The organism is Prevotella jejuni, assembly GCF_900187995.1.
Lineage (GTDB): Bacteria > Bacteroidota > Bacteroidia > Bacteroidales > Bacteroidaceae > Prevotella > Prevotella jejuni.
The window spans coordinates 57,672-115,342 of sequence record NZ_FZNZ01000005.1 but is presented as its reverse complement, the minus strand read 5'-3'; the positions used below and the strand labels follow the sequence as shown (position 1 = coordinate 115,342).

The window sequence follows — 57,671 nt, the reverse complement described above, 5'->3', positions numbered from 1 at the left end:
TCGTCAACTAAAATATCTCAGTATGTTTTCTTACCTTTTCGCAAGCAACAGGTCAACTCTTCAAACAGGTAAACTTGTCAACTTGCCATACGTTTCAGTCTACGTTAGAGGCCCATGGCAGACTCGTTAACTTGTTAACGTGTTACTAATCTCCGTTCCTTTGTTACTCTGTCTAACCATCTCCTTGTCTACTGAGACACGTCCGCATGTTACTTTGTCTTACTTATTTCCTGTCTCAGCAGACCTGTGGTAGATTCGTTAACTTGTTAACGTGTTACTAATCTCCGTTCCTTTGTTACTCTGTCTAACCATTCCCTTATCTGCCGAGACAGGTCCTCATGTTACTTTGTCTTACTTATTTCCTGTCTCAGCAGGCCCATGGCAGACTCGTTAACTTGTTAACGTGTTACTAATCTCCGTTCCTTTGTTACTCTGTCTAACCATTCCCTTGTCTACTGGATTAGTCCCTTTGTTACTCTGTCTAACCATTCCCTTGTCTACTGGAACAGTCCTCTTGTTACTCTGTCTAACAAATACTTTGTCTCTACAAGCAACTGGTTAACTTGTCTACTCGTCAACTCGTCAACCAATCAATCAATTTGTCTTCTCTATTGTCGGCTCCACATAGACCTCCCCGATACCACGGTAGGCACCCATGACAGGCTTAGAATCAGAGAAACGGTTCCATCCGTAAGAAGAGAAAGTCTGCTCAGACGCCAGCTTCTGGTACTCTTTGAAGCCCAGCTTACCAGCATTGTCAATAGCCAAGAAGATACTCTCCTGCGTACCATTGATAGCCGTCTCGTGCTCCTTACTAAAGTCATCAGCCACGATGACAGAGATGTAGTATTCGTAAACCCCAGTCTGCACCTCATGCTTAAAGACCACTTTACCATTCGTCATCTTAAAGCCCTTGCCCGGAATAAAGTCTACTGGCCACGTGTATTTATTATCGACAATGAAGTTCGCCTTATTCGTTCCCGTTGCTTCAATGCGTACGTTAGACGTCTTACGAACCAAGTTACGGTTTGCGTCACGCATCTTCGCCGTCTGAACATAGTCGCCAACGAAGTCGGAGAGAGCAGCCTGAACCACCTTCAGCGAGTCGACCAGTCCTGCAGCCTTTGCTATGACCCATCCCACACGTGCCTTACCCGTAGTGTTCTCCGTTGCCTTCACGGTCAGTTCACCACTCTGTTCGTCCACAGAAAGCCAGTCGCCAGTTGTCGTATAGGTCACAGGCAGGTTCGCAGTAGCAATCATAGTCTTCTGCACCGCCTTATCGTCAGTGTAGATATCCTGCCCCGCAGGGAGTCCAAAGGTGATACCCTCCTGTTGAACATTCAGTGTGATAGAGTCGCCCTGAGCGTTCTTAACGACCAAGAGCGTGTTACGGCTCTGTGGACTCGTATTCGTTGTTGCCGTCAGGAGGAGCGTCTCAGCCTTCTTCGTCACCGTCAGCCAGGCGTCTTGAGCGTAAGCCTTGGCCGGTTCAGACGCCATCTTCACCTCCTTTGTACCCCCAACGACATTAAAGGCCGTCTCCGCCTTCACGACATTCAGTCCTGCGGCATACTCCGGCAGTTCGTTCTCATTGTTGCTGCAAGCCGTTCCGAGTACGGCCGCAGCAGCGATCATGAATAAAGAAATATACTTTTTCATCCTTAATTAATTTTCGTCATGTATTGAATATTAGGTAGCGTGAAGGCATAGACATAGTTGCCTTGTGCGTCAGTGACCGGTTGGAGGTCTTCGCCGTAAGCCACTCCAAAGAAGGAGTCAACCGTGTGACCCGTTATCTGTCCACTGTCTTCAGCCTTCGCACGCTCCATGTCGTCGTCCCAAGTGAAGAACAGACTACCCGTTCCTTCACCAAAGAGTTTACCCTCCTTAGCGGATGCTGGGATCAGAAGAATACCTGCCGGATACTTATAAGTAGGGTCGGTAACAGGCTGTCCCGGCAACTCCAAGTGGCCAGTGGCAGGGTCGTAAGTGAGGAGAATCTCGTAGTTGACGTTATTGAGGTTCAATGTCCCCTTCAATGTATTAGCCACCGTGCCCCTCTCCAAGGTAAGTCTGATACGTTTGCGGAGGCTCGTCTTGAGTTGCCACTCACCTATCCAGAAGTCGATATCCTTATGGCTCTTCGGCAAGAACTGTATGATTTTAAGGTCGTCCTGCGTCAGCGAGTGGTCTTCCTCATTCCAAGTAAAATGCTGATACTTTTTGTTCTTGATGACAAGCGGTTGACGAAGTACGATACCCGTATTGGTGGTGCAGTATGGCATCGACCATGTAGAGTCGCCAATGGTGACGTTGAGTCGTCTCACCTCCTGCGTCAGTGTGCCCTGAGCGAGGGTGTCATTGCCCAAGACAAAGTCGTAGGTCTCGACGTTCATCCCCTGCATCACCGTGGCAAGACCGAGCATGTATTCCTCCCAGTTAGTGCCCTTAGGCAGACGAGTGAGGAGCATCTCATTGTGCCACTTACGTCCTTTAAGGAAGATACTATCGTTTGTTGCACGGAGAATAGAGAACTCATAGTCGCCTTGCGCACCGTCAGGACTACCCAACCAGGTCTCCGCCAAGGGGTGAATGACAGCGTTATAGCCATTGAAAGAGAGAGTCGGACCGAGGTCTTTCACGACATCGTAGCCCGAAGTCGCTTGTGCTTCGATATCCTTCACATCGCCCATAGCGGTCACGTTGCCGTTCTTGAACTTCAGTAACAACGTATATCCGCCATAGCTATAGTTCTTACCTGTGTAATACTGCATCACCCATCCGTCGTCAGCCGACTCTAAGAGTGCTTTGTAATCGGCAACTTTCTTCTCTATGCGGTCGGCCGCTGGGAGGTCGAAGGTGGTCTTATCGTCATGCAGACACGACTGCAGAGAGAGCGTCAGCATGATAGCCATGAACAGTAAATATACTTTTTTCATTTGCTTATCCATTTCCTTTTATTGGGTCAGTTGGCCTTGTCTTCTCGGCAGCCGTGGGCCGTCTTGTACGCCCATCGGTAGTCCCTGTGTGGGAGAGAAGGCCAAGGTCGTAAACCCTTGATTGTTAGTTTATTGATAATATACGTAGAACACCGTTATTACTCCAGCGTGTTAAGGTCGAGCGACCCAATCTTCCCACCTCTACGGAGGATAGCGTTGCGCAGCAGTTCGATGTCTACATTCCATGAATTACTCATGTATTCACGTATCATCTTTAGTTTTCTGTTGATGATAGAGCCACCTTTATTACCTGCATTGCGCATGATAGTGGCCCAATCCTGCGGTGTACTCGTCACGTAGATAGAGTAGAGTTCGGCAATGTCCTCGGCAGGGTTCTCCATAGAGTAGGCCGAAACAAATCCCATACTCTGTGCCTTTTTATCAGGGATAGAGGTCCAGTTGCCACTAACATAGTCCGAACGAGAGATATTATCATACGATTCATCGTACGGCTTCTTCTGGTTCAAGATGTGCATAAACTCATGGTGCATGGTATGGAAATAGTAGTTTGTCATACTACCATAGTCCTTCAGCTGTTCATCAGTGAGTGCATTGACCTTACCGAGACGCACCTTATATCCGCCCTCAGCACTACCGATGACCTCAGTGCGGTAGCGTGTGTAGCCCGGAGTACCCGTGACAACGATGATACGTGGCGAGTTCTCTTTGACAAAGTCAAGTCCAACGGTCTCTGCATAAGCGTCAAACCACATGTACTTCGTGAGGATAGCCAACTTAACCGACTTTGCTGAGTCGGCCGGAACAAAGTTATAAGCCTGGTCGGTCTCCTCTGTCTTGAGTCGATACTGAAACTCTATGTTATAAGGCATGGTGTAGTTCTTATACAACCACTGGTCGAATGGGTTGCGATGCACGGGTGCTGTCGAGAAGATAGAGTCGCCCTCAATCTTGTCATCGCTACATGATGACAGTAGCACACCACAGCCTACCAGTGCGGTAACGACCAAATATAAATACTTTTTCATAACCTTTCTTTTTTAATTATTACGTGGATTAGCAGTGATGCCAGCCGTGATAACGTCCTGAGGCAACTGTATAGCGAGTCGTGGATCACCAGCTTTCATAGAGTCGGTGACGGCTGTCACGTTCGACTGAACGTCTACCTTCCTACGATAGAGGGTTATTCCGTAACGCTTAACATCCTGTAGACGGAGCCCTTCGTGGATGGTCACGAGTCGTTTCAGCTGTAAGAGACACTGCAAGAGAGGCTCTTGTGTTGTCGACTCAATGCTGAACGATGGGTGAAGAGCCTTCTTTGGAGTAGGCTTTGTTGGCGTGTAGTAGGCCATTGAGCGATAGAAGTCTTGTATCTCGGCCAGCGTCAACTGCTTCCTATTCTTTGAGAAGACAGATAGCTCACTATTGATGTCCTGCAACGCTTTGGCATACTGTCCTGAGAGGGCATAAGCCTCGGCACGCTCCAAGAGGGTGAGGTCGGTGTTGAAAACAGCATACTCTCCGTAAGGTACACCAATCTCTGCTGTAGCGTCGATCACCTTTGGTACGTATGGAATCTTACGTAGACAATACTTTGAGACACCATTATTATATAAGACAGTATAGTTCAGTGTCGAGCCGCTGTCACCCCATGGTCCAGGAGCTTGGAGGGTCTCGTTCTTGCTAATCAGCTCTCCATGAGCATACTTACTACCAGCGAGAATAGGAATACTGATGACTCCCCACTGTGAAGGAACGGTCAACAAGAGGATGTTAGCATTGTCGCTTGCAGCCACGAAAGCGTTTGGCTGTACGTTTCCACTTGGTCCTAAGCGGTTCCACTCAGCCCAGTTACGCAGGATGTCAGTAGGCTGTTCGCCTAATACCTTATTGGCATACATCACCGCTTTATCATACTGTTGAGCATAGAGATAGAAGCGAGTAGCGAAGGCGTAAGCGGCCTGCTTGGTGAAATGGAACTTTGGTTTAGCATACTTCGTACCAACGAGTGATATGCCTTTAAGCATGTCGGCCTCTATCTTCTGGTAGAGTTCGGCCAACGTGCCACGCTCCATAGTGCGGCCAACAACCTTCTCAGGCTGTGTAGGATAAGGCAGTCCTAACTCCTTATCGGCTGTGGCTTTGTCGTAGGCTTGGCAGAAGACGGTTGATAACTGGAACATTGAGAAGGCACGACAAAGCAAGGCTTCGCCCAACTGTGCGCTATACTCCTCTTCAGTCTGCGTGTCCTTAACTTTCTTATCGATGTATTCTATGGCCTCGTTACATGCTGAGATGGCTGCATAGTGGGCCGACCACAGCTGATAAGGAGTCTCCGTATTGCTGACGTCATCGATGTCTTTCCACTGGTAAGCCTGCTCCTGAAATCTATCGAAGGCACTCCACGTACTATGGAGTTGCTCATCAGTATTATCAGAGTACATCTCCGTGAGATAAGCAGGGTGAGCTTGTGGATAAGCACTCACCAAGAGTTGGCTCACTTCCGTAGGTGTTTTAAGGTCCATACGGCTGTCGGGATACTTGTCCAAGAAGTCGTTACACGCCGTAAAGGCAAGTGATAACAAAGCTACTGGCAAGTAGGTAATATATTTATTGACTTTCATCTTCGTAAGTATTATAGTCCGAGTTTCACTGTTAACGTAAATTGCTTTGGCATAGGAGATGCTACACCGCCCACATTATAGAACTCTGGGTCTTGTCCGTTGAGGCGCTTGTCGGCATAAAGGAGGAAGAGATTGGTTGCTTGAAGCTTCAAGGCAAGGTTCTTGATCATGCTGTGTTGGAACATTTCGGCAGGGAAGTCATATCCTAAGGAAATCTCTTTCAGACGAATGAAGTCGCCCTTTGCGATACGTACATCGCTGTAGTTATAAGCGTTATACCCCAAGCGTACATTCGTGTTGGCCATATACTGGCTCTTAGAGAGGATACCTGGTACGTTCGTTTCCTTCTCTTCTCCTGATGCCATCCAGCGGTTCTTGAACGCATTCGTCATCGAAACGAGGTCGTTATAACGTGCTCTGAACTTAGGGTCGAGGCGCACGACGTTGCCAAAGGCGTATGTAAAGAAGACGTTCAGACGCAGTCCTTTATAAGTGAACATATTTCCCAATGATCCTGTATGTGTAGGGTCAGTAGGCCCTTCATACTTTAGGAAGTCTGTTTGTGTACGTTCTTGGAAGTTGATATCATCGGTGGTCACCTGTCCTTTCTCATTGATTACCATAGGCACACCGTCGTTGTTCAGTCCCACGAAAGGTATGGAGAACAGTGCACGGGCAGGATAACCCTTCTTTGCAAAACCGTTACCACTGACCAAGCTCATTACGTTTCCTTGATTAAAGAGCTTTGTTATCTTTGTCGTAGCATGCGAGTAGATGAAGTTGGTGGTCCATGTGAAGTCCTTTGTACGCATGTTGACAGAGGAGAGACTGAGCTCGATACCATTCGAGTTCATCTCGGCCACGTTGGCAGCTCGTATAATCTCACCACCCAAGCCAGCGGTCACCATGGGTCCTATCTCATCGAAGTTCTTACGTGTATAATAGTCGAATGTGATGCCCAAGCGGTTATTCCACAACGAAGCATCAAACCCAAGGTTTAGCTCATTCTTCTTCTCATAGGTCAAGGTAGAGTTTGCCAACTCGCTAATCTCAAGTTGTGGCTCTTGGTCTTCAGCGAAGAGTCGGAACGGTGTTGAGGCTGTGAGGATAGCTGTTGAGTTACTATAAGAGGCGTCAGGAGGTGTACCTGTCAGACTGTATGAGGCGCGCAGCGTCAGACGAGACAGTGGTGAGAGCTTTGCAAACCAGTTCTCTTCATGCATGTTCCATGCTCCTGACACGTTCCACGTAGGCATCCAGCGTGCACTACGGTTCCTTCCCATCTGGTTAGAACCCTCATATCGCAACGTACCATTGAATACATAACGTCCTTGATAACTGTAGGTTGCATTGCTGTAGAACGCTACACTACGAGAGTTAGTAGGCGTGATAGTATAGAAGGTGTTGCCTGACTCCAACGAACGTTTGAAGTATTGATAGATATAGAAAGGTACCATACCCGCATTATAACGTAGTCCCGGCCCCTCGAAGGCATTGCGTTGACGCTCGATATTGGTAAGCTCCATACCCCCAAAGAGGTTCATGATATGCTTCTCAGCGAACGTATGACTATAATTGGCAGTGGCTCTCACGTCGTAATCACTCATGCGGTTATCACCTTTATGATACAGTCCTCCGTAAGGTAAGACGGTCATTGGCAACACGTAAGGGTTGTCGGGGTCTTTATAGAGATACTTGTTGGCATCACGGATAATACCGTTTGCCATCGCACGATAGGCCAAAGCCTGATTAGAGTCGTCCTTCACATAATGCTCCTGTGTGGAGGTCATATACTTAAAAGCACCCAAGAGCGACAACTCCAAGCCCTTCAGCGGCTTATATTTCAGCTCTAACTGAAAACGAGCATCAAGTGTGTTCAGGTCGATATAGTTATTGTCTAACTCATGGAAGATATTGAATGGCGCATAATTGGCTACGTATGTTGCCGACGGATCCAGCACTCTTGAGGTGTTGCTGGCGTATGAATAAGGGTTGATATCAAAGTCGCGTTTCACCTCACCCCCTACTACGTCGACATCTTGACCTAATGTTCCTGGGGCGCGTTGCTTACGGTAAGCGGCACCTCCGATGAGGTTCAACGATAGATTATCAGCCAGATGATGCGTAAGGTTGACGTTGATAGTATAGCGGTTGACGTTGCTCTGCTTATACCATCCTGGGTCTAATAATGCACTGAACGACGCATAGTAGTTTGATTTCTGCGTTCCTCCGCTCAAGCTAATAGAGTGACTTTGCATGATGTTCGATGAGAACAGCTCCTTAAACCAGTTGGTGTTGCGGAACTCGGCACGCTGGAGATAACGGTTGCGAGCCTCGGTCGTGTTCTCTAAAGCAAAGCGACCAGTGGTTGGATAATACGTGTTTATCAGCTCATACATCTTTCCATAGATGCCATACTCGCTGCCATTGAGCACCTCAGAGAAGTTTAGCCAACCCTTATCGGCCAACTCACGATAGATACCCATCTGTTCCTTTGAATCGAGAATATCGAAGTTACGATACGAAGGAACCAAACGTGAGGTGAACTCACCCGTATAACTAATATGGGCCTGACCCTGCTTTCCCTTCTTGGTGGTCACTACGATCACACCAGCCATGGCTCTTGCACCATAGATAGAGGTGGCCGAACCGTCCTTAAGTATCTGGAAACTCTCGATGTCGTCAGCGTTGAGTCCTGCGATGGCCGACGAGATGAGGGTCTCTGGATTGCCCGATGCTAAGTCGTCAGCACCCACGTTGGCGGCGTCTTCCATGATGACTCCGTCGACAACCCATAGTGGTTTGCTACTTCCATAGATTGAGGTAGCACTACGGATGCGTATCTTTGGCGCCGTACCGAAGGTTCCACTGACGTTCTGAACAGACACACCAGCGGCCTGACCCTCTAATGATCTACTGATGTCGGCCACACCACTTAGACGAGCCTTGTCGGCATCTACCTTGTCTGTAGCACCCGTAAAGAGACGGCGGTCGGTGCGGGTAAGACCCGTCACAACCACCTCCTTCAGTGCCTGTGTGCTCGACTTAAGCACCACCTTCATGTCGGTAGTGCCCTTCAACGTCTGTGAGACCATACCGATATAGCCCACAGTGACTTGAGGATTAGCAACGTCAGTGGTCAGCGAGAACTTTCCATCGACATCGGTCACTACACCCGCTTTGGTGCCTACGACCATGATGGTGGCTCCGATAACGGGTTGGTTATCTTCGGCACCCACCACGGTTCCCGAAATCTTCGTTTGTGCCAATGCTGTTGAAACGTAGGTTAACAGCATGACAAAACAAATAAGTAACTTTTTACTCATAAACTTTGTTTTTATTTACTCTGGTTTTATTCATTCTATTAGATTGCTCCTTTATTACAAGAAAACACCTTTCTTATCGCAAGAGGATTGATCAATTTAATTCGTTCCGTTAATCAACTGTTGTATTAATTGTGCAAATTTAATAAAAAAAACTGAGTATGCAACGAAATAACAGATAGTTTATAAAAAATACAAACATATACATCTTTAGACAGGAGAACACACGGCATGAGGGGAGACAGGTATTTTTTTAAGACAGAATGACATAATGACAAAAGAAGACAGGTGTGTTTTTTTAGACAGAATGACATAATGACAAAAGAAGACAGGTGTGTGTTTTTAGACAGAATGACATAATGACAAAGGAAGACAGATGTGATTTTTTAGACAGAATGACATAATGACAAAGGAAGACAGATGTCAGAAAGATAGTGGCCCCTCCCCCGGCCCCTCCCCCGAAGGGAAGGGGAGTGATCACCGAGATACCCCTATGGGTTGGATGTAGGCTGCTTTTTGCCTCCTTATGGTATCTTCATTAGCAATAACGCTCTGTGAACTCTGTATGCCGAAGGCGTTCTGAAGTTCAGAGGCCCCTCCCCCGTCCCCTCCCCCGGAGGGAAGGGGCGTAATCACCGAGATACCCCTACAGGCCAGATGTAGGCTGTTTTTTACCTCCTTATTGGTATCTTCATTAGCTGAAACGCTCTGTGAACTCTGTATGCCGGAGGCCTTCTGTGAGCTCGAAATGTGCGCCAAAAACCTCCGTGAACTCTGTGTGCTCTGTGAGAGAAAAAAATGTCCTTTGTGAGATAAAGAACTCCCCACGACAAGTCTCCAATATTCTTTTTCTCACAGATAACACAGAAGAACAGAACACACAGTATTCCACAGAGACATTAAGTCAACCGATTTCACAGAACGTTACAGCTAATGTTAGTTGAAAGGCCTCTGTGATATCTGTATGCCGAAGGCGTTCTGTGAGATCGAAACAGTGCGCAAAAATGTTCTGTTAAATCTGTGAGTTCTGTGAGAGAAAAATCTCCCCAGCGAGTTGTTTGTGTGTTATCTCATAGGGAGGGTGCGTTCTATTTCTCACAGATTTACACAGATGAACAGAACACACAGCAGTTCACAGAGACATTAAGTCAACCGATTTCACAGAACCTTACAGCCATCTTTGGCAGTAACGTTCTGTGAATTCTGTATGCCGAAGGCGTTCTGTGAGTTCGAAATTGTGCGCAAAAAGGTTCTGTTAAATCTGTGAGATCTGTGAGAGAAAAAACTCACCAGAGTGAGAGATAAAAATCCCCTCTGTGAGAGAAAAACCTCCCCAAAGATTTACTCCATGATTACTCCCACCTTTTAGAGGAATTAGAAGGACGGTAAAAAAGCCTTACATAAACTCAAGTGAATTACCTTCTAAAAGGTAGTATGGTGTCCCTTAAAATTGAGATTGTAACCCACAAGAAATCAAGTGGTTATATGTTGCGTTTGAGAACACGTCCTTCTTGCCCCAAGAAGGGCGTGTTCTGCACGCAAGAAAGGCATGTTCTCGAATGGAGAAGGGCATGGTCTTGAACGAAGAAGGGCATGTGTTGCCTTGATGACAGGCGAAAATTATTGACAAGTGGGTGAGGAGGTTGAGAGAAAGGGGGAATGAAAGAGAGTTAAGACTACACCGTCAACCACTTTACAACAGGCCGACAGAGACTTAAAATACCTATTAGTAAGTATTGACAAGACCGAAATCTTTGCCTATCTTTGCAGCAAAAGAAGACAGAATGGAGAAACGATTAAAATGCCATAGAACGTCAAGTGGAAGAAAGCGTATTGCAGATTGAATGCAATACGCTTTTTTTTATGAACAAAACAAGACATTGTCCGTTAATAAGACTATTATGAAAACATTAAAAGAAAATGTGCGGAGTAGGATTGTCATGGCCGCCCGCAGTGAGTTTGTTAAGTGTGGTTATAGGAAGACATCGATGCGTACAATCTCGGCTAAGTCTGGTGTTGTGCTGGGGAATATATACAACTATTTTAAGACAAAAGACGATATCTTCTGTGCTGTCCTTCGTCCGCTGCTCTCTGTGATAGGCGAGTGTATGGCGGAGCACAGCAAGGGTGAGCACGAGGAAAAGCGTCTTGATTTCTCCCGACAACGGCAGAAGGAATTCCTATCGAGTATGCTTCGCATTATCTTCTTATATAAGGAGGAGTTGAGGCTACTGCTCTTTGAGTCGCAGGGCACCTCCTTGGAGCATTTCCGTGAGACCTTTATCGACGAACAAGTGGCGATAAGTAGGGCTTACATGGAGCAGGTGGAGACGAGTGTGTCGCCCCTCTTCTTTCGTATCAGCGCCTCTACATGGCTGACGATCATCGGTGAGATTGTGTCAAGACCCGACCTTCAGCAAGAGGAGGTGAGGCAGGCTCTGACCGAATATATACGCTACAACACGGCTGGGTGGCTGGAACTCATAAAACAATAAGTAGGTATGAAGAGATTAATCCTTATCACGATCGTGTGTCTGTGTCCTCTGCTCGTGGCGGCCCAACGGCTGTTAAGGGGTAAGATCATGGAGAAAGAGACGTCGACTCCTATCTGTGGAGCATGCATAGCAGTCAAGGGAACGAAGCAGAAGACCCTCTCTGACAAGGCTGGCGACTATCAGCTGACGGTTCCCACAGCGGGTGCTTACACGATAGAGGTGTCGGCAGTAGGCTACAAACGGCTGAGGGAGGTCGTTGCGGCGGGTGGTGATGTGACAAGAGACTACTATCTTGAACCCTCATCGACCTCGTTGCGTGAGGTTGTCGTGCGGAGTTCGGCACAGAGTGCAGAGATAAACCAGATACGACAAAGCCCTATGGCCGTGACAGTTGTGGACGGTGCAAAACTGAGAGGACGGTCGAGTAGCATTGAGGAGATACTGACGAGGACGTCAGGAATTAAGGTTAGGAAGGCAGGCGGACTGGGTAGTGCATCGCGCATCTCGGTACATGGCTTAGAAGGGAAGCGTGTGGCGGTATATATCGATGGGTTCCCACTGAACAGTCCCGACGGGTCCTTTGATATTAACGACATCCCGATAGACGTCATCAAGTATATCGAGGTGTATAAAGGAATTGTTCCTGCGGAGTATGGCGGAGACGGTTTAGGAGGCGCCATCAACATCGTCACACGAGAAGACGAGTGCGACCTGGTGGGCTTTACACAGGAGTTGGCATCCTTTGGGACGGTGAAGACGCTCGTAAGTGGACAAAAGCTCTTCACCCGACCAGGGATATTATTCAACGTGGCCTTCTTTAAGAATAAGTCGAAAAACGACTATATGATGTCGTGGCCAGTGTTCGAGACCAATCTGCCAGCGTCGGCCTATAGAAAGGTGAGACGTAGGAACGACTATTACGAAGCCAATTTCTATCATGTGGGGATAGGGTTTAGGAAGCTCTACTTTGATAAGTTCGACTTAGAATGTGCCTTTTATCAGAACAAGAAGGGGATACAGTCGCTTAATTTCGACGCTCGTCATGCCTATACAAAAGGGATAAATATCATGCCAAACCTCGTGTTGGAGAAACAAGACTTCCTCGTTAAAGGATTAGATATGAAGTACACTATCGTCACACCTATCATCCGCTCGAATATGACAGACACCGCCACGACGAGGAGACAATGGGACGGAACAGTCACGCAGGCTGTAGGAGAGACGGAAGACAACCTATTCAACGAGTCGCATAATCGGCAGTTTGAGGTGAGGAGCAAGTTTAACTTGAAATATACACACGGTCGGCACACTCTTAATCTCAATGACCAATACGCCTACTCGGCCTATACTCCTAAGGACGAAGGCATGAAAGACTATCTTGGCTTTGACCCCAGTGCCTATCCAAGCAGGATGACTGCTAACAACATCGGCCTCAGTCATCTGTTTGTCTCGGCTAATCATCGGTTTCAAAACGCATTGACTCTCAGCATCTACTACCTTAACTCGAGGATTTACAGAACCAGTGACGCTCTGGCGAAAGGGCAGGCAACAGACGAGTTAGCACCGAAGCAGACCCGTGTGGAACGGTCGTATTATGGCTTCAGTGAGGGTTTCAGCTATGAACTATGGAAGGATGTGCGGGCGAAGCTGTCGTTCTCGCATAACGTGAGGATACCCGATACGGGCGAACTCTTTGGTAATGGGGTGAGCATCAAGCCGTCGGTCAACCTGCAGCCAGAGGTGGGGAATAATCTGAACCTTGGTTTTATCGTCGATAGAAGAGGACTGTGCGGACTCATGAGGGTGCAGTGGGAGACGAATTTCTACTATATGATGATGAAGAACATGATAAGACTCTTTCCTGCTGACACACGTTCTATCTATACGAACTTAGGGAAGACAAGGACCATCGGAATGGACACTGACGTGAAGGTGGACGTCACACGCAATGTCTATCTCTACTTTAATCTCACCTTACAGGATATCCGAGACAGGCAAAGATGGTTTAATGACGAACAAGGAACGAGCAACCCTACCTATAATAAGCACGTCCCTAACATCCCTGCCTTTTACTATAACTATGGCATGGAGTACCATGCAGAGGGCTTGATAGGGCGCCGAGAGCTGTCGAGAGTCTATATCGACGTGTCGCATGTGGGCGAGTTTGACTGGGGATGGCAGATGAGTTCGCTCGCAGAGGAGCGTAGGAAATGGCGCATACCATCCAATGATGTCTTCACGATAGGCCTCCAACAGTCTTTATGGCATAATAACATGTCACTGAGCCTTGAGTTAGAAAACGTCTTCAACAAGGAGAACTACATGGAATTTAAGATGCCTCTGCCCGGAAGAACATTAAAGGCAAAACTACGCTTCAACCTGTTCAGAGACAAACTGGCAGGTGGGGCAATGAGCTTATAATTATTAATTTCTTTAATCAAAACACAATGAAACATTATTTCTTAACCGCAGCTATAATGCTGCTCACGACTGTCGGACTACTATCTTGCGACAAAGACTCACCTGACACACCGCCTACACCGGCCAAGACGGAGATGGGCTTCGTCCATAGTGTTAACATCGGAGACAATACATACGTAAGTGTTTTCAAAGACATGAACGTTGGCTCGCTCAATACCGATAATGCGCTGGTGATGCCAAAAGGTGCTTTTTCCTTCGTATATAAGGGGAAAGTGTATATTACCGACACCGAACACATCTATAAATATGCACCGAAAGAGGGTAAACTCGTGCAGGAAGGGAACACTATCCTTCTACCCAGTGGGGCTGCAGCAATGTACATCACCTTCGCTTCTGACCATAAGGCCTACGTCTCTTGTCATGGGTTAGGAAAGGTGATCATCATCGATCCTACCGCAATGGAGAAGGTTGGAGAGATTGACTTGGCGGAGTATTCCTTGGGGAAAGCCGCTGGTGACAATAATCCTGAGCCTGCCGCATCTGTCATAAGAGACGGAATACTCTACGTGGCACTTAGTCAGATGAAGGCTACCTACACCTGTGAAGCGGGTGCTTACGTGGCTTTGATTGACACAAAGACCGATAAGCCAATCAAAGTAGTTAGTGATCCTCGTGCCTCAATGGCTTCTGGTGAGTCGCCAGCCGGCGACCCTTTCATTGATGAGAAGGGCGATATCTACTTTTACTGTGTAGCGATGTTCGGCTATCAACCGGGTGTCAAGGAGGGATTCCTGCGTATTAAGAAAGGAGAAACAGACTTTGATAAATCCTACTGCTTCACCCTTGCGGATGTTAACTTAGTGGGTGTCAAAGGTAATAAGACGTCGTATGCGTACGTGAAAGTCTATGGCGGCAACGGAAAGGTGTATGCTTACCTCAATATACCAGGTGCTGCAAGCAACCCACCAGACTATGTCCACGATAAATGCTTCCAACCTTTCGAGATTAATCTCTACAATATGACCTGCAAGAAGTTGGACCTCTCCGCCACAGCAGGGTGGGCCGCAGCCATCTGTAAGTCGGGTAATGACATCATCTTCGGTATGTCTACTGACGAAGGGATGGGTTATTCCATCTACCATCCAGCCACCTCCACCTACGAACTCCTCAAGGTAAAGACCTCTGGTGCACCGTATGCAGTGCATGAGTTGAGGTAGGATGAGACCTCACCCCCAGCCCCTCTCCGAATGGAGAGGGGAGTGATCACCGAGATACCCCTCGATGTCCTCCTATTTTGAGCAGGCCAATAGGGGTAACCTCACATACTACTCCCCTCTCCATTCGGAGAGGGGCTGGGGGTGAGGCCTCTGTGTTCTCTGTATGCCGAAGGCCTTCTGTGGGCTCGAAATGTGCGCCAAAAACCTCCGTGAACTCTGTGCGCTCTGTGAGAGAAAAAAATATCCTTTGTGAGAGAAGGAACTCCCCAGCGAATCTCAAGCGTTCTTTTCCTCACGGAGGGTGCGTTCTCTTTCTCACAGAAGAACACAGATGAACAGAACACACAAAGGCACACAGAGACATTAAGTCAACCGATTTCACAGAACCTTACAGCCAACGTTAGCTAATCATCAACACCTAACAACCAACACCTAACACCCAACATTAGCTATAACGTTCTGTGATATCTGTATGCCGGAGGCGTTCTGTGAGTTCGAAACGTTGGTTGAAATGTTCTGTTAAATCTGTGAGTTCTGTGAGAGAAAAAACTCCGCAGCAAGTCTCATAGGCCTAATCTCATATCGAGGGTGTGTTCTTTTTCTCACAGAAAAACACAGAAGAACAGAACACACAGGGTTTCACAGAGACATTAAGTCAACCGATTTCACAGAACCTTACAGCCACCTTTAGCAGTAACGCTCTGTGAACTCTGTATGCCGAAGGCGTTCTGTGGGCTCGAAACTGTGCGCAAAAATGCTCAGTGAACTCTGTGCGCTCTGTGAGAGAAAAATCTCCCCAGCGAGTTGTTTGTGTGTTATCTCATAGAGAGGGTGCGTTCTATTTCTCACAGATTTACACAGAAGAACAGAACACACAGCATTCCACAGAGACATTAAGTCAACCGATTTCACAGAACCTTACAGCCACAGAGGCCTCACCCCCCTGCCTCACTCCTTTCAATAACATGTCCTTCCCCATTCAAGAACATGCCCTTCTCCATTCGAGAACATGCCCTTCTACGTCCAAGAACACGCCCTTCTTGATGCTTGATAAGGCCCTTCTCCAACGCAGTCTTCAACCTCCTGATTTTATGTAGGTTACAGAGACGAACGAAACATACATACTGAACGAGAATTTAATATACAAAGACATAATGACATAAAGACATATAATGACAGAAAGAACATGTTGAGGCGTGTTCTTAATGTTTATAGACAGAATGACACAAAGACATATAATGACAGAAAGAACATGTTTTGTCGTGTTTTTTTATGTTTATAGACATAATGACAGAAAGACATAGATAGGCTGAATGAACATACTAAACAGAAATATTAAGGCATATAAAATAAGGTGATAAAGTGTGCAGAACAACGGTTTACATGAGACCAACTAACACTGTAAGCAACGAGCAGCAAGCCGATAGGGGTATCTCGGTAATCACGCCCCTCCCTACGGGGGAGGGGATGGGGGAGGGGCCAGTCTGTGTGGTTGTGGTTGGTCCACTCTGTTGCCGTGGTTGGTCCACTCGTTTGGTTATGGTTGGTCCTCTCGTGTTTAAAAAAATAATGGCTTGCACGACAAAGGTACAAGCCACATATAATCCTTTTAGAGTGTTGATGGAGCGACGAGGGCTTCCACCAGCACTTTTTAACGTTGCAAAGATAATAATAAGTTTCAAGTAAACAAAATAAATAGGCTTATTTATGATGTGATTTAATTATTTTTTAGATTCGAGGAGAGCGATATCAGATAGTTCCCATTTCATGTGTGTAATTTGCTCTACAGTCTGTGTTAAGTATATAGACTTATTTTTCAAAGTTGTATAAGCTCTGTTTAACTCTAATACAAAGTCGTGTTGACGATTTAGTGAAATAGTCCCGATAAGATAAGCTATGACTTTTATAGCGCCACAGAGACTATATGCTTCGTCTTGTGCAACCTTTCCTGCGGGTCCTTTCTTGACTAATTGGTGGAGCCGAACATCGTATAATACTGCGCTGTGGGCACACACGTTTCGCACACATCTTACTGTCTCGATATAGTTTTCGAAGATAGTTGTTTGGTTGACTCCAAAGTGTTTTGCCACAAGTAACCTATCATCTGTTTTTATCAGGCTCTTATAGAGTAGCAGTACACTTCCGAGTGTCATGTGTTCAAGTGTTTTCCAAGCAGGTGCATACGTATCATGTTTATATTTCTTGTGATGTTGTTTTATATTGTTGTTGCGTTTCACTTCTTTATAACACTTATCGCTAAAGTCGTTAATGAATGATTGTTCAACGACAGATGGGTTAACAAACCAGCATGTGTCACCTTTATACTTATTACTTAGTTTATAGGTAAGATAAGTGCGAAAGGCTACCTCTATTCTACTGATATATTTCGAAAGGGTGTTTCGCAGGTCATAATCAAAATAATAAAGTGTAACAGCATCTTCGAAACATGTGTTCTCTCTCACGTCGTGAGTTCTATTCTTTATGTTTGGGTATGACTTTTCAAAGGGGAAGAAATAGAAGCCTAAGCGATAGTAGCCTATGTCTAATAGGTTTTCCTCAGCTTTTGCGTTATCATTAATCTTAACTCCACGGCTTGTAAGAAGCTTGATTTGTTCTGGTATTGTAGTTGCTCTTTTCATATAAGAAAGTATTAGAATACAAATGTACGAAACATTTTAAGATGCTCCAACATTTTCTTAGAAATCTTGTGACTTAGTGTGTAAAGGTCTTATTATTTCCTTATTATTTGTGAGAAAGCACTCGTTGTTCATGATGTCTACTCTTTCAGTGGGTGTTGGGTGATGGGTGCTTAGGTGGTGGTTGATGATTGTTGGGTGTTAATGGATACTTTGGGTGGTGGGGGTTGAGTGATGGCTTTGGTCGTTGATGGATATTGAGGATGATAGGTGTTGAGTATTAGGGGTAGCGCTGTTAGTGTTGTAGCGTTCCTCTATATAGTATTCAAAGTTTATATACTCATTGCTAACTTTGTCACGTTAGGCGCTCCCCTCCCTTTCGACGAGTTGTTGTGTGAGGGGGGCTTCCTTATCTTCTTTTTCTGACATAATTCACAACTTTTTTTCTTTTCGGCTTTGTCTATATGTATTTATTTGTTATCTTTGCGGATGATTGAGTAGATTTTCCTTAAAAGGGAGTCGAAGACATACATAATATTATGAGTAAGATAAAGACAATAGGTATCTTGACCTCAGGCGGTGATGCCCCAGGTATGAATGCAGCTATACGTGCTGTGACCAGAGCAGGCATATATAACGGTTTTGAGATAAAGGCCGTCTATAGAGGTTACGAAGGATTGATAACAGGTGACATAAAGCCTTTTACGACCGAGAATGTCAGTGGCATTATCGGTCAGGGCGGTACGATTCTTAAGACGGCACGCTCAAAAGGTTTCACAACAAAGGAGGGTAGACAGCAAGCATACGACAACCTTGTTAGTCAAGGGATTGATGCTTTGGTGGTCATCGGCGGTAATGGTTCGCTGACGGGTGCTATGTTGTTTGCACAAGAGTTTGATTATTGTTGTATCGGTTTGCCTGGTACGATAGACAACGACCTTTATGGTACGGACAGTACGATAGGTTATGACACGACGATGAACACGATAGTGGAGTGTGTAGACCGTATTCGTGATACTGCCCAGAGCCATGAACGTATCTTCTTTGTGGAGGTGATGGGTCGTGATGCTGGTTTCTTAGCTCAGAACTCGGCTATTGCGAGTGGTGCTGAGGCCGCTATCATTCCAGAAGACTCCACGAATGTCGACCAGTTGGCACGCTTCATGGAGCGCGGCATACGTAAGTCTAAGAGAAGTTGTATCGTCATTGTGTCAGAGAGTCCAAAGTGTGGTGCGATGTATTATGCCGACCGTGTGCGCAATGAGTTCCCTGATTATGATGTTCGTGTGTCAATTCTTGGCCACTTGCAGCGTGGTGGTCGCCCATCAGCTCGCGACCGTATCCTTGCAAGTAGTACGGGTGTTGGAGCCATAGAAGCCATCATACAGGGTCAGCGCAATATTATGGTAGGTGTGAGAAACAACGAGGTAGTCTACGTCCCATTGTCTGAGGCAATCCGTTCAGACAAGCCTTTCGACAAGAAACTCATCAAGGTACTCGACGAGTTGAGCATCTAAGCGCACCTCTTCCACCTTATTATATATATAGAAGAAGTAATAATAAAAAAAAAGAAAAGATATTTATGTCACAGATTAATGGGCGCATCTCCCAGATTATCGGTCCTGTTATCGATGTTTACTTTGATACTAAGGGCGAGAATCCTGAGAAGGTTCTGCCAAAGATTCACGATGCTCTGCGTGTTAAACGACCAAATGGGCAGGATTTGATTATCGAGGTACAGCAACACATCGGAGAGGATACTGTACGTTGTGTGGCCATGGACAATACGGATGGTTTGCAACGTGACCTTGAGGTAGTACCAACGGGTAGTCCTATCGTCATGCCCGCTGGCGACCAGATTAAGGGTCGTATGTTGAACGTTATAGGCCAGCCTATCGACGGTATGAAGGCACTGAATATGGAAGGTGCATACCCTATCCACCGTGAGGCACCGAAGTTTGAAGACCTCTCTACGCATAAGGAGATGCTTCAGACGGGTATTAAGGTCATCGACCTATTGGAGCCTTATATGAAGGGTGGTAAGATTGGACTCTTTGGAGGTGCCGGTGTAGGTAAGACGGTGCTTATTATGGAGTTGATTAATAACATCGCTAAGGGTCATAATGGATACTCTGTTTTTGCCGGTGTGGGCGAGCGTACACGTGAAGGTAACGACTTGATACGTGATATGTTGGAGTCAGGTGTTATCCGTTATGGCGAGAAGTTCCGCAAAGCCATGGATGAAGGCAAGTGGGACCTGTCGCTTGTTGACCAAGAGGAGTTGCAGAAGTCGCAGGCTACTCTTGTCTATGGACAGATGAATGAGCCACCAGGGGCACGTGCATCAGTGGCTTTGTCAGGTTTGACCGTTGCTGAGGAGTTCCGTGACCATGGTGGTAAGAATGGTGAGGCAGCAGATATCATGTTCTTCATCGATAACATCTTCCGTTTTACACAGGCCGGATCAGAGGTGTCAGCACTGTTGGGTCGTATGCCATCAGCCGTAGGTTATCAGCCAACATTGGCCAGTGAGATGGGTGCAATGCAGGAGCGTATCACCTCAACGAAGCATGGTTCAATCACTTCAGTACAAGCCGTTTATGTGCCAGCAGACGACTTGACCGACCCAGCGCCAGCCACTACCTTTACTCACTTGGACGCAACAACAGAGTTGAGTCGTAAGATCACCGAGCTTGGTATCTATCCGGCGGTAGACCCACTGGGCAGTACTTCACGTATCCTCGACCCACTGATTGTTGGTAAGGACCACTATGAGTGTGCGCAGAGAGTAAAGCAGCTGTTGCAGCATTATAATGAGTTGCAGGATATCATTGCCATCTTAGGTATGGACGAGCTGTCAGATGAGGATAAGCAGGTGGTAAACCGTGCGCGTCGTGTGCAGCGTTTCCTCTCTCAACCATTTACTGTAGCTGAGCAGTTCACGGGTGTTAAGGGCGTTATGGTACCAATCGAGGAGACCATCAAGGGCTTCAATGCCATCTTGAATGGTGAGGTAGACGACCTACCAGAGCAGGCCTTCTTGAACGTTGGTACGATAGAGGATGTCAAGGAGAAGGCTAAGCAGCTGTTAGAAGCATCTAAGTAATCATCTTCTTGTACAAATAGAATAATAATTGAATTGTCTATGTTGACACTTAGAATAGTTTCTCCTGAAAGGATTGTCTTCACAGGTGAGGTGGATAGTGTGATGGTTCCAGGAGCAGTAGGACCTTTCGAAATCCTTAACAATCACGCTCCTATCATCTCAACGCTCGTTGAAGGCAAGGTAGAATATACCGTAAAAGGAGTAAAGACAGAGTTTCAGATAGTAGGCGGGTTCGTCGAGGTGAAGAAGAATAACGTCGACCTCTGTGTAGAAATCTAAGTAAGATAATCGACGGAGAGCATAGTTAGTATGATGGATTACGATAAAGTCTATAAGAAATACTATAAGTATAGCCTGTGGATTGCCGCTGCGCTCTATCTTATTGGGATACTTGTGGTACAGCTGACAGAGCGTTTTTCCTACATACCGATGCTCACGATTAGTGCTGTCTTCTCTGTTGTCACAGCCTCTGTCTATGGAGGTGCGTGGAAGGCCATCGTTAGTCAGTCGCCAGCAGTACTCAATAAGTTCTATCTTGCAGCGTCAGGACTGCGGATGCTATTGGCTTTCATGGTGATAGTCGTCTATGCCTTCGTGGTGAAGGACCGTACGAGACTGATCAGCTTCGCCGTTATCTTCATGATATTCTACCTTATACTATTGGTATTCGATACCTTCTATTTTTACAAAGTGGAAAAGAACAATAAAATTAATAAATAACGAATGAAATATCTCAAGCATCTGATTTGCATGGTGATGATGCTCTTTCTGTTGCTACCTGGTGCTGCGGCATCAGAGAGTAAAGGGGAGGGAGTAAACCTGCAGGAGATATTGTGGGGACATATCAAGGACTCATACGAGTGGCATGTAACCAATATTGGAGATAAGCCCATCATCATCAATCTACCAGTCATTGTGAAGACATCAAACGGCTGGTACATGGGTTGGGCTGAAGACTTCGCTGAGGAGCCCTTAGAGAGTGGTCCGCATGCGGGCTATCGACCTTGTAAGAACAACCCCGACCTGTTCATTGCGACGAAAGGAAACTATGAACGACGTATCGTGGAGTTACAGAAGGATGGCACAGAAGTGCGTCCTTTCGATATCTCAATCACTAAGTCGGTGTGCGTACTCTTCATTGATGCCATCATTCTCATGCTTTGTATCTTGATACCAGCACGCTGGTGTCGTCGCCATAAGGTGACCGATAAGGCCCCAAAAGGCTTTACTGGCTTGATGCACATGTTTGTGATGTATGTCTACGATGAGGTGATCAAGCCAACATTAGGTAAGGAGTCCGATCGGTATGCACCTTATCTTCTGACTTGCTTCTTCTTTATCTTCGTGGCTAACATCATGGGTATCGTACCATTCCCACCGGGGGGTGGTAACCTGACAGGTAATATCACCATTACTTTCTTCTTAGCTGTTTGCACCTTCTTAATAACCAATTTCTCTGGAACAAAGCATTATTGGAAGGATATCTTTTGGCCAGATGTACCCGCATGGTTGAAGGTTCCGGTGCCATTGATGCCTGTGATAGAGATATTCGGTATCTTTACTAAGCCCTTCGCATTGATGGTGCGTCTCTTTGCCAATATGATGGCAGGACACGCTATAGCGTTGGCACTGACCTGTATCATCTTTATCATGGCTACGATGGGTATAGTTCTTAGTACGTCCATGACGGTGGTGAGTGTGGCAATGAGTATCTTCATGATGCTCTTGGAGCTTCTTGTAAGTTTCATTCAGGCCCTGGTATTCACGATGTTAAGTGCCGTCTTCATCTCTTTGGCACGTGTCCATGAGGCAGAAGGATAAACAGCAGTAAACGAACAGTGGGCGACAGGCAATCCTTATCACCCACATCACGACAAGAAAACAAAAAACAATTAATAATTAAAAAGCAAAAAACTATGTTGACATCATTGTTATTAGCAGCAGAAACTGCAAAGTTAGGCGCCGCTATCGGTGCAGGTATCGCAGCCGTAGGCGCAGGTCTTGGTATTGGTCGTATCGGTGGTCAGGCTATGGATGCCATGGCTCGTCAGCCAGAGAAGATCGGTGAGCTTCGTTCTGCTATGATTATTGCAGCGGCATTGGTAGAGGGTGTTGCCTTCTTTGCTGCAATCATTGCGCTCCTCTGTGTATTCTAAACAGCGCAGAAGAATAATAGTATCAAAATTGGTAAGAAAAGTAATTTAGCAGCTTATGTCATTATTATTGCCAGATAGTGGCTTACTCTTTTGGATGACACTCGTCTTCTTAGTGGTCTTCTTCGTCTTATGGAAATGGGGCTTCCCTTCTATCATCAAGATGGTGAACGAGCGTAAGGAGTATATTGACGAGAGCCTTGCCAAAGCCGAGGAAGCCAATTTGAGGCTTGCTAACATTCAGAAACAAGGTGAGGAGCTGCTTATGGAAGCACGTGAGAAACAGGCGCAAATCCTTCGGGAAGCGTCTGAGACACGTGATACCATAGTCGGACAGGCACAGGAGAAGGCACACGAAGAGAGTGCTCGCATCCTCTCAGAAGCCAAGGCAGAGATAGAGAGTCAGAAGCAGGCTGCCATCCGCGACATCCGAGCACAGGTTGCCGAGCTCTCTGTGCAGATTGCTGAGAAGATACTGCAGAAGGAGTTGTCGACATCAGCCGAGCAGACTCAGCTTATCGATCGCTTATTGGATGACGTTACTTCTACTAACGGAACAGAAAGTAAATAATCGCTTATGAATACAGGTGTAATATCGGTTCGCTATGCTCGTGCGCTCTTGAAGGCTGCTTGTGAGCAGGGTATCGAGGACAAGGTGTATGCTTTTATGCAGACACTTGCCCAGAGCTACCTCCAAGTGTCCGACCTCCGCATGACGATTGAGAGCCCGATGCTTCCGAAGGGGAAGAAGCGTAAGCTATTGGAAGTAGCCTGTGGTGGCGACTGTCCTAAGTTAGTTGAGAATTTCTTCGACCTTGTCTTAAAAGAAGACAGAGAGGACCTGCTACAGCTCATGTCGAATGACTATGTCACGCTTTACCGTAAGCTGAAGCATATCATACGTGGGAAGGTGGTCACAGCCACGCCGGTCTCTGCCCAGACAGAGGACAAGATGAAGGAGATGGTACAGTCCAGAGCGCAGGGAACAGTTGAGTTCAACACTGAGGTTGACCCTTCACTCATCGGTGGATTTATCCTTGAGTATGACACTTATCGGATGGATGCCAGCGTGAAGAGCAAACTGAATGCTATCCTCACACAATTAAAACAGTAATTAGAATAATAAACATGTCAGATAAAATTAAACCAAGTGAGGTGTCTGAAATCCTTATTAAGGAACTGCAAGGCATCAACTCCGAGGAAAAGTTTGATGAGGTCGGCAACGTACTGACCGTCGGTGACGGCGTGGCACGTGTCTATGGCCTTCGAAACGCTGAAGCCAACGAGTTGCTTGAATTTGAGAATGGCACCATGGCTATCGTCATGAACTTGGAAGAAGACAATGTTGGTTGTGTCCTTCTTGGTCCTTCTGAGGGCATCAAAGAGGGTCAGAGCGTGAAGCGAACCCACCGCATTGCCTCTATCCGAGTTAATGATAACTTCTTGGGACGTGTCGTCAATCCGCTTGGAGAGGCTATCGATGGCAAGGGGGAAATAGACCTCACCGGTGCTTTCGAGATGCCACTCGACCGTAAGGCACCGGGTGTTATCTATCGTCAACCCGTTAAGGAACCACTTCAGACGGGTCTGAAAGCCGTCGACTCCATGATACCTATCGGTCGTGGACAGCGTGAGCTTATCATTGGCGACCGTCAGACGGGTAAGACAGCCATTGCCGTTGACACCATCCTCAACCAGAAGAGCTTCTATGAACAGGGCAATCCTGTCTATTGTATCTATGTTGCTATCGGACAGAAGGCCTCTACCGTGGCTACACTGGTGCAGAACCTCAAAGAGCGTGGAGCCTTACCTTATACTATCATCGTGAGCGCAACGGCTGCCGACCCAGCTGCTATGCAGTACTATGCACCGTTTGCGGGTGCGGCTATCGGCGAATACTTCCGCGACCGAGGCTACTCTGCTCTCGTCATCTACGACGACTTGTCAAAGCAGGCGGTGGCTTATCGTGAGGTATCACTGATACTTCGTCGTCCGTCAGGACGTGAGGCCTACCCTGGTGATGTGTTCTATCTCCACTCTCGACTACTTGAGCGTGCAGCGCGCATCAACAACCAGCAGGAGATAGCAGAGAAGATGAACGACCTGCCAGAGTGTATGAAGGGACATGTAAAGGGAGGTGGATCGCTCACCGCACTGCCTATCATCGAGACCCAAGCAGGCGACGTGTCAGCCTACATCCCTACCAATGTAATCTCTATTACCGACGGTCAGATCTATCTTGAAACCGACCTCTTCAACCAAGGCTTCCGCCCTGCTATCAACGTGGGTATCTCCGTTTCGCGTGTAGGTGGCTCCGCACAGATAAAGAGTATGAAGAAGGTTGCAGGTACGTTGAAGATTGATATGGCCCAATATCGTGAGTTGGAAGCGTTCTCTAAGTTCTCTTCTGATATGGACAAGGTCACCGCTATGACCCTCGACCGTGGACGTAAGAACAACCAGCTTCTTATCCAACCACAGTATAGCCCAATGCCTGTAGGAGAGCAGATTGCTATCCTCTACTGCGGTGTACATGGCTTGATGCGTGACGTACCAGTCGACCAGGTTCGCCTTTGTCAGGACCAGTTCCTCGACACCATGCGCACCACTCATGCCGACGTCATCAACGACTTGGCTGCTGGTAAGCTCGAAGATACATCTATCAAGGTAATCGAAGAGGTCATGGGCAATATTGCCGGACAATTCAAATAAAGACTATAAAGAATGGCATCCTTAAAGGAAATCAAGACTCGTATAGCCAGTGTTCAGAGCACGCGTAAGATTACAAGTGCCATGAAGATGGTGGCCTCGAGTAAGCTGCACCATGCACAGAATGCTATCGAGAGTATGCTTCCCTACGAGGCGATGCTCGAACACATTCTAAAGACGTTCCTTGTCTCTACACCCGATACGGACACTCCGTTCGATGAAGAGCGACCTGTCAAGCGTGTTGCCTTGCTCGTTTTCTCCTCTAACAGCTCGCTCTGTGGGGGATTCAATGCCTATGTCATCAAGCTCCTGCAGCAGACTATCGACGAGTATCATGCTAAAGGGCTGACAGACAAGGATATTGTCATCTACCCCGTAGGCCGAAAAGTGTTCGAGGCAGCGAAGAAGCGTGGATATGAATGTGTCTATCCCTATCCGCAACTCGCTGATAAACCTAACTCTGAGGAGTGCCGTAATATCGCTAAAGAGTTAGGACAGAAATGGCTTAAAGGTGAGTTCGATAAGGTGGAAATCATCTACCATCACTTCAAAAGTGCTGGTAGCCAGGTCTTACAACGTAAGAATTTCCTACCTATCGACCTTGAAGAGGAACTTAATGAGGATACTGTGCGCGACCTCTCTTCGAACATCTCGACGAAAGCAGCGCAGGACTATCTTAAGAAGAAGGGACAGACTGAAACACAGAAGTCTAATAGTGAGACTGTCACTCCTCTGAATGATGACTTCATCATTGAGCCCGACTTGCATACTGTCTTGACATCACTCGTACCGAAACTACTACATCTCATGGTCTACACTGCCCTCTTAGACAGTAATGCCTCAGAGCATGCAGCACGAATGGTTGCCATGCAGACCGCCACGGATAACGCCGACGACCTGCTTCGCTCACTCAACTTGCAGTATAACAAGTCGCGTCAAGCAGCCATCACGTCTGAGTTGCTCGATATCATGGGAGGTTCGGTAAACAACTAATCACTCGGTCGTCGCACACCGTGCACGGACTGAGTCTAACCACAAAAGGGGATAAGCAATAATGCTTGTCCCCTTTTTTTGTGGGGGAAAAGGGGCAGGCTGGGGAAGGGAGCAGGGTCAGAAAGATAGCGGCCCCTCCCCCGACCCCTCCCCCGAAGGGAAGGGGAGTGATCACCGAGATACCCCTATAGGCTGGATGTAGGCTGCTTTTTACCTTCTTATTGGTATCTTCATTAGCAGTAACGCTCTGTGATATCTGTATGCCGGAGGCCTTCTGTGGGCTCGAAACGTTGGTTGAAAAGTTCTGTTAAATCTGTGCGCTCTGTGAGAGAAAAACCTCCCCAGCATGAAAGAAAGACATACTCTATAACTTTCAAACGTTCTTTTCCTCATGGAGGGTGCGTTCTATTTCTCACAGATTTACACAGAAGAACAGAGCACACAGCATCTCACAGAGACATTAAGTCAACCGATATCACAGAGCGTTACAGCTAATGTTAGTTGAAAGGCCTCTGTGACCTCTGTATGCCGAAGGCCTTTTGTGGGTTCGAAATGTGCGCTAAAAACCTCCGTGAACTCTGTGCGCTCTGTGAGAGATAAAACTCCCCACTGCGAGTCTCAAACGTTTTTTTCTCACAGATAACACAGAAGAACAGAACACACAGCGTTCCACAGAGACATTAAGTCAACCGATTTCACAGAACCTTACAGCCAACGTTAGCTAATCATCAGCACCTAACACCCATCATCCAACACCCTTCTTTAGCAGTAACGTTCTGTTAATTCTGTATGCCGGAGGCGTTCTGTGGGATCGAAACAGTGCGCAAAAATGTTCTGTTAAATCTGTGAGTTCTGTGAGAGAAAAACCTCCCCGGCGAGTCTCATAGGCCTAATCTCATAGCGAGGGTGCGTTCTATTTCTCACAGATAACACAGAAGAACAGAACACACAGGGTTTCACAGAGACATTAAGTCAACCGATTTCACAGAACCTTACAGCCAACGTTAGCTAATCATCAGCACCTAACACTCATCACCCAACACCCAGCTTTAGCAGTAACGCTCTGTGATATCTGTATGCCGTAGGCGTTCTGTGGGCTCGAAACGTTGGTTGAAAAGTTCTGTTAAATCTGTGTGTTCTGTGAGAGAAAGAAATACCCAAGAACTGTGTTAGCAGCCCAATAGGGGTAACCTCACATATCACGCTCCTCCCTGCGGGGGAGGGGTTGGGGGAGGGGCCACTATCTTATGGGTTCGAAACGTGCGCCAGAAGGTTCTGTTAGCTCTGTTAGTTCTGTGAGAGAAAAATATACCCCACGAGTTCAGCATACGTGCGCTCTGTGAGAGATAAAACTCCCCAACGTGTGAGGAAGCTAAGCCAAGAATCAGCGAGCGAGCCTTTCGTGGGGTGATATGTGTTATTCTCAATGCGCATGTAAAACATTTACAAAGAGTGATGAGATAGACTTTTATTTTCGATAGAAATATTAGCAAGATGGGAGACTATAACGTACATGATTTCAGATAGTTACGAATACGAAACGAGGAGAGGCCTTTCTTGTATCAAGAAGGGCATGTTCTTGCACCAAGAAAGGCATGTTCTCGAACGTTGAAGGGCGTTCTCTTGAGCGTTGAAGGGCATGGACAGGGTGAGAGAGGGACGAAAATAGTTTACATATTCGGCCTGTTGTCTTGATGTGGAGAGGATGGGAGGGCTTCTTCCTCGTGCTTGGAGAGAGGCGATGAGAGGAAAGGCATCACTTGCAATCCACCTCCAACTCATTTGTCATAGATAAAGGTTTTGGAGGAAGAAGGAGTGCTTCTACAGAAGCCTTGGTCCTTGCACGGAGGATAAGAAAGCAGTTACCTATTTTATAATAAAGATGATATCCGATAGACTTGTATAGTTCTTTTGATTAAAGGTATATTTGATTTCTTTCAAAGAGTGAGCATTGAAAGATTTGAGATAGTTGTTCACAGTTGGTTCAATGAGTGTGAAGGCTCGTTTCATCTTCCATGATTGTTTCATGTCCTTGGTGTCAACAAGAACAAGGAACAGACGGTTCTCTGCACCAAACAAACGAGCACTTTGGTTTTTGTAGAGCCATTTCATCAGTTCTTCTGGGTGTTTGCATGCCTCGTCAATAATCTCTTGTTTATATTTCGTAAGCACCTCAATGATGTTTGAATGGCCGTGGTTTTCAAGTTCTTCTTTAAGGAATGTGAGCTGTTCAGCGTCAGATAGGTTCTTGTCGGGACTTATTTTGACTTTTCTCGCTTCTTTTTTAAGCCAAGCAAGCTCCTTATTTCCTATCTTCTCTTTGAGTTTCTTCTCCATAAACTCATTCGGGAAATAAGTCACTTTTAGGTCTATTGGATAGTTATCGATAAAGAAGTCCACGCTTTTTATCTCCCCAATAGCCGAGAGGACACGCTTGTGTTTCTTAAAGATAGACTCAATGAGGTAGGATGTCCAGTTGTTATACCAACTTGTCTGAACGAAGTTCCATGCGTTTGCCTGTATCTCTTTCGCTTTCTTTTGAAGGGTGTCATAGTCACTGATAACCTTGACATATCTCCTAACAAGGTATTGGTCGAGCGAGTTATTATGGTCGCCACCCCATTCATAAGCGTTTATCTTGCGCAGAGCAGTCCTCACTTTATCCTCGTCGACGCCCATTTCTTTATACCATTCATTATTCCTGTCTCGCAAAAAACAGTCAAGTTGTTTTATCAGCTTAGGCTTGTTTTCTAACAAGGCATATAGTTCGGGGAACTGTTCCTTCACTTTCTTCGATTTGAGCGTGAGGTTGTTTTCCTTAAGAAATTGCGTTATCAGTGTTTTACGGCATATCGCCCTCACTTTGAGATAGAGCAAGGCTTTATCGTTATTGTTAAAGGCGAACAGGTTGTTTGTGCGGAACTCGTGGTCCCATTTCTCATAGTTTGTCATGTTATTTATTATGTTTTACATATTAATAAAATCTCGTTACTCCCCGCAACGCTACCTTTCCCACCTCTACCATTGGTATATCTCTTATGTTCTACCTTAACTTTTCTATACGGTTCAATCATGTTCACCATCGTATTTATGTCTGGGTAGCTTCGGTCATTATAGCTAACAAGCCAAGTAGGGATATGTTGTGCCCTTTCAAACAACAGTTTTAAGCTGTTAATAGCCTCACTGTTTTTATCGAAGCCACTATATCTCTTGGGTTCATAACGCTTGATGCCATTGACGAATTGTTTGTCTTTCCAATACTCGACGAAGGTCTCAAGGAGGTGATAAAAGGACTGGTAATCCGCATGACTATTGCAGTAAGGTGGGTCAAAGTAGACTAAGTCGACATCAGACAATGTCGGCAGGAGGTCCAGTATATTCTCTTGAAAGCTTTTGTTGGCCTTTTGGTTATCAAAAACAGCAGCATTGTAGTGTGGCAGAATATCAAGGAAGATGTCCCTTAAAGGGCGTATTAAGCTGCGGTTTCTCTTCACTCTTGCAGGGTCTTCAGCGTAGGTTAATGCTTGAGTATGGGCAAAGTGGCCCATCGTAACCTTCCTTGTCATACTCCTACACATGACCGACAGGGCCAGTGACTGCTTGAATGTGTTTTGCAGACGAGGCACATTACTTCTAAAGCTATCGAGCCAAGCCGCCTCTTCTGGGTAGAAGAAGAGGTTTGCGTATAGCTTTTCTATCAGGTTATATTCCGTCGGGTTCTGATTAGGAGAGAATAGGATGTCAAGGTCTTCTTGGTTAAGTACGTTCCCAGAGTTCTCTATCAGTGCCTTACCAATTTGATAGTTAAAATTCAAGAAATCGTTAGTATAGGTAGTCTTCCCCATTTGCTTTAGCAGATAAGCAATGGATTGTGAGCCTCCAAAAGCGTCAAGAGCAACGCATGAGTCGGTCGGGATGAATTGTGCAATCCATGCCCTATGAATGTATTTTGCGCCCAAGTACTGTGGTTCTGGGAACTTATAATTCAGATAATCATTCTTGAATAAGGAACACTCCATTATACTAATGTATCTACTATTGGTAAGATTAAATGATAGTCTCAGCCCATCTCGAATAGCTTTGCTTGTTAGCTATCGTGAACAAAACACATGACTTTACCTAACACTGTCTGGTGTAGGCTTAAAAGTGTAAGTCATCAGCGGGCAATCTTTAATCCTTTTGATAGCTTCGTCTTACGTGAGAATATTATTGTTTGATGCAAAGTTATTATTTTTTGATAATACTTACAAACAATAAACAAAGTTTTCTCTCCTTTTATTAGCCGTTTTGTTGGGGTAACTTCACATACTAATAGCAGCTGGGCCACGCCCTTCCCCAGTTGGCCCCTCCCCCTCATAGGCTCGAAAAGTGCGCCAAAAGGTTCTGTTAGATCTGTGAGTTCTGTGAGAGAAAAACCTCCCCACACACGTTTCCAATATTCTTTTTCTCACAGATAACACAGAAGAACAGAACACACAGCATTCCACAGAGACATTAAGTCAACCGATTTCACAGAACCTTACAGCCAACGTTAGCTAATCATCAGCACCTAACAGCCATCACGCAACACCCATCTTTAGCCTCACCCCCTGCCCCTCTCCGAATGGAGAGTGGAGTGATCACCGAGGCTACCCCTATTGGGCTGCTTATGTCTTGATGGAGATGTGGACCCACCCCGACACTTTCTTAGCTATTCATCAACACCTAACATCCATCATCTATCACCTAACAATGGTGGTGCTTCCCCGTCCCCAACTGAGGCGGGGAGCTACGAGGCAGTGCCTCGTAGGCCTGAACAGCAGGGGACACGGGTGGGTACAGCTGGGGGGGGTGGAGTAGGGGGTAATGTCAGCAGAAACGCTAATTATGCGAGCAGGAAATGTAAGGATTTTTTGCTAATCACTCCCTTCTACAATCGAGAACGGGCTGAGCTTGAAGCATGAAGAGGCCCTTCTGCGTTCGAGAACATACCTTTCTTGCCACAAGAAGGGCGTCTTCTACGAGCAAGAGGGGCATGTTCTCAAACACTATTCGTAACGTTCTGATTTTGTGAAGGTTATAAAAGTAATCGCAAGGTACGTTATATTCTTATTTAGAGGATTTTTCTTTCACTACAATGTAATGATTTTTTATTACTCTATAAATTCTCCTCTTTCCTAATTTTCACCCAATCTTCAGCAGAATCGCTCTGTGTTCTCTGTATGCCGAAGGCGTTCTGTGAGCTCGAAATGTGCGCCAAAAGGCTCAGTGAACTCTGTGCGCTCTGTGAGAGATAAAACTCCCCAGCGAGTTGTTTGTGTGCCATCTCATAGAGTTGGGGTGTTCTATTTCTCACAGATAACACAGAAGAACAGAACACACAGGGTTTCACAGAGACATTAAGTCAACCGATTTCACAGAACGTTACAGCCAATCTTAGTTGAAAGGCCTCTGTGGCCTCTGTATGCCGAAGGCGTTCTGTGGGCTCGAAACGTTGGTTGAAATGTTCTGTTAAATCTGTGAGTTCTGTGAGAGAAAAAACTCCCCAGCAAGTTACATGCGTCTCATCTCATAGAGTGGGTGCGTTCTATTTCTCACAGAAGAACACAGATGAACAGAACACACAGCATCTCACAGAGACATTAAGTCAACCGATAACACAGAACGTTACAGCCAATCTTAGTTGAAAGGCCTCTGTGACCTCTGTATGCCGAAGGCCTTCTGTGAGCTCGAAATGTGCGCCAAAAACCTCCGTGAACTCTGTGCGCTCTGTGAGAGATAAAACTTCCCACTGCGAGTATCCAACAATCTTTCTCTCACAGAAACTCACAGAAGAACAGAACACACAGGGTTTCACAGAGACATTAAGTCAACTGATATCACAGAGCCTTACAGCCAATTTTTGCTAAAACGCTCTGTGTTCTCTGTATGCCGAAGGTCTTCTGTGGGCTCGAAATGTGCGCCAAAAACCTCCGTGAACTCTGTGCGCTCTGTGAGAGATAAAACTCCCCACTGCGAGTCTCAAGCGTTTTTTTCTCACAGATTTACACAGAAGAACAGAACACACAGCCAACAGAAGCCTCACCCCCAGCCCCTCTCCGAATGGAGAGGGGAGTGATCACCGAGATACCCCTACATGTCCTCCGTATGTTCAGCAGCCCTTCTCCTCCTAATACCAGACTAATAGGGGTAACCTCACATACTAACTACCAGTTGGCCCCTCCCCCTTCCCCTCCCCCGAAGGGAAGGGGAGTGATCACCGAGATACCTCTATAAAAAGGATGTAGGCTTCGTTACGTCCTTTAATGGCAGTCTTGTAGGGGTAACCTCACATTTCACTCCCCTCCCTACGGGGGAGGGGTTGGGGGAGGGGCCAGCTGTTGTTGGGGTGAGGCCGGATTTTCCACTGATTCACCCAACACCCATCAGTGGTGGAGAGGAAAGTGTTAAATATATTAAATATTGTATAGTCAACAATGAATATTCAAAAGAATATGTTTATATTTGTGACCGACTTTAAGAGGAAAACGACTCCTTTAATGAAGCCTAAAGCATAAAACCTAATAACAGAACAAATCATAAACCTAAAAAGTAAACGGTTAGAACGCCTAAAAGTTGGCATTAAAAGTAATTAAAAATATACAAAAACCAATTATTTATTACAATTATGAAGAAAATCTTTACACTACTTTCTTTGTGCTTTGTTGCGTTGTCAACATTCGCACAGGACTGGGTTGCTACTCCTGAGAGTGGTCAACAGTATTACATTGCAGTAGGTAACAACAAGGTGGGTTACATCACTGCGAATGAAGACGGCGGTAAGCTGACAGCTAAGGCAGCTACAGAAGGTGACAAGGAAAAGCAGACTTGGACTTGTACAAAGGGCGAGAATGATGTTTGGAAATTCACTGTTACTGTTGACGGGCAGGAGTGGACGATGTACACAAACGAAGGTGAACGTCTTGCAGCAGGTACTGATCCAGGCTCAAACTTCAAGGATTTCACTATTACAGCTCATGATGACGATCCTTCAAATGCATACAGTGCTATCAAGATGAAGGCGGGCGAAAGTGGAAACTTATACGTTAACATCTTCGGAGGACAGAGCTTAGGCAGTGAGTTTGGTCCTTGGGCTGATGGTGACAACGGTTCTAAGGTTTACTTTGTCAAGGCTTCTGAGGTAGAGATTCCTACTTGGAATTTCAATTTTAATATTTTCCAGCAGGGTGACAACAGTACTCGTTACTTCATTCAGTTCAACAGAGCTGCAGCAAACAAGCCTGAGAATGGCCCAACAAACTTGGAGGGCCTCACAGGTGATAAGCTGATCCTCTCTGTAGACAAGGATACTTTGATTGCTGATCAACTGATAGAAAACGACCCAGACTTTAGATTTAAGGTATGGCATGTAACCTCATTCGATGCATCAACAAAGGAGATAGTTCTCGTAAACGAGGCTGGTCAGTATATTAAGTACGCTGAATTGGCAACAGAGATGCCTGGTGGTAACGATATGTATAAGAAGAACGAGGCTGGTGAATGGGTTCGTAACGGCAAGAGTGGAGGCGGTAAGATGACAGGAGCTTTCATGGCAACTACCGAACCACAGACTCTTCATATCTTCGATAGCAACCAGGGCAGTGAATGTTACTCTATTGGTGATAGCGAGGATAGGAATTCTACCAACTTCCTCAACGCTTGGGGTAACATAGCATGGCACCATCTCATGGGTAAGTGGAAGGTAAATGACTCTAACAACGCCCTCAAGTTCGTCCCAATCACTGATATATTGAGCGCGGAACAGATACAGGCTTCAGACGCAGCAACAGTAGCTGCTGGCATTTCAAACGTTAAGGTACAGGACAAGCAGGCAAATGGTTATGTCTACACCCTCGATGGTCGTTTGGTATCAAAGAGCCTTAATGGTCTTGCAAAGGGCTTGTACATTGTAAATGGCAAGAAGGTTGTTGTGAAGTAATTCACAATGAATAAACTAACTCTCATCGGTCGGGAAGCAGTGCAAAGAATAAGAGTGATTACCGCATTGTCGACCGACTGATAGGGTTAAGGGGCTGTATCAAAAGCAAGGGGTGTACCAGCGTGTGTGCCCTGTCAGCAGGTAAAGCATAGGAGCACGTAGTGTGCAGTCCTGTTGTTGACCACTGACACGATTTTGATACAACCCCCTTTTTCGTCTTATCGTTCAAACGTAAATAATTATAACAATATATCTCATTATTATATATCTATGAATATCTGTAAGCGTATTTGTGCTCTTTTCCTCTTGACTACAGTCGGTGTAGGACAAGTGATGGCACAAGGCTACCCTCGTGTTAGTACCGTAGGCAATGAGCATTGGTACTATGTTAAGTATCTTCGGTCTAATAACGTGTTGGAAGAGAAGGGCGATAAGCAAGGTTGTCGCACGGCTGTTCCACAGGTCATGGGCGCCGACCGCCAGTTATGGAAGGTTGTTGAGGCAGAGGGTTTTAGCCGTAATAAGAAGTACCAGTTGGTTAGTAAGAGCGGTCGCACGCTCTATGTCAATGGCACAGATCCAAGTAGTTCGCGCTTCAAGGCAGCTACGAAGGCTACAGATATCCAATCATTCCACATCTTTCAGAGCACGAACAGCAGTTATGGGGAGGGTGCGTTAGAGCTTGCGCCAGACTCCACAGGCAGCAACGCCATGAACCAAGTGGCCGAGATAAGGGTCGGTCAGGAGTTAGGACTATGGACCATAGGCGATGTCAACAACCTCTTGTCGTTTGTAGGTAAGGACGAGATGGTGTTCCCTTATACGATGCCTGTACTCTCAACAGCGGCAAACCCCGTTTATTACTACATTCAGTTCCAGACAGGCAACTGGCTTCTGAGTGCTAAGGGAGAGAAGGCTACCTGCCAGACAGCGTCGTTGCATAACGGTAACCCCGATGATATGCTGTGGAGAGTGGCCGAGAAAGATGGTAAGTACAGCTTTGTCAGCAAGAGTGGAAAGATACTCTACGTCAGCGATTCATACGTGAATGCAACCAAGAGCCGCACCGTTAAAGACACACTCTTTACGATGGTAGAGTCGAAGAACACGCTGGGCGGCTTCGAGATAGGTAAGTCTACCAGTGGACGCAACTTCTTTAATATGTTCCAAGGAGCAGGCGATGGTAAGTACATCAGCTTCTGGGACTTAGGCGATGGCGGTAATGTGGTGCGCTTCGTACCCTCTGATGAGATGGTACCTGTGTCAGGTATTACTACCTTCAACCCCGCCAACAAATACACACTATGGTACACAAAGCCCGCAACCAACTGGATGACCTCTTGTCTTCCTATTGGTAACGGACAGTTCGGAGCCACATTAATGGGCGATGTAGCCATAGACGACGTACAATTCAACGATAAAACGCTATGGAGTGGAAAGCTCGGAGGACTGACAAGTACGGCAGCCTACGGTTATTACCTTAACTTTGGCAACCTATATATACGCAGTCGTGAATTGACGAAGGTGACCGACTACGTGCGTTACCTTGATATCAACGATGCCGTAGCAGGTGTGCGTTACACGATGGAGGGCGTAGCCTACGATCGAACCTACTTTGCTACCAATCCCGATAGTTGCTTAGTAATCCGCTACACAGCCTCAGAGAAGGGTAGAATCAATACCACCCTCACACTGAAGAATCAGAACGGCAAGAACGTTAACTATACCGTTGATAATAACAATCAAGCCACAATAACCTTCGAGGGAAAGGTGGCGCGCCAGAATGACAAGGGTGCGACAACCCCAGAGAGCTACTATTGTGCTGCGCGCATCATCACCGATGGCGGTAGTGTCACTAAGAATGCAAAGGGCTTGATAGAGGTCAGTGGCGCTAATAGTATGACTGTTTACCTCCGTGGCCTGACCGATTTCGACCCCGACGCAGCCGAGTATGTGTCAGGAGCCGACCGTCTTGCAGGACGTGCCACAGCGACCGTCAACAATGCAGAGAGCAAGGGTTACGATGCCTTGTTAGCAGCCCATAAAGCCGACTATAAGTCGCTCTTCGATCGTTGTCAGCTGACCCTCGCAGATAGTAAGAACACTATCCCAACGCCACAGCTCATCAGCAACTATCGTGACAACCAACATGACAACCTCTTCTTAGAGGAGCTCTACTTCAATTACGGGCGTTACCTCCTTATCAGTTCAAGCCGTGGTGTATCGCTACCAGCCAACTTGCAGGGTATATGGAATGACAATAACACCCCAGCATGGCACTCAGATATCCATGCAAACATCAACGTACAGATGAATTACTGGCCTGCTGAGCCTACCAATCTGTCTGAGCTTCATCGCCCATTCCTCGATTACATCTATCGAGAAGCATGTGTGAAACCTACATGGCGTCGCTTCGCACAGGACATGGGACACGTCAACACGGGATGGACACTACCAACGGAGAATAACATCTATGGCTCGGGTACTACCTTTGCCAATACCTATACCGTTGCCAATGCGTGGTATTGTCAGCACCTCTGGCAGCACTACACCTACACAATGGACGAGGAGTTCCTACGCACAAAGGCCTTCCCTGCGATGAAGACGGCTGTCGACTATTGGTTTAAGAAACTTGTCAAGGCTGCTGATGGTACTTACGAATGTCCTAACGAATGGTCGCCTGAACACGGACCAACCGAGAATGCGACCGCACACAGTCAACAGTTAGTATGGGACCTCTTCAACAACACGCGCAAAGCCATTGCTGTTCTCGGTGATAACGTGGTGTCTAAGTCGTTCCGCGACTCGCTCTCTACTTACTTTGCGAAGCTCGATGACGGGTGCCATACAGAGGTTAATCCCGCTGATGGACAGACTTATCTCCGTGAGTGGAAATACTCTTCACAGTTTAACAACCCAAGTAAGATTGGTGTTAACGAGTATAAGGCACACCGTCATATCTCCCATTTAATGGGCCTCTACCCCTGCTCTCAGATCAGTGAAGATGCTGATAAGAGCGTCTTCGAGGCCGCTCGTACGTCCTTGATAGCCCGTGGCGATGGTCATGGAACAGGCTGGTCACTGGGCCATAAGATAAACCTCAATGCCCGTGCCTACGAGGGTCTCCACTGTCATAACCTCATCAAACGAGCCTTGCAGCAGACCTGGGACACCGGAACTAACGAGGCTGCAGGAGGTATCTATGAGAACCTTTGGGACGCACATGCGCCTTATCAGATTGATGGTAACTTTGGTTATACAGCGGGTGTGGCTGAGATGCTCTTACAGAGCTACAACGACAAGCTCGTTATTCTCCCTGCTTTGCCTACCAGCTTCTGGCAGAAAGGTTCGGTGAAGGGCCTTAAGGCGGTTGGTAACTTCACTGTTGACATTGATTGGGACAATGCGAAAGCAACGCAGATAAGGGTTGTCTCAAACAAAGGAACCCTTTGCGTCGTTAAATATACAGGTATTGCAAAGGACTATAAGGTGACTACTGCCGACGGAAAGAGCGTGGAGACGAAGCGTATCAGCGATGATGAGATTAGCTTCTCAACCGTTGCTGGAGGCAAGTATATCATCGTCTCAACAACCTCTAACGCTATTGCCGCTGTCACAGGCAGCCAAGAAGGTACCGTCGCCACCGTATGCTATTACAGTCTTAACGGTGCAAAGGCCAACAGCACACCCTCCCATGGAGTCTACATCAAGCAGATGAAGTATAGTAACGGTACGACGTCTACAACCAAGGTAATCAACTAATCACACGTAAAATATCCTACCCACACTCCGGCACAGGCCCGAGTGTGGGTTCATCTAACAACAACTATTATCTTTCATGGATATGAAAACAATCAGAAAAATGGGTCTTCTCGCATCGCTCATGGCCTTAGCACCCTCCGTGCTATGGGCACAAGCGTGGGATGCGAAGCCCCAAGGCGGTAAGACCTACGTCATCTCTGTGGGCAAGAACACGCAGGACGTGCTCACACCCTTCAAGTACTATTGGGAAAGTCTTACGAAACTTGCGTTCCAAAAGTATATCGATGGCAATGACAAACAGAAGTGGAAGCTCGTTGAAGTGCCTAATAAGCCGGACTGTTATCAGTTGGTTAATGCCGAGGGCGAGCTGGCCTTTGACATGGCACTTAATGATCCTAAACAGAATTCGGGCTTCACTTGTATGTGGGATCAGACCATTACGAATCCTAACCAGCAGATTTACATCACGAAGAAAGGCAATGGCTATCAGCTGAGTGCCGTCTCTGGTAGGAATGGTCAGACCTATTACGTGACAACAGGGACGCAAGAAGGATACGACGTCTTGTACTGTGTATGGGAAAGAAGCCAGAGTAGCGCTGTCACAGTACGCTTCAAAGAGGTGGCACCGGCCGTTATTCCGCAGGCAGCCGACTGGGAGAATGCTACCGTCTATGAGCGCAACAAGGAGCAGGGACACGCTACTTACATGCCTTACCCATCAACGGCTGCGATGAAGGCCGACGGTCAGCGTTATGACAAACCGTGGTTGGAACCAACGGGCGCAAGCTACCTCAGCCTCAATGGAACGTGGCGACTGCGTTGGAGCGAAGGCCCTAAGCCAGTGCTCTTAAGCAAGGACGAGTGTTGGGGCGATGATGTTAACACAGACGGTTCAGCGTGGAGCGACATCACAGTCCCATCTTGTCTTGAGATGAACGGATACGGTAAACCGATGTATGTCAACGTTGACTATCCTTTTGTTGATAAGCAACCTCACATCCGTATGAGGCCGGGCTTGACCAACTCCGTGGGTTCTTATCGTCGTGACTTCACCCTACCTGCAGGCTGGGAGAGCAAGCGTGTGTTCCTACACTTTGATGGTATCTACTCGGCAGCATACGTTTATGTCAACGGACATGAGGTGGGCTACACCCAAGGAGCTAATAACGTCAGTGAGTTTGATGTAACGAGATACGTACATCCGGGCAAGAACAATGTTGCTGTACAGGTTATTCGGTGGAGCGACGGGTCGTATCTTGAAGGACAGGACATGTGGCACATGAGTGGTATTCATCGTGATGTCTACCTCGTGGCAACGCCTAAGACCTATCTTGCCGACCATTATATTAAGTCGACTGTCACACCGGGGTTGACAACTGCTGGGCTGGGTAGTGCGGCTACAACAGTAGATCTTACTGTCTGCAATCGTGATAAACTCGCTGCGAAGAAGACCGTTACTGTGACGCTCTACGACCCAACAGGTAAGGAAATAAAGGCCCTTTCGGCTGATTTCCAGTTTGCTGCTGGCGATAGCGTGATGACGAAGACCATCGATTTCGGTACTCTCTCTGGCCTTAAACTATGGTCGGCTGAGACGCCAACGCTCTATACCTTCACTTTCAGTCAGTCGCAAGATGGCAACGAGGAGGAGGCTTTCTCTACGAAATATGGCTTCAGAAAGATTGATCTCAGTAAGGGTTATCTTGAGGTGAACGGCCGCCGCACCTATCTTAAAGGGGCTAACACGCAGGACACCGACCCATTGCATGGACGCAGCATCACCACCGACCTTATGTTAAAGGATATAACGATGATGAAGCAGTCTAACATGAATACCGTTCGTACCAGCCACTATCCTCGTCAATCAAAGATGATGGCTATGTTCGACTACTACGGTCTCTTCGTCGTAGATGAGGCTGACATGGAGTTGCATAAGAACTGGGATGGCCCAAAGACCATCATCAACAACCCTAATTGGACTGGTGCTATCGTCGACAGAAACGTACGTAATACGCTCCGCGACCGCAACCATCCGAGTGTTGTCTTCTGGAGTCTTGGCAACGAGAGTGGCTCTGGTCTGAACATCATGGCGGCCTACAACGCTGTTCGTAAGCTCGATAACCGTTATATCCACTATGAGGGTTCAACGCGAGATAAGGCTGAAGGAACTGATATCCACTCTGTTATGTACCCTGCAATGGATGCTTGGCGCAGCGGAACTACGGGTCCTGTGACCGAAGATGTGAACCATCCGAACACGAATAAGCCTTACTTTATGTGCGAGTATGCCCATGCTATGGGTAATGCCGTGGGCAATCTTCGTGAGTATTGGGAGGCTATGGAGGGTTCTCAGATGGGTGTTGGCGGATGTATCTGGGACTGGGTTGACCAGAGCATCTACTCCTACGACGCTATAAAGAACAATAAGCTGACTGAGAATGGGTTCCCTGCTTACATCACGGGATACGACTGTCCCGGTCCTCACCAGTATAACTTCGTTAACAACGGACTGGTCAATGCCGATCGTGCATGGAGTGCTGAGCTCGACGAGGTGAAGCGTATTTATCAGTGGGTGGGCTTCGACTTGAATACAGAGAAGCGTCAGGTCAAACTGACGAATAAGTATCTTGACCGCAACCTCAACCAGTTCTATCTTAAATGGACGCTCCTTGCTGATGGTAAACCTGTACAGGAAGGCACCTTCAAGAACCTGGACTGCGCTGCTGGCGATACACAGACAGTCGACTTGAAGTATAACCCTTCGAAATATGCGAATAAGGAACTCTTCCTTAACATCGGCCTTTATACGAAGGAGGCTACCGACTGGTGTGACGCTAACTATCCTGTTGCTGAGTATCAACAGCAGTTGGCTCAACGCACAGAGACCCTCGCTAAGGTGGATAACAATAAGGCCGCTGTCCTCCACGCTACGAAGAACAATGACGGTGGATATACCTATATGAACGACAAACAGAAGGTTACTTTCGACGGACAGGGCAATATCACGCTTTGGACTTATGATGGTCATAATGTCTTCCTACCAAACAATGGACCGCAATTCGACCGCTATCGCTGGATTGAGAACGATGGTCCGATGGAGGCTTACGGTGATGCTTCTACCGACAATGGCGTGACAGCGCAGACAGCTAAGTTCCAACTCGCTGCTGACGGCAAGTCGGCTACGGTCAACGTGAACCAGAATGGCAAGTATGGTAAGGCTTCTTATCAATACACAGTCTATGCGAATGGCACCATCGACCTCACCAGTACGTTTGAAGCGCAGGCTGATGGCGTAAGACGATTGGGCTTCACAGTCGACCTACCAACCGACCTGACGAACGTACGCTACTATGCACGTGGTCCACGAGCAAGCTATATCGACCGCCACGATGGCGAGGACTACGGTATCTACGAGGCTGACGTGAAGGATATGTATGAGCCTTTCGCACACGCACAGAGCAATGGCAACCGCGTAGGACTGCGTTGGCTGACGCTGACAAAGGCTGATGGTACGGGCATGAAGATTGAGACTGCAGGCGACGTAGCCTTCTCCCTCAACCCTTGGAGCGATGCTGAATTGCGCACATCACGCCACGAATGGGAACTACCAACGTCGAATCGCACCGTAGCCCACTTTGATGCCATTCAACGTGGACTCGGTAATGGCTCTTGTGGACCAGGTCCTCTATCCAAGTACACCATCGAGAAGGGTAAGCAATACGTTAATACCGTGCGTTTCATCCCTTTTTTAGAAACGGTAGATAATCCTGCTAACGGAATATCTGCCGTGAACATCGACACTACAAACGCATTGCAAGTCTACGACCTCGCTGGTCGTAGACTCGCACAAGCACCTGCCAAGGGGCTTTATATACAAGGTGGGAAGGTCATAGCCAACTGATTTCCACGTCAGTAGACCGCTCCCTCTACACTCTTCGAGGTGAGTCGGGCGTCCATCTGTCGTCCGACTCCCTTCGATTTAACAAGCTATAAACAAGCTCACAATACAATATTTCACCTAAACTAATGTTTATCTAATATGACACAAAAGAATAACTATCTATTTCCATTGGCCATTATTGGTCTCTTCTTCTTCTCTATTGGCTTCGCATTAGGCATCAACTCCTATCTTATGCCAGTCTTGAAGAACGCTATGCACATCTCTGGTGCAGCGTCCAGTCTGTTGCTTGCAGCAACGTTCATCCCCTTCTTGCTCTTTGGCATCCCTGCTACGCATTGCATCCGACTGATAGGTTACAAGCGTACGATGGCACTCTCGTTTGCTATCTTTGCTGTTGCCTTCGCTTTGTTCATCCTTGCTGCGAAGCAGAACTCGCTGACGTGGTTCCTTATCGCCAGTTTCGTCAGTGGCGCAGCCAATGCTGTTTTGCAGGCATCGGTCAATCCCTACGTGACTATCTTGGGTCCGCTCGACTCTGCCGCACGCCGTATCTCGTGCATGGGTATCAGTAACAAGTTGGCATGGCCAGTGACGACTCTCTTCATCACCTTGGTGATTGGAAAGGGAATTGGCGATACTCAGCTCTCTGATCTGTACATGCCTTTCACCATCATCATCGCTATCTTCCTCCTCTTAGGCGTCATCGCACTCTTAGCACCACTGCCCGACGTGAAGGCAGCAGGCGAGGACGAGAGCGACACAACGGCCAACTCTAACTCTTACGCTGATGGTAAGACGAGCATCCTTCAGTTCCCTCACCTCCTCTTGGGCTGTCTGGCCCTCTTCCTCTACGTGGGTGTCGAGACGATATCACTTGCCACAGCGACAGGTTATGCACAGTCCTTGGGCTTAGAGGGCGATAACTATGGTTTTATCCCATCCGTGGGAATGATCGTAGGCTACGTCTGTGGAGTCATCTTCATACCACGTTATCTCTCTCAAGCAGCCGCCATGCGCATCTGTGCCATCATCGCCCTTGTGGGAAGCATAGCCGTAGCCGTAGTCCCCAACCCCGTCTTCTCGGTTTGTTGCATCTTCCTCATGGCCTTAGGATGTTCGTTGATGTGGCCTGCACTATGGCCTTTGGCAATGGCCGACCTTGGTAAGTTCACCAAGGCTGGTTCGTCATTACTGACCATGGCCATCGCTGGTGGTGCCGTCATGCCATGGGTGCAAGGACTCGTACAAGACGCTTTCTCTTATCAAACCTCCTATTGGGTCAGCGTCCCCTGCTTCCTCTTTATCCTCTATTATGGGCTTGCAGGGTATAAGGTGAGGTAGGAGGCGGCCTCACACAAGATAGTGGCCAACACACAACCACAGCTGGCCCCACACTCTACACCAGCTGGCCCCTCCCCCGGCCCCTCCCCCGTAGGGAGGGGAGTAGTATGTGAGGTTACCCCTACTGGCCTGCTTGCAAGGGTCGTTATGAGTTCCTTCTCTCACAGTGGGGAGTTTTATCTCTCACAGAGCGCACAGAGTTCACGGAGCTTTTTGGCGCACATTTCGAGCCCACAGAACGCCTTCGGCATACAGAGTTCACAGAGCGTTACTGCTAAAGGTGGCTGTAAGGCTCTGTGAAATCGGTTGACTTAATGTCTCTGTGGGCCTTTGTGTGTTCTGTTCATCTGTGTACTCTGTGAGAAAAAGAACAATTGCGAAACTCGCTGGGGAGTTTTATCTCTCACAGAGCGCACAGAGTTCACTGAGCTTTTTTGCGCACTGTTTCGAGTCCACAGAACGCCTCCGGCATACAGAGAACACAGAGCGTTACTGCTAAAGGTGGGTTTTAAGTGATGGTTGTTAGGTGTTGATGATTAGCCATAGGGGTATCTCGGTAATCACGCCCCTTCCCTTTGGGGGAGGGGAAGGGGGAGGGGCCAACTGGAAGTTAGTATGTGAGGTTACCCCTATTAGCCTGCTACTGATAGAAGATGGGCCGCTAAACATCTTGAGGACATACAGGGGTATCTCGGTAATCACTCCCCTCTCCATTCGGAGAGGGGCCGGGGGTGAGGCTCCAGAACGCTAATCATTCAAATAGTAGGTGTCAATATATTTTACAAGCTGTTCCCTTCTACATTCGAGAACAGGCCGAACTTGCAACAAGAACATGCCCTTCTGCGTTCAAGAACATGCTTTTCTTGACCCAAGAAGAGCGTCTTCAACGAGCAAGAAGGGCATGTCCTCGAATGGTAAATGTAATACGCTGATTTCGTGAAGGTTATGCACATTGCTATAGGGGACATTAAAGTCCTAAAGTGAGGGTATTTAGCTTGATTGATTGTAATGATTATTCATATTCCTATCAACACCCAACAAGGCTAATCATCAACACCTAACAACCATCACTTAACACCCATCTTTAGCAGTAACGCTCTGTGTTCTCTGTATGCCGAAGGCGTTCTGTGAGCTCGAAATGTGCACCAAAAGGCTCAGTGAACTCTGTGCGCTCTGTGAGAGATAAAACTTCCCAAAGATTTGCATGTATATCATCTCATCAAGTGGGTGCGTTCTATTTCTCACAGAAAAACACAGAAGAACAGAACACACAAAGCTTCACAGAGACATTAAGTCAACCGATATCACAGAGCGTTACAGCTAATGTTAGTTGAAAGGCCTCTGTGAACTCTGTATGCCGAAGGCCCTCTGTGGGCTCGAAATGTGCGCAAAAAGGCTCTGTTAACTCTGTGAGCTCTGTGAGAGATAAAACTCCCCAGCAAGTTACATGCGTCTCATCTCATAGAGTGGGTGCATTCTATTTCTCACAGAATAACACAGAAGAACAGAACACACAGTATTCCACAGAGACATTAAGTCAACCGATATCACAGAGCGTTACAGCTAATGTTAGTTGAAAGGCCTCTGTGAACTCTGTATGCCGGAGGCGTTCTGTGGACTCGAAACTGTGCGCAAAAATGCTCAGTGAACTCTGTGCGCTCTGTGAGAGATAAAACTCCCCAAAGATTTGCATGTATATCATCTCATCAAGTGGGTGCGTCCTATTTCTCACAGAAAAACACAGATGAACAGAACACACAAAGGGGCACAGAGACATTAAGTCAACCGATTTCACAGAACCTTACAGCCAACGTTAGCTAATCATCAGCACCTAACACCCATCACCCAACACCCACCAAGGCTAATCATCAACACCCAACATCCATCACCCAACACCCAACAAGGCTAATCATCAACACCTAACAACTATCCCCCAACACCCATCAGACCCCCTTTCCACTCTTGCATAACTCCCAAGAAAGTTGTAAATTTGCAGGAAACAAATCTTTAATAACATCATGTCAGAACCTATAGACATCCTTGAAGATAGATTGCTACGAGACGAACCGGGGCTGCTTGAAGTGCTCTTAGTCGACCATTCCACTCAAAAGAATATCTTTTGGGCTACGGATAGTTACGTTGCTGAGGGCGATGGCTACGGTTGGCACGATAGCATCACCGTATCGGCTATTACGGGCAAGCACGGTAGTATCATCATGCCAAGAGCCTTGAAGACAAGGGACGAACAGCTGCGACGTTCGCGACAGATGGCTGAGGTGTTCACGCCTGCATGGCTCGTTAAGAAGATGAACGACGCTATCGACGACGAATGGAACCGTGCACAGGACGGACTGGAGGGGGAGATGGAGCCGTGGCAACGCTATGTTCTGACTACGGAGTTGGAAATCTCGTGTGGCGAAGCACCTTTCCTCACCTCCCGATACGACACTGTTACGGCCGAGCCTATCCCTATTGACGAGCGTGTCGGACTATTAGACCGCAAGTTGCAGAGGGTGAACGAGTTCGCTACCGATGCCGAATGGACACGGTGGGCACTCCTTGCCTTAGCGCATGTCTACGGCTATGAGTGGCAAGGCGACAACCTCCTCTTGGCACGTGAAGCCCTCCTTGCCACCTTTGTAGACTATCACGAACAACGTTTCTCATGCCGACCAGCAAAGGACATCATCCGTAAGGCGGCAGAGATAATAGCATGGAACGTATGGCAGATGGACGGTCTGAAAGCTGTTGTCCCAGCCTCTTGTCATGACGAGAAGACGGTTGAGGCGGGATTGTTCGAGACCATTGAGACTATCACACCGTGCGCAGGTTGTCAGAAGGACGATGTCTTACAGCATAACGGACAGCAATGTCGACTGCGTAGATGGCTGCCATCAGCAACAGAGACACCCGACAGTTTCGAGTGCAATTACACGGACTTTATTACCAAAAAACATAAAACATACCATAAAAGAAAATGGCTTATGAAATTTGATTTCGTCGTTGGAAATCCACCATATCAGGATGAGACTTTAGGTGAACAAAAGAACTATATGCCACCAGTCTATCATCTATTTATGGATTCAGCATACTCAATTTCAGATAAAGTAGAGCTTGTAACTCCAGCACGTTTCCTATTTGATGCAGGTTCAACTCCCGCTGTATGGAACAAGAAGATGTTAACAGATAAACACTTGAAAATACTCTTTTATGAGCCAGACAGTTCTAAGGTCTTTCCTAATATAAACTTTAGAGGAGGCGTAGCAGTGTCGTATAGAGATGCAGGAAAGGATTATGGAGAAATAGAAGTATTTACTCCTTATAAAGAGCTAAACGGCATATTGAAAAAGATACTACCTATTGTCAAGGAACATTCTCTTGCTGATATAGCTATTTCAAGAACATCGTATAGATTGACAGATACCATGCACAAGGAGAATCCAAAGGCTATGTCCTATCTTACAAAAGGTCATCCATACGATATGGCAACAAATATCTTTGATTTATTACCTTTCGTTTTCCATATGAATAAACCCAATGATGGGAAAGAGTATATCATGGTCGTTGGTAGAGAAAACAATGAAAGATGCTATAAATATATAAGGCGTGACTATGTGAATGAGGTCTCCAATTTGTCTAAGTACAAGATACTTTTAACTAAGGCATCGGGTAAAGGTGAGTTTGGAGAGGGTCTGGCTTCTCTCATTCTTGGCTTTCCAATGCTCGCAAATACCGAGACCTTTTTAAGTATTGGTAATTTTGATACAGAAAGTGAAGCTCTTCATTTACAGTCATACATTAAGAGTAAATTTCTCAGAGCACTACTTAGTGTTTTAAAAGTAACGCAAGATATAACTCCTATTAAGTTCAAGTACGTCCCCCTCCAAGACTTTACTATGTCCTCCGACATCGACTGGTCGCAGTCTATCTCATCGATAGACTTGCAGCTATATGATAAGTATGGACTATCGGAGGAGGAGCGCAACTTTATTGAAACACACGTTAAGGAGATGGACTAATGAGAACACCTAAGATACAGACCAGCCACGTTGTCTTACCTAAGATATATGCCTATACTACACCTGGAGTTAGTTATCATGATGGTTGGGTGAAGATTGGTTATACCGAACAAGACAGTGTTGAAGATAGAATCAAACAGCAATGCCACACGGCTAATATCGCTTGGATATTAGAGTGGAAAGGCAATGCTGTGTATGAAGGAACGAACGAGACATTCTTAGACAAGGCTTTCCATTCTTATTTAAGCAAGTTAGGTTATGCGCAAGAGCCGCTGACCGAGTGGTTTAAGATTGGTACGGACGAGTCGAAAATGAAGTTTTATGAGTTCCGAGAGAACCGTGGTATTGTCAAAGGAAAGGCCATTCAGCAATATCAACTACGCGAGGACAGCCAAGGAGAGGCTGTGCGCATGACGATAGAGAGCTTTAAGCACTGTCCTGAGACGGAGTTCCTTTGGAACGCAAAGCCCCGTTTTGGTAAGACATTAGCCGTCTATGACCTTTGTATGAAGATGCAGTTTCGTAACGTGCTTGTCGTGACGAATCGCCCAGCCATTGCCGACTCGTGGTATTCGGACTACCTAAAGTTTGTCGGTGAAGAGCATTATCTCTTTGTGAGTCGAGTGCAGGCATTGCTACAGCGCAAGCCTAAGCCCTGTCTTACTCGTCAGCAGTATGTAGAGGAGATAAAGCATGGTAAGGGTACAAAGAACTGTATTGAGTTTGTCAGTCTACAGGACCTGAAAGGCTCAATCGACTTTGGTGGCAGTCATAGAAAACTGGAGGAAGTGGCCCAACTAACGTGGGACTTGCTGGTTATTGATGAAGCTCATGAAGGCGTAGACACCTATAAGACCGATGTAGCCTTCGACCAGATACGTCGTAAGCATACGCTTCACTTGAGTGGAACTCCATTCAAGGCACTGGCTAACGACAAGTTCCCTCCTGGCTCAATCTTCAATTGGACCTATGCAGACGAGTGCCGTGCTAAGGCACAGTGGGACGAGTCAAAGGGTCATAACCCCTATATAGAGCTGCCAAGACTCAATATGTACACCTATCGAATGAGCGACATCGTCATAGAGAAGGTGAGCCAAGGTGTGGAGATAGATGGCGACACGGAGGCCTTTGCCTTCGACCTTAACGAGTTCTTCCGAGTAGAGCATGGACGCTTTGTGCATGATGAGTCGGTTGATAAATGGCTCGATGCTCTGAGCCGTCAACCCCGTTATCCCTTCTCAACCGAGGCTTTGCGTAAAGAGATAAGGCATAGCTTCTGGCTATTAAACCGTGTTGATGCGGCCAAGACATTGGCAAAGAAGCTAAGAGACACACAACGACATCCAGAGTTCGCAAGCATTGAGATAGTTGTTGCGGCAGGTGATGGCAAGAGCGATGAAGACGAGGTTATAGAAGACGAGAGCTCATTGGCACGTGTGCGCAAAGCCATTGAGGAGCACCCACAAGGGACGATAACACTCTCTGTGGGCCAGCTGACGACGGGAGTAACTATCCCTGAATGGACGGCAGTGCTGATACTCAGTAATATAAAAAGCCCTGCACAGTATATGCAAACGGCCTTCCGAGCACAGACGCCCCACCTCTATATGGATACAGACGGACGGTATCATAGGAAAGAGAATGCCTATGTCTTCGACTTCGACCCAGCCCGCACGCTGACAATCTATGAGGAGATGGCCAACGGACTATCGGTTGACACGGCATCGGGAGGTGGCGATGTAGACACGAGAAAGGCGCATATCAGAGAGTTGCTGAATTTCTTCCCTGTGATAGGCGAGGATGAGCAGGGCGAGATGGAGGAGTTGGATGCCGAACAGGTGATGCTCATTCCTCGACGAATACGCTCTAAGGAGGTGGTGAGAAGTGGCTTTATGAGTAACTTTCTCTTCGCTAATATCGCTAATATATATAGTAGTTCTCCTGGTCTGATGACTATCATCAATAAGTTTGAAGACGTAAAGGAAGCAAAGAATAAGAGCATCGATACGAACGATGTAGAACAGTTGTCTCATGAGGTGGATGCCGATGGTAATGCACAACCGAGTGCTGAACAAATAGCTGAAAGACAGCAGCGTCTGTTCGGAGAAAAGATATTCGGTGACGATGAAGACGTAGAACAACAGATTAATGATACGCTCCAAAAATATCGTGAAGCAAAGGAGAAGAAGGGAAAGAGTGCCGAGGAACAGTTGATAGACAATTATACTAAAGTCCTGACAGGCACGGTGATGACCCATGCTAAGACACACGAGGAGTCGAAGGAGGACGCCCTTACGAAGCGTAACCAGGGTGTTGCTGCCTTGAGAATAAGAAAGGCTGTAAACGAGCAGATAGGTAAAGACTGTTATCAAGCAGCCGTTGATAAGAATAAGTTAGACCTACGGTGTAAGGAGGAGTGTGTCGGGAAGACAACACAACAGCAAGACGATATTCAGAAGAGATATGATGCAAAGAAGCAGACTATCGACGACAGGTTAGAAAAGAAGGTACAAGAGAAGAAGACAGAACTCTTGAATGCAAGTGTGGAAATCGTTGCCGAGGTCTATGAGCAGCAACGCATTGACAAGAAGAAGGGGGATGTGAACGAGCTTGTTCGTAATCATCTACGAGGCTTCTCACGTACGATACCATCGTTCTTGATGGCCTATGGTAATGAAGAAACAACCTTGCAGAACTTTGATAAGGATATTCCAGAGGAGGTGTTCTTAGAGGTAACGAGTGTGACGAAAGAGGAGTTTCGATTGTTGAGAGACGGAGGCGACTATATTAATAAGGACACTGGCGAGAAGGAACACAGTAGGGGTCACTTCTTCGATGAGGTGGTCTTTAATGATTCCGTTAAAGAGTTCATGGCCTTGCGGAGGCGTTTAGCCAATTACTTCGAGCCTACCAACGAGGAAGATATATTCAATTACATCCCCGCACAACGTACGAATCAGATCTTCACACCTAAGGAGACGGTGCGCAGAATGGTAGACTTACTTGAAGAGGAGAACCCCGGCTGCTTCGATGACCCACGTAAGACGTTCGCCGACTTGTATATGAAGTCGGGGCAATACATTACTGAGATTGTGAAGAGACTCTATAACAGTAAGGGTATGAAACAGGCTTATCCAGACTCGGAGGAACGTATCCGCCATATCTTCAAACACCAAGTGTATGGACTTGCTCCAACCGAGTGTATCTACCGTATCGCCCTGCGCTATATCCTTGGATTTGATGAGACAATCCATATCTCAGCGTCTGATCATCACTTGAGGCAGGCTGATAGTTTGCCAGCGGCTAAGGAGGGAAGGATGGAGGAGTTCTTAGATGAGGTGTTTTAATAGGCCCTTCATCCTATGTAGAAACAATCTTCTAAAATATAACTTTTGATTTTCCTGTCACTTCTGTCATCTTTTTTCGCTCGTAACAAACTGTGAGATAGGATGCTACAGGAAATGTTAAATATGACAGCAAACTAAAAACAAACTAAATAGTAGATGTATAAACATTTTATAGCAATCTTTCTTTGTGGCCTTACTACAACTTCTTGGGCCTCGAACACGTGTTTTTCTCGGATGTCTGATGGGGTGGGGATGCCCACTGCGATCAGTAGTTGTAAGCCTCTATCAGCCTTATTGAGCAGAAAAGGGGATGTATGGTCTTCTCTGCTTGATGCCCAAAGGAGGAGGGACAGAACGTGGACTCGGATCGTGACAGGGGAGCGTATGAGGACTAATAACCAACGGACCCACGCAGACTATCGGCAGACTCAGATGATGACGGGGGAGCGTAAGATGGTGAATGGGCTACCGCTACACGCAAACTATTGGCAGACTCAGATGATGACGGGGGAGCGTATGATGACTAATGGGCTGAGTGTGCAGGGGGCAGGAGCGACGTCACTTCATCCCTTTGTGCCCACAACCATTGTAGGAGGTGATTTTGCGGAGGGCACACGATGGTACACATTGAAGTTCAAGAACACTACCTTGGCTGTTGCTGCGGCTGATGGGAGTATCAGTGAGGTGCCTGCAACGGCGGGGAATGTGGACCGTACGATGCCGCAGCAGCCTGACAATCAGCTTTGGTGCTTCGTTGGCAATGAGCAGGAAGGCTATACACTATACAACAAAGCCTTCGGTACGACGAAAGCACTTGTCGCTGTGGCCCCTGCAACGAATACGGCTGAGGCGACGATGGAGCCGTTGGAGGGGAATACGAAGTGTGCTAAGTGGTGGTTCTCGGCATCATCCAACCTCTCTTCAGCCTTCACCGACCCTGTTTATATGCAATTGCGAGATGCCAATGGATACGCCTTAAACCTCAGCGGACAGTCGGGTCAGATCTGTTTCTGGACTGGTGGAAAGGACAATGGGTCGACGGTTCTCATCGAACCTGCCTTTGCGACGGTGCTTGAGGCACGTGTGCTCGACCCTGATAACGCCACTTTCTATCGACAAGACAGGAAGACAAAGGGACAAGCATGGAACACTTATCTCATTTCTAACGCTGGTGATCCGGTCGTGACCTTGGCCAATGCGAATGGAAAAAACAATATCGGATATAGCAGTGCGACGTCGCCAAAGACGATTATCATCTCAAGTAAGAATAGTCAGAACTATACGCTCTCAGTGGAGAAAGGCTATGTCATCACGGGCTATAGCTTCTCTTTCAAGGGAGAGGCGGGTTCGACGACGGTAAAGGATGTGACGACAGCGAAGACAGAGACGGCCACGAATACTGCTGCAAAGTCTTTCTCGGTGGACGGCATAGCCTTGCAGAGTGTTCCGTTTCAGGTGTTGACGGACGCAGCCCATATCCAACAGCTGACGATACAGATAGCCCCTGCCGTCGGGGAGGTGGTGAAGAAGCAGATAGCCGACAATGAGAAATATCAGACAGCAATCGTCTTTGATAACACGAAGTCGCCCTTTGGCTATCGTATCCCTGCTCTGGGGCAGGATGGCAACGGTAAGCTTTTTGTGGCGGTAGACCTCCGTCGGACGGGATCGGACATCGGTATGGGTAATGGACATAACGATATCGTTATGAAAACCAGCTCAGACCATGGCGCGACATGGGATGCTAACTATCGTACCATCGCTGCTGGTGATGCGCAACAAGACCATAGTTCGAAGCAGTGGACCTACAGCTTTGGCGATCCCTCTATCGTTGTCGATCGGAACAATCCGCAGAATTTACTCGTGATGTGCGTCGGTGGACACACAAGCTTCTTTGATAGTCGGTACGAACAACCCCAACATGTGGTGCGATTGCATAGTAGTGACGGTGGAGAAACATGGACGAAGGACTCGTTGACCTACCAGATATACAACTTGACAAAGAACAGCTTGGGCGGTAAGACGAATGGTCTGTTCCTGACAAGTGGGAAGATTATGCAGAGCCGATACGTTAAGCAGGGGGCTTATAACCGTCTGTATATCGCTTATCCAACGAATAATACCAAGCAGAACGCTACCTTTGTCATCTTTTCTGACGACTTCGGTGCAACATGGAAACTACTCGGTGGACCGATGCAGTTGCCAAGTACGGGCGCTGACGAGTCTAAGGTAGAGGAACTACCAGACGGTAGTGTGCTGGTGAGTGTGCGCAATCGAGGTTCAAACTCACGTGGGTATAGTCTCTTCAGCTATACCGACATCGCCAAAGGAGAGGGCCGATGGGAGTTCCAAACGAATGCTGAAGCAATGAACAATGCCGTCAATGCGGTCAATGGCGAGATACTCATCGTCCCAGCACGGCGTGTGTCGGATGGCAGGAAACTCTTTGTAGCCTTACAGAGTATCACCCATTCCACGGCACGAGAGCGTGTGGGCGTGTATTTCAAGGAACTTGCTAACTACGAGAGTTATGCAACAGCGACGGCTTTAGGGACTGATTGGCACAAAGGAAAGCAGGTGAGCCAGATTGGATCATGCTATACGGGGATGGAACTGTTGGTGAATGACAAGATAGGATACGTCTATGAGGAAGAGGCAACAGGCGGTATCGGGGGATATAACATCATCTTCAAACAGATACCTTTGGAGGACTTGACGAACGGACGATATGTCATCGACCACACAGTCGACCGTGGTCCTTATATCCAACAGGCTGCCGAAATGCTTCGCTCACGTGTTCACACTTATCGAGAGGCTAATGGGAAATATGTCGGTATGCCTGTGGCTGCAGGATTGACAGGCGTTGAGGCTTCGCTCGATGGGGTCGGTGCGGCCCTCGCTACGGCTGCGACAGGTGGCGATGAGACAGCATACTTTCATGCACAAGAGGCGATGGCTGCAGCGCAAAAGCAGCTTCTTAGCGGTGTGACACGTGTGAAGATTGAGCGTGGGAGGTGGTATCGACTGACAAACAACCTAAAGCGTAATGTGGTACTAACGACTGATGGCACGCAACTCAAGCAGGGTTCTGTTAGTACACCAACGACTGATCCGTCCGTACTCTTCCAGTTCATTGAGACTACCGAGGGGTATTGGACGATAAAGAATGCGAAACACAAGGTGTTTGCTAAGCCTACGCTACGAACGAACACACCGCTGTTAGTCACTGATAATAAGGCTGATGCGGGCCGATACACCATTGTGTCAACGATAGACGGACGCAGTTATCTACAGAGTATGGACCCAGCCCAAGCGGCTTACCCAGCCATCCATGCCGATAACAACGGTAATATCGTCGCATGGACTACCACCTCTGATGCCTCCCAATGGTTCATCGAGCCCACTGACTACCACGAGACAGACGATGCCATCCGCCTCGCTCCAGTCCTCTCCACCGCTCCCCATACCATCTATAACCTCCATGGTCAGCGTCTCAGTCCCCACTCTCTCCAGCACCGTGGCGTGTATATTGTTGATGGGAAGAAGGTGGTATATTAAAGAATAAGCATAAATGAAAAAAAGAAAGTTATAGAGAGTCTCATCCTGAAAACTTCCCTACGGTCAATGATTATCGTAATCCAATTGTTGCTGAGGCTATGCGTGGAATGAAATATGTTAATATGTTTAACCGAGGCATTCTTTGGAAATATAGCTATCGTATCGATGGATAAGGAAGGTTCATGCTATCTTCAAGGGTTGGAGAAATAAAGAATAGTAGAGTTAAACGATATAATTAGAGAAATACGAGAGACGTGGGGGAGAGGGGATAAACAAAATGCCAAGACCCTTACGGACCTTGGCATGATATGGTAAACGCATTTTGGAATTATGCTTGCGTTGTATTAGTAGTTTGTCTCCTCAATCTGGAAGAAGCTCTGTGGGTGGTTACATACAGGGCAAACAGCTGGAGCCTTCTTGCCAACAACGATGTGACCGCAGTTACGACACTGCCAGATACAGTCGCCGTCACGTGAGAATACGACTTTGTCATCGATGTTCTTCAACAGCTTGCGGTAACGCTCCTCGTGGTGCTTCTCAACCTTACCAACACTGCGGAACTTAACTGCCAACTCTGGGAAGCCTTCCTCCATAGCATCCTTAGCCATCTGCTCGTACATATCAGTCCACTCATAGTTCTCACCAGCTGCTGCGTCAGCGAGGTTTATGGTTGTTGTAGGGATATCACCACCGTGGAGGAACTTGAACCAAATCTTAGCATGCTCCTTCTCGTTGCGTGCTGTCTCCTCGAAGAAACCAGCAATCTGCTCATAGCCGTCCTTCTTAGCCTTTGAAGCATAGTAGAGATACTTGGTGTGAGCCTGGCTCTCACCAGCGAAAGCGGTCTTGAGGTTCTGCTCAGTCTTAGTACCCTTCAATGCCTCTGGGTCGAACTCCTTGAACTTCTCTGCCTTAGCGTGACATACTGGACACTCTGTTGGTGCCTCTGTTCCTTCGTAGATATAACCACAAACAGTGCAAATAAATTTCTTTTTCATAATGTTTTTGTATTATAAATGTTATTTCTTGTTTCGCTTATCACGAGCGTGTAGACTAATATCTGCTGATTTTCAGCTCTATAGATGGTATATTTATATCCTGTAATTATTACAATCTTGCGAGTGCAAAGGTAGAGATTATTTTCCAATCTGTCAACATTAACGGCTGTTTTTTTCGTATAGACAGACCTATTTAGACAACGAATAATTAGTATTAACAGTGCTTAGAAGGGGTGGGTGGCTGTTCTGGTGGGGCTAGCAGGACTGGCGGGACTAGCAGGGCTAGCATGACTAGCAGGGTTAGCATGACTAGCAGGGTTAGCATGACTAGCAGGGTTAGCATGACTAGCATGACTAGCAAATCTGGTAATTCGAGTAATTCGTAGTTAAGTTTTATTTTATCTTGTTACTTTATCTTTGTTACTTTATCTTTGTTACTATATCTTTGTTCCTTTATCTTTGTTCCTCTGTTATTCTGTCTCCATTTACCCTGTCCCGCCCCCTTGACACCCCCTCTGTTCCTCTGTTACCCTGTCTCCTCCCCTGTTACCTGTTCCCGTTCCTCTGTTATTCTGTCTTCTTTTACCCTGTCCCCTACGTTTTATCCTCTCTTGGTTGATAGTCTTGAAGGGTTGAGAGGCTCATTTAATAGCTTGTCGATGTATAAAAATAGTTAAATAAACGCTTCTTAGAAAGTGAACTTATATAGAATAAAGGTGTTGGTCATCAATTAGTTACGATGATTGATGGGGCTTTAATATGTTTAAGCAAAATTTGTTTATTTATGTGACTTTTATTAACTTTGCACCCAATTTTAGGATAATGATACGGTATTATTAACATATTAAGTCATATCTTTAGTATGCGTTTATAAGTAAAAGCCACTGTAAACGACATAAATTAACCTGATAAAACGATATCCCAAACGAAATGTAATTATAAGAAAATGAAACTGAACGAAGAGAAAAAGGCTTATGTTGAGCCACAGATTACGATGTTTGCTTTGGCTGGGGATTGCCCAATCTTGGCGGGTAGTCCTCCTGTTAAAACGACTCCTATAGTAGTTCCTCCTACAGAGGACGATGATGATACAAACCTCGTACCAGAGAATTAATTAGGAGATGTAGGCTATTTAAATGTAAAAAACAAAACAAATTACCAACTCATGAAGTTAAATAATATTCGCAAGTGCAATGCTGGACGCAAATCAACAGCGGCACTCACATTTGCATGTCTTAGTGGACTGACTATCTTGGGACTGACTGCCTGCTCAGACAATGAACTTGATTCTACAAATGTTGGGCAGGATGGCACTGCCGTAAGATTTCAGGTAACTACTGCCGACAAGCAAGCTCAGCAGGCAGCAAAGGCTAACCCTAACTTTGCAATGACTCGTGCTGGTTATGCAGAGCAGCTACAGACACAGGGATTGACACCTGAAGACCTTGCAACACGCAAGATAGAAATCCCTGGTAACAGTAAGTATTGCCTTATAGAGAGTACGGTCGCTGGTATTGACGACGACTTTACAAACGATAATGCAGTGGCTACACGTGCTAAGATTACCACAACCGCTACGCTGGGCAAGTTCTCAGCCATCGCTTATCGTGGTAGTTCTGCAACAGGCATCAGCACCACTCCTTGGTTCTACAATGCTGAGGTAAATGCTAATGGTACACTCGCAACGACTCAACTTTGGTCATGGAGTGAGCCATACGCACGCTTCTATGCTGTTTATCCACAGGTAACAACATCATACAGTAAGCTAACATTATCTCCATCAACAAACACTTCAACTCCATACGTAAACATTGAGGTTGAACCAGGTGTACAGGATCAGAAGGACTTGATGACTGCTTGTACAGGTGAAACACCTATTCACTATGCAACCTTGGGTACTGCGCCTGCAGTTCCTTTGCAGTTCCAGCACGCAATGACCGCTATCCGCTTCAAGATTGGCGACCGCTTGTCAGGTACTCATAAGATTACAAAGATTGAGATTGTTGGTGCAAAGAGCAAGGGTAAGTTCACTTTGCCTTCATCAGTACAGGCTACTACTGGTGCATCTTTCAACAGTGCATGGTCTGATGTCAGCACTCCTGCAACCTTCACACTCAGTGGTATCAGCGTAAACACATCTGGTCATGTCAA

31 protein-coding genes (1 of these 31 only partly in view) are annotated in these 57,671 nt (G+C 46.8%); 22 read left to right on the top strand and 9 right to left on the bottom strand.

Features of this window, described 5'->3' with window-relative positions:
* Positions 1-594 precede the first annotated feature (594 nt).
* The 5 genes from CHB62_RS02885 to CHB62_RS02865 form a co-directional block, all read right to left on the bottom strand.
* Positions 595-1,662 carry a BACON domain-containing protein gene (locus CHB62_RS02885; RefSeq protein ID WP_089365631.1) on the bottom strand — a complete coding sequence of 356 codons (1,068 nt, stop codon included), beginning with the start codon at positions 1,660-1,662 and terminating at the stop codon, positions 595-597.
* 2 nt (positions 1,663-1,664) lie between these two features.
* Positions 1,665-2,942 (bottom strand): DUF4302 domain-containing protein, encoded by a 1,278-nt coding sequence (locus CHB62_RS02880; RefSeq protein ID WP_089365648.1) that lies wholly within the window; start codon positions 2,940-2,942, stop codon positions 1,665-1,667.
* Between the two features lie 158 nt (positions 2,943-3,100).
* Complete coding sequence (locus CHB62_RS02875) at positions 3,101-3,988, bottom strand: zinc-binding metallopeptidase (protein ID WP_089365630.1); 888 nt, start codon at positions 3,986-3,988, stop codon at positions 3,101-3,103.
* Between the two features lie 12 nt (positions 3,989-4,000).
* Positions 4,001-5,584, bottom strand: coding sequence for a RagB/SusD family nutrient uptake outer membrane protein (locus tag CHB62_RS02870; RefSeq protein WP_089365629.1), 1,584 nt, complete (start codon positions 5,582-5,584; stop codon positions 4,001-4,003).
* 11 nt (positions 5,585-5,595) lie between these two features.
* On the bottom strand, positions 5,596-8,910 hold the full coding sequence (locus CHB62_RS02865; protein WP_089365628.1) for a SusC/RagA family TonB-linked outer membrane protein: 3,315 nt from the start codon (positions 8,908-8,910) through the stop codon (positions 5,596-5,598).
* Between the two features lie 1,898 nt (positions 8,911-10,808).
* On the opposite strand from CHB62_RS02865, the gene CHB62_RS02845 reads away from it, so the two are divergent.
* From CHB62_RS02845 to CHB62_RS02835, 3 genes are read left to right on the top strand one after another with little or no spacing between them, the layout of a single operon-like run.
* Entirely contained in the window at positions 10,809-11,402 is a 594-nt protein-coding gene (locus CHB62_RS02845) for a TetR/AcrR family transcriptional regulator (protein WP_089365626.1), read from the top strand.
* Between the two features lie 6 nt (positions 11,403-11,408).
* Positions 11,409-13,823, top strand: a complete 2,415-nt coding sequence (locus CHB62_RS02840; RefSeq protein WP_089365625.1) for a TonB-dependent receptor — start codon at positions 11,409-11,411, stop codon at positions 13,821-13,823.
* 26 nt (positions 13,824-13,849) lie between these two features.
* Complete coding sequence (locus CHB62_RS02835) at positions 13,850-15,040, top strand: YncE family protein (RefSeq protein WP_089365624.1); 1,191 nt, start codon at positions 13,850-13,852, stop codon at positions 15,038-15,040.
* A gap of 1,721 nt (positions 15,041-16,761) precedes the next feature.
* Here the strand turns inward: CHB62_RS02835 and CHB62_RS02810 are convergent.
* Positions 16,762-17,679 (bottom strand): Abi family protein, encoded by a 918-nt coding sequence (locus CHB62_RS02810; RefSeq protein WP_089365621.1) that lies wholly within the window; start codon positions 17,677-17,679, stop codon positions 16,762-16,764.
* A 536-nt stretch (positions 17,680-18,215) separates the two neighbouring features.
* On the opposite strand from CHB62_RS02810, the gene pfkA reads away from it, so the two are divergent.
* The 10 genes from pfkA to CHB62_RS02760 all read left to right on the top strand — a co-directional run bounded on the left by pfkA (position 18,216) and on the right by CHB62_RS02760 (position 26,637).
* On the top strand, positions 18,216-19,193 hold the full coding sequence (pfkA, locus tag CHB62_RS02805; RefSeq protein WP_089365620.1) for a 6-phosphofructokinase: 978 nt from the start codon (positions 18,216-18,218) through the stop codon (positions 19,191-19,193).
* 65 nt (positions 19,194-19,258) lie between these two features.
* Complete coding sequence (gene atpD / locus CHB62_RS02800; RefSeq protein WP_089365619.1) at positions 19,259-20,782, top strand: F0F1 ATP synthase subunit beta; 1,524 nt, start codon at positions 19,259-19,261, stop codon at positions 20,780-20,782.
* Positions 20,783-20,821: 39 nt separating this feature from the next.
* Entirely contained in the window at positions 20,822-21,061 is a 240-nt protein-coding gene (atpC, locus tag CHB62_RS02795; protein WP_089365618.1) for an ATP synthase F1 subunit epsilon, read from the top strand.
* Between the two features lie 30 nt (positions 21,062-21,091).
* The gene (locus tag CHB62_RS02790; RefSeq protein ID WP_176414837.1) at positions 21,092-21,502 is read left to right on the top strand and encodes a hypothetical protein; all 411 of its coding nucleotides are present in this window, start codon (positions 21,092-21,094) and stop codon (positions 21,500-21,502) included.
* 3 nt (positions 21,503-21,505) lie between these two features.
* Complete coding sequence (atpB, locus tag CHB62_RS02785) at positions 21,506-22,603, top strand: F0F1 ATP synthase subunit A (RefSeq protein ID WP_089365617.1); 1,098 nt, start codon at positions 21,506-21,508, stop codon at positions 22,601-22,603.
* A gap of 95 nt (positions 22,604-22,698) precedes the next feature.
* On the top strand, positions 22,699-22,938 hold the full coding sequence (atpE, locus tag CHB62_RS02780) for an ATP synthase F0 subunit C (RefSeq protein ID WP_004360677.1): 240 nt from the start codon (positions 22,699-22,701) through the stop codon (positions 22,936-22,938).
* Between the two features lie 55 nt (positions 22,939-22,993).
* Positions 22,994-23,506 (top strand): F0F1 ATP synthase subunit B, encoded by a 513-nt coding sequence (gene atpF, locus CHB62_RS02775; RefSeq protein WP_089365616.1) that lies wholly within the window; start codon positions 22,994-22,996, stop codon positions 23,504-23,506.
* Positions 23,507-23,512: 6 nt separating this feature from the next.
* Positions 23,513-24,049, top strand: coding sequence for a F0F1 ATP synthase subunit delta (locus CHB62_RS02770; RefSeq protein WP_089365615.1), 537 nt, complete (start codon positions 23,513-23,515; stop codon positions 24,047-24,049).
* Between the two features lie 14 nt (positions 24,050-24,063).
* Positions 24,064-25,647 (top strand): F0F1 ATP synthase subunit alpha, encoded by a 1,584-nt coding sequence (gene atpA / locus CHB62_RS02765; protein ID WP_009010250.1) that lies wholly within the window; start codon positions 24,064-24,066, stop codon positions 25,645-25,647.
* 12 nt (positions 25,648-25,659) lie between these two features.
* Entirely contained in the window at positions 25,660-26,637 is a 978-nt protein-coding gene (locus CHB62_RS02760) for a F0F1 ATP synthase subunit gamma (RefSeq protein ID WP_089365614.1), read from the top strand.
* Between the two features lie 1,866 nt (positions 26,638-28,503).
* On the opposite strand, the gene CHB62_RS02745 is transcribed toward CHB62_RS02760, so the two are convergent.
* Positions 28,504-29,589: a hypothetical protein gene (locus CHB62_RS02745; RefSeq protein WP_089365613.1), complete on the bottom strand. Its 1,086-nt coding sequence runs from the start codon at positions 29,587-29,589 to the stop codon at positions 28,504-28,506.
* 8 nt (positions 29,590-29,597) lie between these two features.
* Positions 29,598-30,656, bottom strand: coding sequence for a DNA adenine methylase (locus CHB62_RS02740; protein WP_089365612.1), 1,059 nt, complete (start codon positions 30,654-30,656; stop codon positions 29,598-29,600).
* A gap of 2,627 nt (positions 30,657-33,283) precedes the next feature.
* Here CHB62_RS02740 and CHB62_RS02725 point away from each other — a divergent pair.
* From CHB62_RS02725 to CHB62_RS02675, 7 genes are all read left to right on the top strand, one after another.
* The gene (locus CHB62_RS02725) at positions 33,284-34,594 is read left to right on the top strand and encodes a hypothetical protein (protein ID WP_089365610.1); all 1,311 of its coding nucleotides are present in this window, start codon (positions 33,284-33,286) and stop codon (positions 34,592-34,594) included.
* Positions 34,595-34,864: 270 nt separating this feature from the next.
* The gene (locus CHB62_RS02720) at positions 34,865-38,356 is read left to right on the top strand and encodes a glycoside hydrolase family 95 protein (protein WP_089365609.1); all 3,492 of its coding nucleotides are present in this window, start codon (positions 34,865-34,867) and stop codon (positions 38,354-38,356) included.
* 82 nt (positions 38,357-38,438) lie between these two features.
* A complete protein-coding gene (locus CHB62_RS02715; RefSeq protein ID WP_240616286.1) occupies positions 38,439-42,257 on the top strand; it encodes a glycoside hydrolase family 2 TIM barrel-domain containing protein in 3,819 nt (1,272 codons plus the stop codon).
* 138 nt (positions 42,258-42,395) lie between these two features.
* Positions 42,396-43,598: an MFS transporter gene (locus tag CHB62_RS02710; RefSeq protein WP_089365607.1), complete on the top strand. Its 1,203-nt coding sequence runs from the start codon at positions 42,396-42,398 to the stop codon at positions 43,596-43,598.
* A 2,018-nt stretch (positions 43,599-45,616) separates the two neighbouring features.
* Positions 45,617-47,617, top strand: a complete 2,001-nt coding sequence (locus CHB62_RS02685; protein WP_089365604.1) for an Eco57I restriction-modification methylase domain-containing protein — start codon at positions 45,617-45,619, stop codon at positions 47,615-47,617.
* A complete protein-coding gene (locus CHB62_RS02680; protein WP_089365603.1) occupies positions 47,617-50,964 on the top strand; it encodes a DEAD/DEAH box helicase family protein in 3,348 nt (1,115 codons plus the stop codon). The genes CHB62_RS02685 and CHB62_RS02680 overlap by 1 nt, the downstream gene beginning before the upstream one ends.
* Positions 50,965-51,348: 384 nt before the next feature.
* On the top strand, positions 51,349-54,522 hold the full coding sequence (locus CHB62_RS02675) for a sialidase family protein (protein WP_158296862.1): 3,174 nt from the start codon (positions 51,349-51,351) through the stop codon (positions 54,520-54,522).
* 344 nt (positions 54,523-54,866) lie between these two features.
* On the opposite strand, the gene rbr is transcribed toward CHB62_RS02675, so the two are convergent.
* Positions 54,867-55,520 (bottom strand): rubrerythrin, encoded by a 654-nt coding sequence (gene rbr / locus CHB62_RS02670; protein WP_089365601.1) that lies wholly within the window; start codon positions 55,518-55,520, stop codon positions 54,867-54,869.
* A gap of 946 nt (positions 55,521-56,466) precedes the next feature.
* On the opposite strand from rbr, the gene CHB62_RS14800 reads away from it, so the two are divergent.
* Positions 56,467-56,634, top strand: coding sequence for a hypothetical protein (locus CHB62_RS14800; RefSeq protein ID WP_167386084.1), 168 nt, complete (start codon positions 56,467-56,469; stop codon positions 56,632-56,634).
* Positions 56,635-56,685: 51 nt separating this feature from the next.
* Positions 56,686-57,671, top strand: partial view of a fimbrillin family protein gene (locus CHB62_RS02665; RefSeq protein WP_089365600.1) — the beginning only. 1,828 nt of this gene lie beyond the right edge of the window; only the first 986 of its 2,814 coding nucleotides appear in the window; it begins with the start codon at positions 56,686-56,688; its stop codon lies beyond the right edge, outside the window.

Bases quoted from the DNA above. Each gene is read 5' to 3' on its own strand.
- CHB62_RS02875 (WP_089365630.1), bottom strand. From the start codon at position 3,988: ATGAAAAAGTATTTATATTTGGTCGTTACCGCACTGGTAGGCTGTGGT.
- CHB62_RS02870 (WP_089365629.1), bottom strand. From the start codon at position 5,584: ATGAAAGTCAATAAATATATTACCTACTTGCCAGTAGCTTTGTTATCA.
- CHB62_RS02840 (WP_089365625.1), top strand. From the start codon at position 11,409: ATGAAGAGATTAATCCTTATCACGATCGTGTGTCTGTGTCCTCTGCTC.
- atpF (WP_089365616.1), top strand. From the start codon at position 22,994: ATGTCATTATTATTGCCAGATAGTGGCTTACTCTTTTGGATGACACTC.
- CHB62_RS02680 (WP_089365603.1), top strand. From the start codon at position 47,617: ATGAGAACACCTAAGATACAGACCAGCCACGTTGTCTTACCTAAGATA.
- pfkA (WP_089365620.1), top strand. From the start codon at position 18,216: ATGAGTAAGATAAAGACAATAGGTATCTTGACCTCAGGCGGTGATGCC.
- atpB (WP_089365617.1), top strand. From the start codon at position 21,506: ATGAAATATCTCAAGCATCTGATTTGCATGGTGATGATGCTCTTTCTG.
- atpE (WP_004360677.1), top strand. From the start codon at position 22,699: ATGTTGACATCATTGTTATTAGCAGCAGAAACTGCAAAGTTAGGCGCC.
- CHB62_RS02790 (WP_176414837.1), top strand. From the start codon at position 21,092: ATGATGGATTACGATAAAGTCTATAAGAAATACTATAAGTATAGCCTG.
- rbr (WP_089365601.1), bottom strand. From the start codon at position 55,520: ATGAAAAAGAAATTTATTTGCACTGTTTGTGGTTATATCTACGAAGGA.
- CHB62_RS02865 (WP_089365628.1), bottom strand. From the start codon at position 8,910: ATGAGTAAAAAGTTACTTATTTGTTTTGTCATGCTGTTAACCTACGTT.
- CHB62_RS02715 (WP_240616286.1), top strand. From the start codon at position 38,439: ATGAAAACAATCAGAAAAATGGGTCTTCTCGCATCGCTCATGGCCTTA.
- CHB62_RS02835 (WP_089365624.1), top strand. From the start codon at position 13,850: ATGAAACATTATTTCTTAACCGCAGCTATAATGCTGCTCACGACTGTC.
- CHB62_RS02720 (WP_089365609.1), top strand. From the start codon at position 34,865: ATGAATATCTGTAAGCGTATTTGTGCTCTTTTCCTCTTGACTACAGTC.
- CHB62_RS02685 (WP_089365604.1), top strand. From the start codon at position 45,617: ATGTCAGAACCTATAGACATCCTTGAAGATAGATTGCTACGAGACGAA.
- CHB62_RS02745 (WP_089365613.1), bottom strand. From the start codon at position 29,589: ATGACAAACTATGAGAAATGGGACCACGAGTTCCGCACAAACAACCTG.
- CHB62_RS02770 (WP_089365615.1), top strand. From the start codon at position 23,513: ATGAATACAGGTGTAATATCGGTTCGCTATGCTCGTGCGCTCTTGAAG.
- CHB62_RS14800 (WP_167386084.1), top strand. From the start codon at position 56,467: ATGAAACTGAACGAAGAGAAAAAGGCTTATGTTGAGCCACAGATTACG.
- atpA (WP_009010250.1), top strand. From the start codon at position 24,064: ATGTCAGATAAAATTAAACCAAGTGAGGTGTCTGAAATCCTTATTAAG.
- CHB62_RS02880 (WP_089365648.1), bottom strand. From the start codon at position 2,942: ATGAAAAAAGTATATTTACTGTTCATGGCTATCATGCTGACGCTCTCT.
- CHB62_RS02740 (WP_089365612.1), bottom strand. From the start codon at position 30,656: ATGGAGTGTTCCTTATTCAAGAATGATTATCTGAATTATAAGTTCCCA.
- CHB62_RS02760 (WP_089365614.1), top strand. From the start codon at position 25,660: ATGGCATCCTTAAAGGAAATCAAGACTCGTATAGCCAGTGTTCAGAGC.
- CHB62_RS02810 (WP_089365621.1), bottom strand. From the start codon at position 17,679: ATGAAAAGAGCAACTACAATACCAGAACAAATCAAGCTTCTTACAAGC.
- CHB62_RS02675 (WP_158296862.1), top strand. From the start codon at position 51,349: ATGAGGACTAATAACCAACGGACCCACGCAGACTATCGGCAGACTCAG.
- atpC (WP_089365618.1), top strand. From the start codon at position 20,822: ATGTTGACACTTAGAATAGTTTCTCCTGAAAGGATTGTCTTCACAGGT.
- CHB62_RS02710 (WP_089365607.1), top strand. From the start codon at position 42,396: ATGACACAAAAGAATAACTATCTATTTCCATTGGCCATTATTGGTCTC.
- CHB62_RS02885 (WP_089365631.1), bottom strand. From the start codon at position 1,662: ATGAAAAAGTATATTTCTTTATTCATGATCGCTGCTGCGGCCGTACTC.
- CHB62_RS02845 (WP_089365626.1), top strand. From the start codon at position 10,809: ATGAAAACATTAAAAGAAAATGTGCGGAGTAGGATTGTCATGGCCGCC.
- atpD (WP_089365619.1), top strand. From the start codon at position 19,259: ATGTCACAGATTAATGGGCGCATCTCCCAGATTATCGGTCCTGTTATC.
- CHB62_RS02725 (WP_089365610.1), top strand. From the start codon at position 33,284: ATGAAGAAAATCTTTACACTACTTTCTTTGTGCTTTGTTGCGTTGTCA.